Here is a 57,524-nt window from a genome sequence, read left to right as displayed (position 1 = left end):
GTACAGGTCGCGGGAGAGCCGCGGCGGCCACTGGAGGTCGATGCCGGCAGCGGCGAGCCGCGCCTCGGCGCCGCCCAGCAGGTCGACGAGGTCCTCGTCGAGCAGCTCCAGCGCGACCGGCGCGGCGTCGTCGAGCAGCCGTCCCAGCGGCGGCCACACCGCGGCGGCCCGCCGGACGGCGAGCATCGCCTCGAAGGTGGCCCGCTCGCCGAGGCCGTGCTCGTCGCCCTCCCACAGCGCCGCCGCGTCGCTGACCAGGGTGGGGTCGGCGAGGCTGCGCAGCCGCACCACGGCCGTGAGTGCGGGGGTGTCGGCGTGCTCCTGGAGCTCCAGCCGCAACGCCACCCGGAGGCCGGTGTCCACGCCCTCGGAGACCTCTCGCGCCCAGTCCCGCAGGTCGTCGCTGGGCTCGGGGTTCGCGCTGGTGAAACGCGGGTCACCGGTCAGCCAGGGCGCCGCCGGGGTGCGCGGCAGGGTGTCGGCGACGGCGTCGAGGAACGCCCGGACCAGCCCTTCCGGGTCGGGCAACACGAGCCGCTCGGCGGCGGGATCGAGCGGCACCGCACGGGCCTCGGGCGGCATCGCCGCCGCCAGGGCCCGGATCCGCGCCACGTCCGCCACGTCGAACGGGCCGGCCCGCCAGGCGTCGTAGCCGGCCGGGGAGACCCCGGGCAGCAGCCGCCCTCGGGCGGCGAGGTGCAGCCCGGTCACCGCCACCGCCGACCAGAATGCGGTGGCGGGCGTCAGTGCCTCCGCGTCCCGGAGCGCGGCGAGACGCCGGACCGCGGCACCGACCGGGACGGTGCGCACCGGAACCGTCCGGGTGACGACGGGACCCGGTCCGGGCAGGGCGAGGGGCAGTTCGCCGCCCTCCCCCAGCCCGTCGAACTCCGCCGAGAGCCCCGCGCCGGTCGGATCGTAGAAGCTGACCACACCGGTCCGGGGCGGATCCCCCGGCTCGAAGACGACCGCGAGCCGTCCGGATCGCACCGCACCTCCCCACGCGGGTGGGCCGTCAAGGTCCACCCGGCCAATTCGCCGTACAGCGTACGGTACATCATACGACAAGGTCCGGCCGGTACGCCTGTCGCCGAGGGGGCGGCCGGAGCGAAAAAGTTCTGCCGGCCATGTCGAGAACGGGCGGCGGGCTCCGTCCCCGGAGTGAACGTGACCAGAATGGGTCACCCGCATCGAGGAGAACCACCATGGCCAAGTACCTGCTGCTCAAGCACTACCGGGGCGCTCCGGCCGCGGTCAACGACGTGCCGATGGCCCAGTGGACGCCGGAGGAGATCTCGGCGCACGTGCGGTACATGAACGAGTTCGCGGCCCGGCTCGAGGAGACCGGCGAGTTCGTCGACGGCCAGGCGCTCGCCCCCGAGGGGACGTTCGTCCGGTACGACGGTGAGGGGCGGCCGCCGGTCACCGACGGCCCGTTCGCCGAGACCAAGGACCTCATCGCCGGCTGGATGGTGATCGACGTGGACAGCTACGAGCGCGCCGTCGAGCTGGCCGGGGAGTTGTCGGCCGCCCCGGGGGCGGGCGGGAAGCCGATCCACGAGTGGCTCGAGCTGCGCCCGTTCCTGACCGAGCCGCCCACCATCACGGAGTGACCTGATGGACGAGGCCCTGCTCCGGAGCCTCACGCCGGGCGTGCTCGCCGTCCTCGTCCGCCGCGGAGCCGACTTCGCGGCGGCCGAGGACGCCGTGCAGGACGCTCTGGTGGAGGCGATCCGCGTCTGGCCGGCCGACCCGCCGCGCGACCCGAAGGGCTGGCTGGTCACGGTGGCCTGGCGCCGGTTCCTCGACGCGACCCGGGCCGACGCCGCCCGCCGCCGGCGGGAGGACCTCGTCGACGAGGAGCCGCCACCCGGGCCGGTGCCCGCGGTCGACGACACGCTCCAGCTCTACTTCCTGTGCGCCCACCCGTCGCTGACGCCGTCGTCCGCGGTCGCGCTCACGCTGCGCGCCGTCGGCGGGCTGACCACCCGCCAGATCGCCCAGGCCTACCTGGTACCCGAGGCGACCATGGCGCAGCGCATCAGCCGGGCCAAGCGCACCGTCTCCGGCGTGCGCTTCGACCAGCCCGGCGACGTCGCCACCGTGCTGCGCGTGCTCTACCTGGTCTTCAACGAGGGCTACTCGGGCGACGTCGACCTGGCCGCCGAGGCCATCCGGCTCACCCGGCAGCTCGCGGCCGCGATCGACCACCCCGAGGTGGCGGGGCTGCTCGCGCTCATGCTGCTGCACCACGCCCGCCGCGCGGCCCGGACCGCTCCGGACGGCGCCCTGGTACCGCTGGCCGAGCAGGACCGCGGCCGGTGGGACACCACGTTGATCGCCGAGGGCATCGAGATCCTGCAGGCGGCCCTCGCCCGTGACCGGCTGGGCGAGTTCCAGGCCCAGGCCGCCATCGCGGCACTGCACGCCGACGCGCCCACCGCCGGCGAGACCGACTGGGTGCAGATCGTCGAGTGGTACGACGAACTCGCCCGCCTGATCGACAGCCCGGTCGTGCGGCTCAACCGCGCGGTGGCCGTCGGCGAGGCCGACGGACCGCGCGCCGGCCTGGCGGCGCTCGCCGGGCTGGACGACTCCCTGCCCCGCTACGCCGCGGTGGCGGCGTACCTGCACGAACGCGACGGCGACCTGGCGACGGCCGCCCGGCTCTACGCGGAGGCCGCCCGGATGGCCCCCAACCTCGCCGAGCGGGACCACCTGACCCGGCAGGCCGCCCGGCTCAACGCCCGCCGGGGTCGCTGACGCCCGGCGGCCTCAGCCCACCGACACCTTTCCGAGCGGGCGCCGCAGCGGCAGCAGTGCCACCAGCATCAGCAGCCCGGCCAGCGGCAGCGGATCCAGGTTCACCGGCGGCAGCACCGCGACGAGCAGCACCACCGGGCTCCACCACGGCAGCCGGCCCGCTGACCGTCCGGGCGGCCGAGAAGGTAGCGCGCCGGTCCGGTCGTCGGACCTGCCGAGGCCCGGCGACGGGGGACGCGAGGAGGCAGCGCCGCACCGGCGGGCCGCTCAGCGCTGGCGGTTCACCCGATGCCGCGGGTGCCGTCCTGTTCGTACCATCGCTGGTAGCCCGGGGAGGTGGTCATGTCGGACGAGAGTCGGGCGGAGAAACCGAAGCTCCCGCCGCGCTGGTTCATCCGGCTGGCCTGGTCGGTGCACCGGGGTCTGTACCGGGTCTCCGGCAGCCGGGTCGGGCTCTGGCGGCCCCGCGCCGACCGCTGGGGCACCTTGCGGCTGACCACCACCGGGCGCCGCACCGGCCAGCGACGCAGCGTCATCATCGCGTACCTGGAGGACGGGCCGAATCTGTACTCGCTGGCGATGAACGGCTGGGGTGAGGGTGAGCCCGCCTGGTGGCTCAACCTGCAGGCACATCCGGATGCGACAGTCGACCTGGTGGACGGGCAGCGGCTGGTACGTGGCCGCGCCGCAACCGGCGACGAGCGGTCCCGGCTGTGGGCCCGCTGGCGCGACATCGAGACGAACCTCGACGCTCACGCGGCACTGCGGTCGTCGGAGACCGCGGTGGTGGTCCTGGAGCCCCGGCCCGGCGCCGAGCACCCTGCCGGGTAACCGCGCTCCGATGTCCACTGCCCGCCGGCGCCCGGTCCGCTCCGCCAGCCTTCGTCCCGCGGCTTGACGGGGTACGCCCACAGCCCTGCCCGTGACGTCTCACGCGCGTGGTGCCGCACCGATGACTGCGGGTGCCTCGTGAACCACTGCCCGCAACGGTGCATCCAAGCATGTGACAGACCTTCTGGAGGAAGGAGCGTCCCATGCGTGGCGCACCGATCATCGGGGTGGCGCTCACCCTCGCCCTGGCCACCGGCTGTACGTCGAGGGTCGACCGCTCCGGCGCCGAGGCGGCACCCGCCGGCTCCCCCGCTCGCAGCACGAGCCCGACCGCCCCTGCCGCACCGAACGCTCCGGCCAGCGGCAGCCCCGGGCCGGGTGCCACGGCGACCGGCGGGTCCCGACCGGGCCCTTCGTCGAGCGGCAGTTCCCGACCGAGCCGTCCGGTGAGCGAGATCCGGCGGACCGACTGGCCCAACGCGGCCATCCGCAACCTGGCCTTCTGCGGCGAATCCGACCGCACCGTGACCTTCCGCAACGGTTCCAACGGGGCGGACGTGCCGTGCCGGATCCTGCCGGGTGGCGCCCGGCCGGTGTACGCCGAGTTCGTGGTCGAGGAGCCGGCGAACGCGCCGTCGACGGAGGACGCCCTGGTCCTGGTCGAGCTCGGCAACCCTGGCGCGGCACGGCAGCAGGCCCTCGTCCCGGTCCAGCTCTCCGACGGCGGTCGGGGACGCTACGCCTGGCCGGTCATCAAGGGAGACCCACCCAGCGCGGCCGGCGACCGGATGATGACGTTCACCTCGTACCGGGTGCAGCCCGGCGGCATCGTGGAGGCAACCGTCCGCCGGCTCGACGGTGGCACCGAGACCCGCCGGTGGCGCAAGGCCGACGGCAGCGGGAACTGGGAACGGTTCTAGCCGTGCGCCGTCGTCGAACCCTTCACCCGCAGCGTGCCGAGGATCTCGTCGGTGCGATCGGCCCCACCGGTCTGCTTGATCTGGACGTACACCCCGACGGAGCCGCCGGGTGCGGCAAGCGTGACCTCGCTGAAGGACGTCGCGGTGCCGCCGCACCGCGTCCAACGCCGGACGCGGCCGCTCAGGGCACCGACCGTGACCGCGCGGTCTGCCTCGTCGGTGCAGCCGTCGTGAGCGGGGAACGCCGGCTCGGCTCCCCCGCCGGCGAGGGAGCGACTCACCCCGGCGAAGACGCCCGGTGTGGCGCTGTCCACATCGGACCACCGGGCGAGGTCCGGCCCGACGAGAAGCCCGGGACCACGTCCGTCGGGAAGATCGATCGCGGCGGGGTTCCAGCCGCCGTCGCGCAGTTGCCTGGCCCAGCCGTCGGGTACGGCGAGCGAGATGGTCCCGGTCGCGTCGGCCACCCGCGTCCAGCCGGGCGGTGCCGGGGAGACGGTGCTCGATCCGGTCAAGAGCAGCGACGCGGCGACGAGGCCGACGGCGGCGAGCGACCGGCGGGTGCGCCGCAGCGGCGGGCGGGCCGGGACCCGCTGCGCGCCGAGGAGATCCTCCAGGGCGGTGGCGTACGCGGCCGCGGATGGCCAGCGGCGGTCCGGATCCCGGTGCAGAGCCCGGCGCACGGCACGCTCGACGGCGGTGGGTATGCGCGGCGTCGGCACCGCCGCCTGCCCGGGCGGCAGCCCGGTCAGCATGTGGTGGGTCAGCGCGCCGATCGCGTACACGTCGGAGCGCTCGTCCAGCCCGCCACCGGGCACGAGTTGCTCGGGCGCCATGTATCCGGGGGTGCCGGCCACCAGCGTGAAGCCGGAGGCGTGCGCGAGCGTCTTGGCCAGCCCCAGATCGGCGACCAGCACCCGTTCCCCGGTCGAGGTGGTGTCGAACAGGACGTTCGAGGGCTTGAGATCGCGGTGCAGCAACCCGCTGCCGTGCAGGACGGCCACGGCCCGGGCGATGTCCGCGGCGGTGCGCAGGGCCGCGTGCACCGGCATCGGGCCCTCGGCCAGGCGGTCGGCGAGCGTGCCGCCACCGGCGTACGTCATCACCAGGTACGGCCGGCCGTCCGGCAGCTCGCCGATGTCCAGCACCCGGACCAGGTGGTCGGAGTCGACCTGCCGCATGAACCGGGCTTCCTGCCGGAAGCGCGCCCGGATGTCGGCTCGCTGCGACCAGTTGTCGGCGAGCACCTTGACCGCCACCGGTGCGCGCAGGTCGTCGTCGTACGCCAGCCAGACGGTGGCGAACGCGCCGGCACCGACGGGCCGGACGACGCGGTACCGGCCGACCTGGGGCGGGATGGACACCACCGTATTATCCGACGGCCGGGAGACCGGTGAGCACAGGAAACGGGGGCACCGGTGGGGCACGGATCGGACACCGAAGAACTGGCGCGGCGCGCGGCGGCCGGCGACAGCACCGCGCTCGACCACCTGCTCCTGGCGATCGGCCCGAGGGTGCTCGAACAGTGCGGACGGTTTCTGCCGTGCCGGCAGGACGCGGAGGAGGCGGCGCAGGACGCACTGGTGCAGGTGGCGCGGCACATCGCCCGGTTCGAGGGCCGGTCCTTGTTCTCGACCTGGTTACACACCCTGGTCGCCAACTGCGCCCGGCAGACCTACCGCTCGCTGCGGCGCCGGTCGGTCGAGCAGTCGAGGGCGACGCTGCCGGTCGAGATCGCCGATCCCCGGACGACCAGCGTCATCGCCGGCTCCCGCCTGGACTTCCTGGACGCCCTGGAGAAACTGGAGGCCCACCGGCCGGAGTTGGTGCCCCCACTCGTGCTCCGTGACGTGTGTCAGCTCGACTACCAGGAGATCGCCGGGCAGCTGGGCATCCCGGTCGGCACGCTGAAGTCCCGGATCCATCATGCCCGCAGGCACGTGCGGGAGTCGTTGCAGGGCGGGGACGACGGTGCCGGGCTCGGGACCGCTGGCGGCGCCGACGCTGCCGGTCGCCGACCCCCGGGGTGACCCGCCGGTGACGGCGGGAGGCGTCGCTGAGCCGTGATCGGGATCGGCTCCGCTCGAGGGCACAATGTACGCCGTGCTCGCCGCCACCCGTGCCCTGCTGACGTCCCTCGATTCGCTGCCGTACCGCCGCCGGATGAACCGCCTCGCGGAATGGGCGCGGACCGCGCCCACCCGTGCCCAGGTCTGCGCCGACCTCCGCGAGCAGGGCCCCTACCAGCGACAGCTCGCGCTGGTCGCCGCGATGGTGGCCCGGGACGCCGACGGTATCGTCGCCGCGACGCGCGACCCGCAACCGTCGATCAGGGGCGCCGCGCTCACCGCGGCGCTGCGCACCGGCACCGCGGTCGGCGATCTGACCGACCGGCCGGCGGTGGAGCGGCGGCGGGTCTACCGGGCCCTGCGCCGTCGGTATGCGCCGGCTGTCGCCGACGCGTTGGTCACCGAGGTACGCACCCAGTTCGGCGACGAGGAGGCCGCCGCGCTGCTGCCGGCCTGCGGCGCGGACACCGTACGGGCGTTGCTGCCCTACCTGGAGCACGCGCTCGACCTTGAGCGGCTGGTCCGGCGACACGCCGACCCGTTGCTGGACCGGATCCGCGAGCGGCTGGCCGAGGCCCCGCCCGAGCTGCGCGGGCGGATCTGGGCTCGCGCCGCCGGTGCGGTGTTGCGGTGTGACCCGGCGCAGGCGCTCGACCTGCTCGACCGGTACGCCTCCGAGGAGTCGCTGCCCGGCCCGCTGGACGCGTACGGGCGGCTCGCGGCACATGACGCGAGCCGCGTCGTCCGGCTACTCACCACGCCGGGCCGCGCGGCCTGGCTGCACCGGAACACGCTGCCGCCGGCTCTGCTGCGTCGCCTCGCCGCCCTGCCCACCGACGAGCTGGCGCCGCTGGCCAGCCGGTTGCGTGAACAGGGCAGCGCGTTGGCGGCGCTGCTCGACGCCGTCGCGCCGAGCCGACGTGGGGAGCTGTACGACCGGGCCCTGACCGAGGTCGACACGGCAGCGCTGGTTCCGGCCGCCGAGGTCATGGAGGTGCTGCCGGCCGCGGTGCGGATCCGCGAGGCGACCCGGGTGCTGGACCTGCCGAGGATCCGCGAGCGGGAGGCCGAGGTGCGCCGCTGGAGTGCGTACCTGGCCTGGCCGGACGCGTGCGCGGCGCTGGACGCCGCGTTGCGCTCGGGTGACGCCGACGAGCGGGCGCACGGCTACGCGCTGCTGGTGGCGGCCGCCCGCCGCTCCCGCGACCCGCGGGCGGTGGCCGAGGTGATCGTGCGGCTCGGCCGGCTGCGCAACGAGCAGGACCCGGTACGCGCGGCCGCCCTCACCGCGCTGGCGGCGGCGGCACCGCTGCTCGCCGCGGACACGGCGGCCGGGCTCACCCAGCTGACCACCGACGCGGTCGACGCCCGTGACGCCTCCGCCGCGACCACGACAGCGCTGAGCACGCTCGCCGCCGACGTCCTGCGGCACCACGTGGCCGTACCGCGGCTGTGCGAGTGGGCGCTGCTGACGATCGACCTGGTGAGCACCGCAGCCAGCGTGCCGGTCCTGCGCCGCTTCGACACCGTCCTGCGCCGGGGGCAGGAGGCGATGGTCTTCGATCGGCTGCGCGGCTGGGTCGAGGCCGGGATCGCCCGCGGGCGGTACGGTCCGCTCTTCGCGCTCACCCACGCGCTCGGCAGGCGGGCCCGACGGCTGCCGCGGTTGCAGGACCTGTTGCGTCGGGCGATCGGGCCGGGCACGCTGCCGTCGGTGGCTCGGACGGCGATCGGGCTCTGGCTCGACGACCCGCGTACGCGCTCGGAGCGGGTCGCCGAGGTGCTCACGGTCGACCCGTCGGCGGTGACGATCCACGAGGTGTGGGCGACCGTCTGCGCGTCCCGCACCGACCTGCTCGACCAGGTGCTCGACAGCGGCCCGCGCGGCCGGTTCGTCGAGGCGGGGACGCGATGGGTGCCGGTCCGGGCGTCGCACCCCGAGCGCTGGCTGCCCCGCCAGCAGGCCCGCTTCGTGGAGCTACAGGAGCAGGTCGTCGCCGACACCGAGCAGGGGGTGTGGCGGCGAGTGGGGGCGATCCGGGCCGCCGCCGGCGTCCCCGGCGCGGGCCGCGACCTGGTGGTGCGCCACCTGGACGCCCCCGAGGTGCCGGTCGTCGAGGCGGCGCTGGGCGCGCTGGTCTGGACGGACCGACCGGACGCGGCGCTTCCGGTGCTGCTGCGGTACGCCAACGAGGACCGGGCGCGGGTCGCGCTGTACGCGGCCGGCCGGGCTGCCCGGCACGTCCCGCCGTCCCGGCTGGCCGCCCTGCTCGGCGAGGTGGTGACCGGTCCCGCGAAGATCACCAGCCGGAAGGAGGCGGTCCGGTTGCTGGCCCGCTACGGGCCGCCGCGAGTGATGGCGACGCTGCTCGACGCGTACCGCCACCCGGACACGCACCGCGACGTGCGGGCGGCCATCGTCTCGGCCGCCCGGCAGCGGCTCGGGACCGAGGCGAGCTGGACCATCGTGCGGACCGCTGTCGACGGCAGCCGGGAGGAGCGGCGTGCGGTTCTCGGCACGTACCCGTACACGATCCCGGAACGGCACCGCCCACGCTTCGGCGCGCTCATCGTCGCGGCGTGCCATGCCGCCGACCGGGAGATCCGGCGCGCCGCGTTCGCCCAGCTCGGGGAATGGTCGCCATGGCTGACCGGCATCACCGAACTGGTCGTGGACCGGCTCACCGACCTGGACGAGACGATGGTGCACATCGAGGTCGCCAACCTGCTGAAGGCCGGCGGCGACGGGGTGTTCGGTGACGCGCTGGCCCGGCTCGTGGACCGCGACACGGACGACGATCATCCCGGAGACCCGAGGGTCGACCGGCCCGCCCGACGCCGCATCGACCTCCTCGCCCGCGGCGCGGTCGTCCGGTCCCGGAGCCGGCCGGCCGGCACCGACCAGAGCGTGCTGATCGGATCGGCGCGGTGGCTCGCCGGCCACCCCGCGTACGCCGGCACGGCCACGGGGCTGCTGGTCGACCTCGGCCGGCTGGACAACCTGGACGAGGTCGCCGGGCTGTGCGCGGGCCGGCCCGTCCTGGCCCTCCGCACCGCCGAACGTGTCGGCGCCCGCCTGGGCGGCCTCCGCGAGTGGCCCGACCCGGCGCTCCTCGCCGGCACCGTCGCCCGACTGGCCGGACGCGGCGATCTCGCCGGCGGGCTGTTCGCGGTGGCGCTGGTCCGCCACGGGGCCAGCTTCGGTTGGCCGGCTCCGTGGCGGGACCTGCTGATCGGACTCCGCCGGCACCCGGACGCCGATGTCCGCGAGGAGGCGTACGCCGTCGAGATGAGCTGACGGCCCCTCGACGCGTTGCCCACGATCGCCGCCGCCGCCGTTCCGGCCGGCCGGCCGGCCGGCTACCATCCCCCGCGATGGCGGAGTTCGTACACATCACCGGGGCGGGGTCGGCGCGACGCATCCAGCGTTCGGGAGTCGCCGCTCGCAGCCACGGGCCCGCCGGTCGACGCGGCGTGTACTGCATGCCGGTACTGCCGTCGTTCACCCTCACCCACCAGTGGGTGCGTGAGCTGCGACGCTGGCATCCGGGCGTGCTGGTGGCGGTTCAGCTACGGCTGCCCGACGACGAGCCGGTGACCTTCGGCCACTACGGCGCCCCACCGCGCCCGGCCACCGCCGCGCAGGCCGTCGCCGCCGTACGCGCGCTCGACGATTCGCGCGGCTACGAGGTGTTCGTGCCTCGCGCGATTACCACCGCCGAGGTGCGGCGGATCCGGGACGTTCCGCAGGGGGTCGGTTGGCGGTACCTGCCGGCGGCCCACGGCCGTAGGCCCTGCCCGTGCCCGGCCTGTCTCCCCCGCGGCGGGTACGGGGTGGCCAGGTTGCGCCGCCGGTTCCCCGACGACGAGCCGCCCCGGCCGAAGAGCGAGCTGATGGCGCGGCTGCGGGCGGCGACCACCGCCGACGACATCATCGACGTGCTCGGCGAGCTGGGCCGGGGCCGACGCGGCGGCGCCGAGGAGCTGGCGTACCTGGCCGATCATCCCGACCCCGACGTCCGCGACATCCTGGAGAGCGTCCTGCGTGCCTATCGGGGCCGCGGAGCGCGGCGACTACGCGAGCGGCTTCAGCACGCGTCGGATCCGGACAACCGCTGACCCGACGCCGCCGATCACCCAGCCCCGGGCGACCACGCGACGTAGCGCCTCGCTGCGAGATCAGCGGTTGTCGCCGCTGCCGCCCAGCACGCCACGGTCCCGGCGGCTGGCCAGCTTGGCCAGGTTGGCCGTCGCGATGTCGTCCAGCGACAGGTCGAGGTAGTCGGCGAGCACCGCCAGGTACCAGAGCACGTCACCGAGTTCCTTGGCGATGTCGGCCCGGTCGATCAGCGACTCGTCGCTGTCGAGGTCGCGGACCCACTTCTTGAACTTCTCGGCGATCTCGCCCGACTCGCCGACCAGCCCGAGCACCAGGTGGAGCAGCTCGTTCCGCCTGTCCCGTGGAGCGGCGGTACGCAGGGCGCCACGTTGGTACTCGTCCAGGTCCATGGCGGACCAGTATGGTCGAACCCCCACCCACCGGCCGCCACGACCCGAGGCGGGAATCCGGTCCATCCCGTTCGTACGCCGGTGCGCCACCTCCCGGAGGACGACCGGGCCGAGAGCGGTGACCGAGGTGAGAAACGGCCCGCCGGAGACATCTCCTGGTGACGTCGACACCGCTCAGGCGCGGGCCGGGATCCGGGCCAGGGTGCGGATCGGGCGGGCGGCCAGCAGGGCGACGGCGGTGAGGAGGGCGACCACGACGCCCACCAGGAGCACCCCGTCGGTGCCGAACGCCGCCACGGCGGGGCCGGCCAGCGCGCTGCCGATCGGGTACATGCCGACGGAGCCGGCGACCTCGTAGGCGTGGACGCGGTTGAGCACCTCCCCCGGCACCTGGGTCTGCACACTGGTGGCCCACATGACGCCCCAGACGCCGATCCCGGCCCCGACCGCGACCTGGGCGGCGGCGAGCTGCCAGACCGGCCAGCCGAGCACGATGCCGAGCGGATAGAGCGGGTAGGTCAGTATGGCCACAGCTCCCGCGGCCAGCGGCCGTCCGGGCCGGTAGCGGATCGCCAGCAGACCACCGGCCACCGTGCCCGCGCCCAACGCGCAGTTGAGCAGACCGAAGGCGGTCGCGCCGTGCTCGGGCACGATGACCCCGGCGGCCACCGACAGCTGCGGCCCCCAGGAGAGCACCGCGAAGAACATCCAGATCACGATCACGCCCCAGAGCCAGCTCCGGGCGCGGAACTCCCGCCAGCCGACCGCCAGGTTGCGCCACAGGCTCCCGCCGGCCGGCGGGGCGGGCACCGACCCGAGCCGGAGGGCCGACAGGCAGACCGCGCTGGTCGCGTATGCGACGGCGGACATCACCATCACCGAGCCGGTGGCCCCGAGCCCGACCAGGGCGCCGGCCAGCGCCGGGCCACCCAGCCCGGTGAGTGCCTCGGAGGTACGCAGCACCCCGTTGGCACCCTGCACGTCCCGGGCCACCAGCGGGACGGTCGAGGAGGTGCCCGGCTGGAACATCGCGTTGGCGGCGCCGGCCACGGTCAGCAGCGCGTACAGCTGCCAGAGGTGGTCGATGCCGTGGATGAACAGGAGGGCGAGCAGCACATGGGCGGCGAGGTTGACCAGATCGGCGACGATCATCATCCGACGGGCGGTGAACCGGTCGGCGAACACTCCGCCGAACAGCACCAACCCGGCGAACGGGCCCACCAGGAAGGCCATCGCGTAGCCGGCGGTGTCCAGGCCGTACCCGCCGGTGAGTAGACCGGCCGAGACCGCGACCGGCAGCATGGCCCAGCTGAGCAGGCCCGCGCTGCGGGCGGCGAAGTAGTACCGGAAGTTGCGGGACCAGATCGCCGCGTCCCCGGTCGGCGGCGCGTCGGCGGAGCGATCCCGGGTCGGCGGCAGCGGCGCCGCGGCAGCACGGTCGGTCAGGCGCTCCTCAGTGGCCGACCCGACCGGGCCGAGAGACCGGGACGGCGACGACGGGTGGGATCTCTGGGGCGGGCACAGCGCGAAGGCTTCCTCGTGGCTCACGCCTCAGAACACTAGGTGCACGTGCATCTAATGCGCAAGAACAAAATGAGAATGCATTTCATGCGTATAAACTTAATGTCCGGGAATCTAGTGCAATCGCATGTGCTAGCCTCACGGTCATGGAGACCACCGGCGCCCGGGGCCCCCAGTCCCTCGTCGACCAGTGGCGGGAGCTCACGGCTCGCCGAGTCCGCATCTGGAACGCCCTGGAGCAGGCCCTCGAAGAGCAGCACGGCCTGAGCTGCCACGAGTTCGAGGTCCTGGACCAGCTGTCGGAGTGCACCGAGGAGATGAAGCCGCGGGTCCAGGACATCGCGGACGTCGTCCCGATCACCCAGAGCGCCCTCTCCCGCCTCATCGGCCGCCTGGAGAAGCAGGGCCTCATCGAGCGCAAGCTCTGCGAGGTCGACCGTCGGGGCATCAACGTCTACCTGACCGACGCCGGCCGCGCCCGGCACGCCGCGGCCCGCCCGACGTACTGCGAGGTGCTGGCCCAGCAGTTCGCCTCCTGCGCGGCCGCCGAGGCCGCCGGCCTCACGCTCGGTCTCGGCGAGCTCTTCGAGGCGCGGAAGAGCGCCGGCGACTAGTGCGATGACCGGGTGCGGCTGGGCCTGACCCCGGTGTCGTCGGCGGCGGGCCGGTGCGTGGGTGGCGTCCGGGCGATGCCGTGGTGATACTCAGCCTTCATGGAGAAGGCTCGATCTGCACCGCTCGGCCGCGACCTGGCGCACGCCCTGCGTACCGGCCCGTTCTCCGCCGCGCTGCACCTGGCCATCGAGGACCGGGGCATCCGGCCGGAGGAGATCCAGGAGCGGCTCTCGGCCGCGGGGGTGAGCGTCAGCCTCGCGACGCTGAGCTACTGGCGGCGGGGACGCAGCCGCCCCGAGCGGCCCGAGTCGATGAAGGCGGTGCGGCTGATGGAGCAGATCCTGTCGCTGCCCGCCGAATCGCTGATCGCCCAGCTGGGACCGCGGCGTCCACGCGGCCGTTGGCTCAACCAGCCGGCCGGCACCATCGCGATCGACCGGCTCTTCGAGAACGGCGCCAGCGTCTCGAAGATCATGAGCGAACTCGACCGGTGGATGTACCACGAGCTGACCCGGATCAGCCTCCACGACCTCTACCGCGTCGGGCCGAAGCGGCAGGAGCGGGGGCTGACCTGCCGGCAGGTGCTGCGGGCCAACGTCGACCGCGTCTCGCGTACCGTCGGGATCTTCCGCACCGACGACATCGGCGCGCCGGTCGGTGTGCATCCCCTTCGGAACTGCCGGGTGGGGCGGGTGCGCTCCGACCCGCAGACGGGTCTGCTGGCCGCGGAGATCATCTTCGACCGGATGCTGTCGCAGGGCGACACCGCCGTCATCGAGTACGAGTTCGAGAGCGGCTCGACGGTCGCCACTGACAACTACTACCACGGCTTCTCCGTGCCGGTCGGCGAGTACGTGTTGCAGGTGCAGTTCGACCGCGACGCGGTGCCGGCGCGCTGCTACCGCTTCGAGCGGCGCGGCCTCCACGCGCCCGCCCAGGGCGTACGGGAGGTGTGGATCGGCTCGACGCACGGCGCGCACGTGGTGGCGGCGGACGTCCCGCCCGGCATCGTCGGTATGCGCTGGGAATGGGAGTAGCCGGCCGGGCACCTCGCGCGGTGCCCGACCGGCCGCCGTGCGCTCCTGGTCAGGAGGCGTTGATGGTCACGTCGTCGATGACGAAGCTGGTCTGCAACGACCAGTCCTCGACGCCGTTGAACCGCAGGGTCACCGTCTGCCCGCGGAACTGGCTGACGTCGACGACCCTCTCGACGTAGGCGGAGTTGGCGTCGAGGTTGGTCGCGGTGGCGACGGTCGTGCTGCCCATGGTGACCGTCAGCCGGTCCCAGACCTGGCCGTCGTTCTCGGCGGTCGTGATCCGTACCCAGTAGCGCAGCACGGCGCTGGTGCACGCGGCCGGGATCGTGACCGACTGGGACAGGTAGTCGGTGTGCGCCTGGCCCTGGCCGCCGAGCCAGGCGCTGCGGGTGCCGGTGTGGCCCGGGTACCCGTAGCCGGACCAGGCGCCGATCACGCCGGAGTTGGCGGACCACGCCGTGCTGCCGTTCTCCAGGCTGGAGTTGGCCACCACCTGCACCGGGGTGCAGTCGCCGCCACCGGAGGTCACGGTCCAGGTGAAGTCGGCCGTCGCGGTCCTCGACGCGGCGTCGGTCACGGTCACCGTCACGTTGGAGCTGCCGGCCGTGGTCGGGCTGCCGCTGATCACACCGGTGGACGAGCTGATCGACAGGCCCGCGGGCAGGCCGGAGGCGCTCCAGGTGTACGGCGTCGTGCCGCCGGAGGCCCGCATCTGGAGGTTCACCTGCTGCCCGACGGCGGTGCTCTGGTCACCCGGGTCGGTGACCGACGGGTCGTCCGGGTTGCTGCCGCCGTTCATGAACGCGGTGTACAGCAGCCGGTTCGGCGATCCGCTGCCCGGGCTGGTCACGGTGCCGGTGGTGGCGTTGTTCACCAGCGCGTCCCGGACCTGGGCGGGCGTCGCGCCGGGGTTGAGGCCCAGGTAGACGGCGGCGGCGCCGGCCGTGTGCGGAGAGGCCATCGAGGTGCCGGTCATCGTCGCCCGGCCGGTGTTGCTGGAGTGCGACGCCGACACGATGCTCGTACCGGGGGCGAAGATGTCCAGGCAGGAGCCGTAGTTGCTGCTGCTGTTGCGGGCGTCGGAGTTGGTGGTGTTGCCGACGGTGACCGCCGCCGCGACGGCCTGCGGGCTGTAGTAGCAGGCGTTGTCGGAGGAGTTGCCCGCCGCCTGGACGAACTGCACCCCGGACGCGATCAGGCTGGACACCGCGCTGTCCATGGCCTGGCTGGTGCACCGGCTCTGGCAGCCGATGCTGTAGTTGACCACGGCCGGCTTCTGGGCGTTGGCACGCACCCAGTCGATACCGGCGATCAGGTCGTCGTTGGTGCCGCTGCCCTGGCAGTTCAGCACCCGCACCGCCACCACGCTGGCCTTCTTGGCCACGCCGTAGCTGGTGCCCACCGCGGTGCCGGCCACGTGCGTGCCGTGCCCGTGGCAGTCGGTGGGGGTGCTGTCGTTGTCGACCATGTCGGTGCCCTGCCGGACCCGGCCGGTGAAGTCGACGTGGTTGGCGTTGATGCCGGTGTCCAGCACGTAGACCGTCGCGCCCTGACCGGGGTTGGCCGGGTAGGTGTACGCCTGGTTCAGCGGCAGGTTCCGCTGGTCGATGCGGTCGTCACCCCAGTTCGGCGGGTTGTTCTGGGTGTCCGCCACGCCGATGCGCTGCACCGCCTCGACGGCGGCGACGGCCGGGTCGGCGGCCAGCCGCCGGGCCTGCTGGCCGGACATCGTGGCGGCGAAGCCGCGCAGGCCGGCGGTGTACAGGTGCCGGGTCTGCCCGCCGTAGCGGTTGCTGAGGTCCCGCGCCTTGCTGCCGACAGCGGTCGCGGTGAGGGCGTCGTCGTTGAGGACGACGATGTAGCGGCCCGGGACCGCGTTGGGGCTGTCGGCGTACCGGACGGGCGCTTCGGGGCCGGTGGGGGCGGCGCTCGCCTGGCCTCCGGTGCCCAGGACCATGGCGATCGCGACGACGACCGCGGTGCCGAGGACTCTCTGCCGCATAGGTTCTCTCTCCTCCCAGAGATCCCTGCTGCACGGCCAGGTCCCGATGGCGCCGGCCGCTCAGGGGTGCCGCCGAACCTAGGAGCAGTCGGGAACGCCATGGCAGAGCGGTTAACAGCTCGCGACGATTCGTCACGTCAAAACTGTTTATGAACCACGACAGTCCGCACCGGACGAATCGCACGGCCCCCGGGCCGGGCCGGGCGCCGTGGTACCGGGCGGGGCGGCGGGCCCCACGCCGTCCGGTGCGGCGCTACCACCCACCCACCCGGGCCGGGGCGGGGTCGCGCGGCGGTTCCGCTTCCGTGCGCCGGCGCGTCTCCTCCCGGCGGCGCGCGGCCGCCGAGGCGAGTACGACCGGTGCGATCAGCATGGCGACGGCACCGACGAAGCCGACGGCGAACGACAGGTCGGTCGCCTCCGCGACACCCCCGATCATCGGTGGGCCGATGGGGAAGCCGGAGTACGCGATGGTGGTGACGAAGCCGATCTCCCGCTCACCGCCGGTGCCGTCGCTGCGCCGGCCGACCTCGCCGGCGAGGTCGAGCGCGACCGGGAAGGCGAACGCGACACCGCCACCGGCCAGCACGTGACCGGCGTACGTGAGCCAGGCGACCGGCACGATCGCCGAACCCTGGGTCGCGGTGGGCGCTCGGCGGCCGAACACCCCGGCCGCCTGCCGGCGGTGACCGTCTCGATCCGCCCGATGCGGATGACGTCAGCCACCCCGTCGAACATCCGCAGGCTGCGCACGGCACCTCCCCCGCGCGCAGCCTGCGGACCGGTCACGACTTCCGGGCCGGTACGTCGAGGGGTAGCCCGCCGGCCAGGACCGGTGGCACCATCCAGGCATGCCTATCTGTCAATTTGTTTCACGATTCGCCGCCCGATCGGCAGTGGTCTTCGTGACCGTCCTCGCCACCGCCGGCGTCCCCGCCCTGCTCCCCACCCCGGCCAGCGCCGCCGAGCCCGACCCGGTGCTGAACAAACCGGTGTTCAGCCGGCCGCTCGGCTCGGTCGCCGAGCAGAACGCGATCTTCATGCAGCTGGCCCGGATCATCGACCGGGTTCCGGCGGGCGAGGAGATCCAGATGTCGTGGTTCCACTTCTCGTTCTCGGACGTGACCGACTCGGCCAGCACCCCGGACATCCCCGGCCGCCTCATCCGGGCGCACCAACGGGGCGTACGGGTGAAGATCATTGTCGACCAGTCCTCGGCGACCGGGCGCCCGTTCCAGCGGCTGCAACCGGTCCTCGGCTCGACCGACACCGCCGGCTCCTACATCGTGCACTGCGCGGACCGGTTTCCCAGCCAGGACCGTGGCTGCATCGGCACCCGGGCGATCCAGTACACCGACTCGACGGTGACGGCGTACAACCACAACAAGTTCCTGACCGCCTCGAAGGTCGTGCTGGACACCGGGGCCACCGTGCCCAACGTGGTCTTCCAGGGCTCGGCGAACCTGACCTGGTGGGACGCGAACGAGGCGTACAACAACGGGGTGACGTTCAGCGACGCCACCACCTACGCCGCCTACCGGACGTACTTCGCGGACCTGCGCTCCCACCGGTACAGCTCGACCGGCGACAACGACTACTACTGGGTGACGCCGACCGGCAGCACCTACAAGGCGCACTTCTTCCCCCGCCGGGAACGGTCCGGCCAGCCGGTCTCCGACCCCGCCACCGACACCGTGGTCAGCATCCTGAACGCGGTGACCTCGTGCAGCTACGACGACGCGGGCACCCGCCGGCAGACCGACATCCGGGTCAACATGTACTCGTTCACCCGACCCGAGGTGGCCAAGCGGCTCACCGCGCTGCGCAACGCCGGTTGCTGGGTCGACGTCGTCTACACCGAGGCGAACACCGCGGTGCTCAACGCGCTGGGCAGCACCATCCAGCTCACCAGGTGCAACTTCAACGTCGGCCCGGGGCTGGACATCCGGACCCACAACAAGTACATGCTGATCGACGGCGCGTACGACGACGACATCGTGCCGCGGGTCTTCACCGGCAGCCACAACTACGCCGTCTCGGCGCTGCGGCAGGCCGACGAGACCCTGCTGCGGATCATGGGACGCGCCATGCACGACGACTACCTGCGCGACTTCTGGCACGTCCGCGACACCTGCCGGGCGCGCGGCGGAGCCGTCCGCTGAGCGTCACGCCGCGAGGCAGGCAGGAGGGCGGGCGCCCGGGCAGCACCGCCACCGGCACCGTCCACTTGTCGCCGACCCGACGCGGAACGTCGGTGATGGTCCCCACGCGAACGCCGCAGCGGGCTGCCGGCGCACTCCGGCCCGGGACGTCGTCCCGGGCCGGAGCGGTGCCGCGGTGTTCGGTCTCGCTGATCAGACGAAGTTCACGTCGCTGCACCACATGTAGGCCTGGTCGAGGTGCGACGCCTGCCAGATGACGAAGACGATGTGGTGTCCGGTGTATCCGGAGGTCGAGACGTTGAACGAGATGTTCTGCGCGGGAGCGTACCGTCCCGTCTGCGTGATGAAGTCGAGGTTCCCCCAACCGAGGCGCTGGGTGGCCGGGTTGAACCCGTTCTTGCTGACGTAGACGCGGAAATAGTCAGCACCGTGACTGGCCTGGTCGTACAGCTGGATCGTGAAGTTGCGGCTGACGTTGGTCGTCTTCCACGGTCCGGGCTGGTTCAGGCTGTCGTTCCTGGACAGAGCGTTGCTGCACAGCTGTCCGTCGGGGGTACGGCCCTGGAAGTTCCCGCCGAGGCCGTCCCGCAGCGCGCTCATCCAGTTCCACATGGTGTCGGGGTTGGCCTGGAACGCCCGCCAGCACATCGGGTCCTGCTGCTGCATCGCCGGGTTCGTGTGGTTGTTTCCCCAGGTCTGCCAGCACTTGTAGGCACGAGATGCCGGGTTGATGATGGTGCCGTGGGCCTGGGCTGCCCCGGCCCAGGGCAGCATGCCGACCATCATGGCGAGCAGCAGGACAGCTGCTCGAAGGGGCCGGCGCGCGGCCGACCGGGATCGCCCGCCGGATTGATCGGGCCTGCGTGAACGCATGGTGCTCCTCCGTTCTTCGGCTGGATCCGTCATGGGAGCGCTTCCACCAACGAGCTTTACAGCTACCCGTCCGTATATCAACGCTTCTCGATGAATTTGCCGAAACCCGGCGATGACGGTCCCCCACCGGTGCCGGCGGATCGGCGGGCCGGAACCACGTCGAGGGTCGTCGATGTTGCCGGAGGGGGCCCCACCGTGCTGGAATGGCTCGCATCGCCGCAGCGCGGGGGCAACCGCGCTGAGAACGGCCAGCACGGGAGCATCGCAGTGCCGGCAGCGCGCCGCTCTGGCAGACGCTCGCGCGCCGCACCGCCGGGCCATCACCACGACGACGGGCGCACCTCCCGGGCAGGTGTCCCCCGCCGTACGTATCCCCCGGTCCGTGTCCCCGCGACGGCCGACGCGCTCGGCCTCGGACCCGCCGGGGTGTCCGATGCGGTCTGCCAACGCACCAGAACCGGCGACGAGGTGAGAAGCAGTCATGACTTCCCGGGAGAGTTTCGCGCGGTGGTACCGGAACCGCTTCGTGTGGGTGGGGTTGATCCTGGCGGTGACCGCCGGCGCGGTCGTGGTGACCGGATCGGCCGGCTCCGAGGCGGAGCCGCCGGATCTGCAGACGCAGATCATGACCCGGATGCGGACGACGCTCGAACAGGCCGACCCGGGCCAACACAACCACGCTGGACACAACGCCCAGCAGTCGGCCGGCGCGGAGCAGGCGAGGCCGACGGTGATCTGCGGGGTCCGCGTCTACGGCTACGAGCCGGCCGAGGTCACCGCGCTCGCCGACGTACGGACGGTCTACGGCTTCCACCTCTGCGGGGTCGCCGAGCAGAAGCGCCCCTGGGACTGGGCGGTCAAACTGGCCGGCCCGGTGATCATGGACATGTCCAAAGAGCCCCCGGGCATCCAGGTGGTCGAGGCGACCGCCGACGTCATGTTCGTCGACCGGCTGCGGGAGATGTTCCCGGAGCGGTACGCGGAGCTGGCGCTCAAGGAAGCGCTGGCCGAACCGGAGATGGCCGACCTGCGCCGCCGGTACGACGCCGCGGCCGGGCTCTGACCATGCCCGGTGGCCGCCCGGCGGTCGCCATGACGACCGCCGTCGCGGGTCTTCGGCGCGCGGCGACGAGGGTGGAATCCGACCTGTTCGTGGTGGTCGCGAAGGACAGCATCAGCTGCTGGCGGCGGCCCGCTGGCTCCGGGCGACGAGGCGCAGCGTCTGCGCCACCGCGATCGCCTCCAGCGCCGACAGATACGGCCGGATGATCTCGAAGGCGTACGAGTCGGGGCGCAGGGTGAACGTGCCGGTCGTCGGGAGGATCCGCCCGATGGTCGGGCCGTCCGGCCGCGCGAACTCGAACTGGCGGTCGGACCAGATGCTCAGCTGCCGGACCGTCAGCGGGCGGGTACCGCCGACGGTGACCTGGGCGCCGTTGAACGGCCGCCACATGCCCGGCGACAGGTCGAGCACCGGACGCAGGTCCGGCGTGGTGACCCGGAAGCGCCGCCGGAGGATGCCCTCGGCACGGCACTCCGCGACGACCGTCCCGGCCGGATCGGTGATCTCGAAGCGCTGGGTCCAGGTGTGCCACCGGATGCCGGCGACCGACCGCCCGTCCGGCAGCAGCACGGGGGTGCCGTCGCGGAGGAACTCCTTGTCGGGCAGGAAGAGCGTGCCGGTGAACGGGGCGAACAGCTCCATGCGCCCGACGGTACGCGGCACCGGCAACCGGCATCGCCGAGCGCCCCCGCGCGTTCTCGCAGCGCGCCTGGCGAATCTGGACGCGGGCGGAATCGAGCCCCACCTGCGGGTCCAGCCGCTCGGGTGGTTTTCGCTCAGGATCCCGGCTCGGGGCCCTACAACCGGTCGAGATCCAGCCGGGCCAGTTCGGTCCGGGACGAGATGCCCAGCTTCGGGAAAGCCTTGTACAGGTGCTGGCCGATGGTGCGCGGACTGAGCAGGAGATGTGCGGCGATGTCGCGGTTGGTGGCTCCCGTCGCGGCCAGCCGTACGACCTGCAGCTCCTGGGCGGTCAGCGCGGTGCCGGGGTCGACGCGGCGCCGGGTGAGCGTCGCCTCGCCGGCGGCGCGCAGTTCGGCGGCCGCCCGCTCGGCCCAGGGTCGGGCGCCCAGGCGGTCGAAGGCCTCGTGGGCTTCGCGCAGGTGCGGGCGGGCCTCCGCCTTACGGCGGCGACGGCGCAGCCACTCGCCGTAGGCCAGCCGCGTCCTGGCCTGCTCGTAGGGTTGCGGCATCAGTCGATGCAGTTCCAGTGCCCGGGTGAAGTGCTCCTCGGAGTCGTTCAGCAGGCCGTGGCAGCGCGCGAGCAGGGCGCGCGCCCATACCTCGCCCGACAGCGCCGTCCAGCGTTCGGCCAGCGCCATCGACTCCCGCACGCGTTCCGGCGTGCCGAGCCGTACCGCGGCCTCGACCTCGTCGACAACGATCCGGGTGCCGAAGTGCGATGAGCCGCCGGGGCGCGCCTGGAGGCGGTCGAGCGCGGCCTGATCGCGTCCCTGCGTGAGGTCGAGCATGGCCAGCGCCCATACCGGAAGCAGGCCCACGGCCGGGGCCCGGTGGCTGACCGCGAACTCGACTCCGGCCTCGGCCAGGGGGCGGCAGCGCTCCTCGTCTCCTTCCACGGCGGCGAGCCAGGCGAGCTGGCCGCGCAGGCCAGCGGCGGGGTGAGCCTGGCCGGTGTCCAACGCGATCTGCAACCCCTCCGCGGCGTTGTCCCGCGCGTCCCGGTGGTGCCCGGTCACGACCTGGGTGTACGCGAGATGGTTCAGGGCGAACGGGAGCAACCGGATGCGACCCTCGGCGCGACAACCGGCGGCCAGGGAGGTGCACAGCTCAACGGCCTGGTCGAGGCGGCCGGCGACGAAGGCCACGTTGGCGGCCACCAACTGCCCCGCGACGTGGGACGACGACGCCTGCTCGAGGAATTCGCTCAGCAGCGGGTACCCGGCCTCGAGATCGCCGCCGTAGGTGAGCCCGAGTCCGCGGGTGAGCCTGACGAGGCTGTCCTCCCGGGCCAGCGCGAGCCCGTCGAGCAGCCGCGACGCCTCCGCGGCCAGCGCGGGATCGGCGGCGGACCAGACGTTGTGGGAGGCGGCCATGAGCAGACGAGCGGCAGTCCGGGGATCGGCGTCGGAGATGTGAGCCGCCCCGTCGAGGAGGAAGCGAGCCGCTCGCCGCGGCGACCCCTCGTCGAACGCCACCGCCGCTCGAACCTCGCAGAGCCGGGCGAGGGTGACCGGGTCGTCGGTCAGGTGCGTGGCACGCTCGCTCAGGTCCGCCGCACGACCGGGCTGGCCCGCTTCCTTGGCCGCCACCGCCGCCGCGGCCAACCGCCGGGCCATGTGACTCCGCTCGGCGCTGAGCTGTGCGGAGCGCTCGTAGGCCGTCGCCATGGCCGCGTAGCCGAGGCGGGCACCCGACCGCTCGGCCGACTGTTCGAGGCTCTCGGCGACCTGTTCGTCCGGCCCGGTCGCCGCCAGGGCCAGGTGCCAGGCCCGCCGGTCGCCGCTCACGGCTTCGGCCAGTGCCTGGTGGATCGCGCGCCGCTGTGCGGAGGGCAGATTCTGGTAGGCGGCCGAACGCAGCAGCGGGTGGCGGAAGCGCACGACACCGCCGGTGACCCGGACGAGCCCGGCCAGCTCCGCCGGCTCCAGCGCTTCGGCGGGGATACCCAGCGCGCCGGACGCGGCCAGCACGATCCCCAGCGCGCCGGTGTCCTCGGCGGCCGCCACCGCGAGCATCCTCCTGGTGGGTTCGGCCAACCGCTGGATCTGGCCGGCGAAAGCACTCAGGAGCCGGCGGGTGAGCGGGAGGGGCCCGGCCATCTCGAGCTCTCCCCCGCGGGCGGCCTCGGACAGCTCGATGAGTGCCAGCGGGTTGCCGTCGGCCTCCTTGAGGACCTGTTCTCGCAGCTGGGCGGGAAGCCCGTCGCCGAGCAGGCGCTCGGCGTCGTCGCGCGCCAACCCGCCCAGGTGCAGCTCCGGCAGGCCGGCGGTGGGGAAGGCGTCCTGATCGTCACGCGCGGCGACCAGCAGGGCGACACCCTCGGACCGCAACCGCCGCGACGCGAACACCAGGGCGGAAGCCGATGCCTGGTCGAGCCATTGGGCGTCGTCGACGACAACCAGCAGCGGTCGTTCCTCGGCCAGCTCCGACAACAGGCTGAGCGTGGCCAGCCCGACGAGGAACCGGTCCGCCGTCGCCATCGGCGCCAGGCCGAACGCGCCGCGCAAGGCCGCGGCCTGTGGTGCGGGCAGGGCGTCGAGCCGATCGAGAGCGGGGCGCAACAGTAGGTGCAGGGCCGCGAAGGGCAGCTCGACCTCGGTCTCCACGCCGGCTCCGCGCAGCACGCTGGCCCCGTCGGCGGCGTGCACCGCGTGCTCCAGGAGCGCGGACTTCCCCACGCCGGGCTCGCCCTTGATCACCAGGACACCGCTGACGCCGGATCGCGCGCCGGCGAGGAGAGCCTCGACGGCTTCGATCTCCTCCGCCCGCCCCTGCAACATCATGTCCCTCATACCTACGACGAAATCGTGAGTCACCTTACTCATTCCTTCCGCCGCGGCCGGACCTAGCGTTCCGTGCAGTCGATCTGATCCAAGGAGTGAGACATGACCGCTCTGAACGGCAAGACCGCCCTGGTGACCGGTGCCTCGCGCGGCATCGGCAGGGCGGTCGCACTGCGGCTGGCCGTTGAGGGCGCCCTGGTCGCGGTGCACTACGGCAGCAACGACGAGGCGGCCAGGCGGACAGTGGGCGAGATCGAGCAAGCCGGCGGGCGGGCGTTCGCCATCCGCGCCGAGCTGGGCACGCCGGGTGACGTGGACACCCTCTTCGCGGGCCTGAAGTACGGCCTGGCGGGACGGCCGTTGGACGTCCTGGTCAACAATGCCGCCCTGGCCTCGGCCGGATCACTGGCGGAGACCACCACCGAGACGTTCGACCGGCTGTTCGCGGTCAACGTCAAGGCGCCGTTCTTCATCATCCAACGGGCTCTGCCGATGATGGCCGCCGGCGGGCGCATCATCAACCTCTCCTCGGCGGCGACCCGGGTCGCCCTGCCCGAGTTGGTTTACGCCATGACCAAGGGCGCGATCAATGCGCTGTGCCGCAGCCTGGCGCAGGAGGTCGGCACTCGCGGCATCACCGTCAACGCCGTGGCCCCCGCGGCGACCGTGACCGAGTCGTCAGGCTGGATGGTGGCCACGCCGGAGGTGGAGGCTCGGCTGGGCGCGGCCAACGCCCTCAACCGGGTCGGCCTGCCGGCGGACATCGCGGCGGTGGTCGCCTTCCTGGCTTCCGACGATGCCCGCTGGGTCACCGGCGACGTGTTGGACGCTACCGGCGGCTACTTCCTCGGCCCTCGGATCTGAGCCGCGGGCACACCGTGGCGACCCGGCTCACCGAGTCGATTGCCCCACAGACGGACTGACTCAGTACTCGCCGACCCGGTCGAGTCGTCCACCGCAATAGATCGATCGTGGTGGATGCTATTCGTCCTCGCGACATACCTAGAGGGACTACAGCACATGACAGAACCGATGGTCCGCCGCGGATTCGCGGCGGCTCACCGACGACTTCTGAACCCGGTTCGGCCGCGCTATCGAGGACGCCGTTGTCCTGCGGCGCCGTACGCCCGCCCACCGCCCACAACGTCCCGATCGGCCCCGGCGGTCGAGCCGATGTCGCCCCTCCCGCGGGGTCGGGTCCTGGCCGGTCCGGCCAGGACCACATCCCGCGCTTACCGAATTTCGGACCATATTCAAAGGAGCACGAAACGTGTCCGTCACGTTTTCCGATCAGGACAAGCTGACCATGCGGACCGCCGCGTACGGCGCCGTCACCCTGCTGGCCGCCGCCGGTGCGTCCGGCTCACCTCACAAGATCGCCACCGCCGGCTCCATCGCCCTGGCCTCCGCGACCGGCCCGATCGGGCACGTCCTCGCCGAGAAGCGCACCGGCGTCAACCTGAACGGAAAGACCGTCGCCGACCTCGCCGACCACGTGCTGCCGGCCCTGACGGCGGCCATGAGCCTGCTCAGAAAGCAGGCTCCGGCCGAGGCCGACAACTTCCACAACACCGTCCTCGTCGCCCTCGAAGCGGCCACCCGGACGCAGCCGGGCGGGCCCAGCCCCACCGTGGCCGAGATGACTCGCAAGATCATCGGAGCGCTCGGCGCCGCTTCGGCCACGCCCCGCGCGACCGTCGTCGACAACGGGGGGTCGGTGGCATGACAAGTTCAGTGATTGAGGTTTCCGGTTTGCGGAAGGCGTTCGGGGACAGGGTGGTGCTCGATGGCGTCGATTTGCGGGTCGAGGCGGGCACGATCTTCTCTCTGCTGGGTCCGAATGGGGCGGGTAAGACGACGACGGTGAATGTGTTGACGACGTTGGTGCGGGCTGACGGTGGGTCGGTGCGGGTGGCGGGTCACGATGTGGCGACCGAGGCGAGGGCGGTGCGGTCGGTGATCGGGGTGACTGGTCAGTTCGCGGCGGTGGACGAGTTGTTGACCGGGCGGGAGAACCTGCAGTTGATGGTGGACCTGGGTCGGGTGCCGGCCCGGGACGGTAAGCGGGTCGTGGCGGAGTTGTTGGAGCGGTTCGAGTTGACCGAGTCGGCGGGTAAGCCCGCGTCGACGTACTCCGGTGGTATGCGCCGCAAGCTCGACCTGGCGATGACGTTGGTCGGTGCTCCGCGGATCATTTTCCTGGACGAGCCGACGACCGGGCTGGACCCGCGTAGCCGCCGGACCATGTGGTCGATCATCCGGGATCTGGTGGCCGACGGGGTGAGCGTCTTCCTCACCACCCAGTACCTGGAGGAAGCCGACCAGTTGGCCCACCGGGTCGCGGTGCTCGACCAGGGGCGGCTGGTGGCCCAGGGCACGCCCGACGAGCTCAAGCGCCAGATCCCGGGAACGCACGTGCGGCTGCGGTTGGCCACCGCCGCGGACCTCGACGCGGCCGGCCGGATCTTCCCCGACGCCGCGCGGGACGAGGAGGCGTTGACCGTGCGGGTGCCCAGCGACGGCGGGACGGCGTCGCTGCGGGCGCTGCTGGACCGGCTCGACGAGTACCACCTGCGCGCGGAGGAGTTCTCCGTGCACACCCCCGACCTCGACGATGTTTTCCTCGCCCTCACGGGCCGCACCACGGAGGTGACCGCGAAATGAGCACGTCCCACGCGATGGTCATGCTGCGTCGCAACTTCACGCACATCACCCGGAATCCGACCTCGGTGTTCAACGCGGTCCTGATGCCGATCGTGATCATGCTGATGTTCGTGTACATGTTCGGCGACGCCTTCAGCGTCGGGGTCGACTACATCGACTACGCCACACCCGGGCTGATGCTGCTGGCCGTCTGCTACGGCCTCGGCGCCACCGCCACCGCGGTGAACTCCGACATGACCAAAGGCATCATCAACCGGTTCAAAGTCATGCACGTCTCCCGCGGCGCGGTGCTCACCGGCCACGTCGTCGCGACCGTGCTGACCAACCTGGTCGCCATCACCGCCCTGATCGCGGTGGCCTTCCTCCTCGGATTCAACCCGTCGGCGAGTCTGCTCGACTGGCTCGGCGTGCTCGGCATCATCGTGCTGCTCGGCTTCGCCGCCGCCTGGCTCACCGTCGCCCTCGGACTCGCCGCCAAATCCGTGGAAACCGCCGGCCTGGCCGCCGTGCCCCTGGTCATGCTGCCCTTCTTCAGCAGCGCCATCGTCCCCGCCGACAAGATGGGCCCCGGCCTGCGCGAATTCGCCGAGTACCAGCCCTTCACACCGATCATCGAAACCCTGCGCGGACTGCTCAACGGCGCACCCTCGGCCACCGACACCATCATCGCCGTCGCCTGGTGCATCGGCATCGCCCTCGTCGGATACCTGTGGGCCCGTGCCACGTTCAACAAGCGAGCGTGACCCCCACCAGCTGACCCCAACTCGCCTCCGTACCCACCCGAGCCGCCTCGGCGAACCCCACCTCGCCGAGGCGGCTCCACGCCACCCGCTCAACCCGGGCCGAGCCGGTCAGCCGGCCTCACGCCTGCTGGGCGACCGGCTCCGGCGGCTGCTCCGCGGTGGCCGGTGCCGCCCTGCGGAGCAGGGTGGCGGACAGGACGGCCGCCAGCAGGAGCAGCACGCTGCCGGCCACGGCGGCGGTGTGCAGACCACTGGTGAACGCGTCCTTCGCCGTGGTGAGGATCGCCTCGGCCAGGCCGTCGGGCAGGTGGGCCGCCGAGTCCACCGCCGCGCCGAGGGTGTCCCGAGCCGACGCGGCGACCTCCGGTGGCGTCTCCGGTGGAACGCTGAGGTGGTGCCGGTACACCACGTTCGCGATGCTGCCGAACACGGCCAGACCGAGGGCTCCGCCGAGTTCCTGAGCGGTCTCCGACACCGCCGAGGCGGCGCCGGCCTGCTCCGGCGGCGCGGCCCCGACGACGAGGTCGGTGCCGAGGACCAGCAGCGGTGAGGCGCCGAGGAAGAACACCGCGAGTCCCGCAGCCAGGGCGCCCGGCCCGGAGTCGGTGCCAGCGAGCGTGATCACCCACAAACCACCAGCCGAGATCACCAGGCCGGCCGCCGCGACGGTACCGGGGCCGAGGCGGCGGGCCAACGCCGGTGCCATCAGGAACCCGACGACGACCGCCACCGTCTGCGGCAGCATCCACAGCCCGGCGCGCAGCGGTGTCAGCCCGAGCACCAGTTGGAGGTACTGGGCGCTCAGCAGCCCCAGGCCCGGCCCGACCAGGATGACGAGCGCGAGGGTGCCCAACGACACACTGAACCGCCGGTCGGCGAAGAGGCGGAGGTCGAGCAGCGGTTCGGCCAGGGTTCGCTGCCGCCGTACGAACACCGCGATCAGGGCGAGACCGGCCAGCAGGGCCAGTGCCGGCCACCCGCTGACACCTTCGGCGGCCAGCTGCTTGAACCCGTAGACCAGGGCGAGGATGCCGGCGAGCGAGATGAGCACGCTGGTCGGGTCGATCCGTCCGGTGGCCTGGTCCCGGTGTTCCGGCAGCAGCCAGGGCCCGACGAGGAGCAGTACGGCCATCACCGGCACGGCCAGCAGGAACACCGACCCCCACCAGTAGTGCTCCAGCAACAGGCCGCCGATCAGCGGACCGGCCAGCATGCCGCCGGTGAAACCGGTCATCCAGACGCTGATCGCCACCGTGCGCTGGGCCGGGTCGTGGAACATGGTGCGGATCAGCGAGAGCGTCGACGGCATCAGCGTCGCGCCGGCGATGCCGAGCAGCGCTCGTGCCAGGATCAGCAGTTCCGCGGTGGGCGCGTAGGCGGCGAGGGTCGACGCGGCGCCGAAGGCCGCCGCCCCGACGAGCAGCAGCCGCTTGCGGCCGTAGCGGTCGCCGAGGGCTCCCATGGTGAGCAGGAAACCGGCGATCAGGAAGCCGTAGCTGTCGTTGATCCACAACAGCTCGGTACTGCTCGGTCGCAGGTCCGCGCTCAGCATCGGAACCGCCAGATGAAGTACTGACACGTCGACGGACAGGAGCAGCGTCGGCAGCACCAGGACAGCCAGGCCGATCCACTCCCTCAGCCCGGCTCGGTTGGCGGAGTTCTCGGTCATCATGCTTCGCAAGCTAGAACCTGAAGCGAGGTTGAGCTCAAGGGTCAGTCGCGCGCGTCACCACTGCGCCGACCAGGGTCCGGCCGCAGTGGACGGAAGAAGGTCCGGATGTCGGTGACGAGAACGTCCGGGACCTCTAGCGCGGCGAAGTGGCCCCCGCGGTCGTACTCCGCCCAGTGCACGAGGTGGTGTTCCCGCTCGGCGAGCCGGCGGAGCACCGGGTCGGTCGGGAAGACAGCGATCCCGGTCGGCACCCCGGAGGAGACCGCCGGCCGGGGCGGCTGGGCGCGTACCTCGTAGTAGAGCTGGGCCGAGCTCGCCGCGGTGCCGGTCAGCCAGTAGAGCGGCACGTCGGTGAGCAGGACGTCCCGGTCGATCGCCTCGTCCGGCACCGCGTGTGCCGGGTCGGTCCAGTCCCGCACCTTGTCCAGGATCCAGGCGAGCTGGCCGACCGGTGAGTCGGTCAGCGCGTACCCCAGCGTCTGTGGCCGGGTGGCCTGGATGTCGGCGTAGCCGCCGGCGTGCTGCCGAAGCTGTTCGGCGGCGGCCAGCCGGGCCTGTTCCGCCGCGGTCAGCGTCACCGTGGCGAGCTGGTCGGGGCGGGGTATCTCCAGCCCGCCGTGGATGTGCACCCCGACGACCCGGTCCGGAGCGTGCTGGCCGAGCCGGGGCGAGACGAGGAATCCGGTGTCGCTGCCCTGTGCGCCGTAGCGCTCGTAGCCGAGCCGGTCCATCAGGGTGATCCAGGCCCGGGCGATACGGTCGTGGTTCCAGCCCGGCCCGGACAGCGGGGTGGAGAAACCGAAGCCGGGCAGCGAGGGCGCCACCACGTGGAACGCGTCCGCCGGGTCCCCGCCGTGCCGGGCCGGATCGGTCAGCGGACCGATGACGCGGAGGAACTCGACGACCGAACCGGGCCAGCCGTGGGTGAGGATCAGCGGTAGCGCGTCGGGCTCGGGCGACCGGACGTGCGCGAAGTGCAGCAGCTGACCCTCGATCTCGGTGGTGTACTGCGGGAACTCGTTGAGCTTCGCCTCCCAGACCCGCCAGTCGTACGCGCGCAGCCAGTGCGCCACCAGGTCCCGCAGATAGCCGAGCGGCACACCGCGGCTCCAACCGACGCCGGGCAGCTCGGCCGGCCATCGGGTACGGCGCAGCCGGTCGACCAGGTCGTCGAGCGCGGCCTGCGGGATGTCGATCCGGAACTCCCGGACGGCGGTCATGTCACTCCCCCCGGTTTCGTTGCCACCTCGTGCCGATCGATGCACGGTCACCGACGGATCACGAGGCGGCGAGCCCTCCGACGGGCATCCGTCGCGTGACGGCCCGGCCACATCGCCAACGGAGCCGGTTCCGTCACGCCGCCCCGATTTCGGAAGCTCAAATCTAGCTCAAGAAGATCCCAAGGCCGTTGTACGTATTTAAATACGCCTCCTATTCTTCAGCGACTTGACCGCTGGGGAGCGGTTCAGCCGGAGCGGTGGATGACATTGTCGAAAGCTGGCCCATTCGTGCCGCAGCCGCGCTGGCCGTTCCTGCCGTCGTGCAGGGGACAAGCACTCCAGCATTCGCCGGTGACACATGGTGTCCCTGGTGAACAGCTCGGCCGGCACTGACATGTCCCGCTGCGCGCCCTCCGGATGGCCCGGGAAGACCTTCACCGAATAAGCGCCGGCCGTCGTCCCACAGTGCCCGGCGTCCGCCCGGCGGCACGCCCGCCGGTCGGCCATCGGCACCGAAGCCCCGGATCCGCCAGCGCCCTGGCGGCCCGGGGCCTCGTCGCTGGTCGCGCCGAGCGGAAAGCGACCGGATCCAAGCTGCCGGCCGAGACGGTGCGCCAGTGGGCCGCCAGGCCGGCATCGATGCCGGCCGGCGCGCCGGCCCAGCTGAGCGCCGAGTCGGCGGCGAGCGGCGGCGGAGTCGCGCGCACGTGCCCGCCCAGCACAACCGCGTTCCTCCTGCGGAACCCGCCGATCCTGCGGGTGCGGCTGACTCGACCGTTGCTCAAGATTTCTTCAAGGTTGGTCGACGTCGATGATCGGCGGCATCCGTCGATGGAAGGATCTGCGCCGTCGTTGCGCCACGTGCGGCAGGAGGACATGTCGATGCTTCGTTCCATGCTGGTCCTGATGAGACTCTTCCGGCCCCGGCTCGCCGTCGACCGAGGGATCCGGGGCGGGCTTGCCGCCCTGGCGATGACGGCCGTCGCCGTGTTCGCCGCCCCCACCCCGAGCATGGCCAGTGGTGACCTCTACTTCGTCGGCTGCGAAGGCTCGTACGCGTCGTGTCAGACCGGCGTCAGGGTCTCGCTTGCGGAGGGCGTGTGCACCGGCGCATCGGCGTCCTACGGCGCCACGATCGTCTGCGTCGACTACAACGGCGATTACGTGTACGTGAAGGACAACGACGCCGACGGCCGGTCGGCGGTGGCGCGCATCGACAGCGAACGGGGGGTGGCGTACCGGTACTGCCGCAACACGCATGGGGCCGGCTCCTGGGCCAGGTGCAACTTCGACTGGAGCGAGGCCGGTGAGAAGAAGGTGAATGCCGGCATTCTGCAGAACTACGCCACCATGCCGCTCGACTACCTGTGGCGGTTCTCCAACAACTAGCGGAGTCCGAGATCGCACCTCAGCCGGGGGTGGTGTTGGGGACCAGCACCCGGCGGCGAACGGCAGCCGCCGCCGAGCGCGAGCTGGTCGCGCAGCGGGACGGCCCCGCCGGCGCACCGCTGGCGAGGCGTCCCTTGTGCGGGCTCGGTCAGCTCCGGATCGACGGGCTGTAGTTGTGGTACTTGTACACGCCGTCGCGCGACGCCCACACGTGCACCCGGATCGGGATGTTCTCGGCGGTGTTGTAGTTGCACACGGTCATGCCCCCGCTGGTGTTGCTCGTGCTGGTGTCGTCGAAGCAGGGGCTGCTGTGGTTGACCCAGTGCAGGACGCCGCTGCTGTCGGGCATGAGCTTCTGGATCTGAGCCCGCGTGCCCCAGCCGTCGGCCTGGAAGTCCTCCAGCCGGAGGATCTCGCCGTCCGCGTAGAGCTTGGCGACCCCACCGTTGATGCTGGCGCCGGGAACGGCCCAGGCCGCCCACGCGTACCCGTTGTTCGCCGCGGAGGCAGCGCCCGGGGTGGCGACGACCGCCATGCCGACCGCGACGCCCGCCGCCACCACGGCCTTGGTGACCTTTCCGATCATTGTGCCTCCTCCTGTGTGGCCGAGGATGGACCTGCGCCCACGCCACGGCCGGCGATTCGAGCCCGGGCCGGCCGGCGACCGGACCATCGCTCGATGTTTGACACGATCTTTCGGCCGCGACGCTTCGACCGCCACAAATTTCCGGAGAGCTTGAGACAATCTTGAGGATGGACGGCTCTCCGGTCCATTCGTCGACGCGGCCGCGAAGCCGGGCAATCTCCGTGGCTCGAAATCTTCCGCCGCCGAACCACTTCGGAAAAACGCTGGTCGCCGGTTCGCGATTCACCGAGGGTCTGGTTCCGGACGGTTTCCGGTAAGGCGCAACAGCACGGGATCCGACGACACCTCTCTTGTCGGTCCGAACCGCCGCTTGCCGTACCGGCTGGCTCGGGTCGGACCCGGTTCTCCGCCCCGCTGGTGGCCGCGCTCCCCTGGGCCGTCCTATCCGCAGGCGGGCTCGGCCCGCGCCCCTCGACCGGCCCGCGGCCGGACCCGCCCGTCTTCGACACGCGGAGTGCGGCGTACGTAACGCCACGCCATGGATGAACGCCTATCGATGAGGAAGCCGGATGTGCGGCCTCCACGACCCGGCATGGCCTTCACCCCCACCCCCCAGGCCGTTCAGGTCGAGCAGCAAACGGCCGGTACCAGTGGCACGGCATCCCCTCCCGCCCGCCACCCGCCGGCGGTCGACTCACCAGGGCCATCACCCGCCTGGCCCATCACTCCCAGGAGGAGACAGTGAGGATCACAAGGATTCCCGCCCGCAGCCCCATCGCCCGATCCGCCCAACTGCTGGCCGTGACCGTCGGCATGGTCGCTGCCGCCGCCTTCACCCAGCCGACCGCCGCGTCGGCGTCCCCCCAGGACTACAGCGCCCGCCAGCTCGCCGAGGTGAGTGCCGCGGTGGACCGGTCGGGCGTCGAGGGCATCGCCTGGCACGTGGACGCAGCGTCCGGCCGCGTGGTCGTGACCGCCGACAGCACCGTCAGCCGCGCCGAGATCGCGAAGATCAGGCAGAGCGCCGGCGACAAGGTCGGTGCGGTCCGGGTCGAGCGCGCCTCCGGAGTCTTCCGGCCGCTGCTGGCCGCCGGCGACGCCATCTACGGTGGGGGTTACCGCTGCTCGCTCGGCTTCAACGTCGTCAGCGGCAACACCTACTACTTCCTGACCGCCGGGCACTGCGGGGACGTGGCCAACACCTGGTACACGAACTCGAGCCAGACCACGCTCATCGGGGCGACCGTCGGCTCCAGTTACCCCGGCAACGACTACGCGCTGGTCCGCTATGACAACGCGTCACTGAGCCACCCCGGCGGGTTCGCCGTCGCGGACGCGTACGTCGGGGAGTCGGTCAAGCGGACCGGGTCGACCACCGGCACCCACAGCGGGACGGTCACCGCACTCAACGTCTCGGTCCGCTACGTGGGCCAGGGCGGCGGCAAGGTGAGCGGCATGATCCAGACCAACGTGTGCGCCGAGCCCGGCGACTCCGGCGGCGCCTTGTACGACGGCTCGAAGGCGCTCGGCATCACCTCCGGCGGCAGCGGCGACTGCCGATCCGGCGGCACCACCTTCTACCAGCCGGTACGCGAGGCGGTCAACGCGTACGGCGTGACCGTCTACTGATCCCACCAGCGGAGCACCGGGCTCCCGGCCGTGGCCGGGAGCCCGCTGCGCACCGGCATCCCGGCGGACCAGCACACCGCCGGTGGGGTGGCTACCATCGCGGGAATGTCGATCACGGCTCGTACGGTGCGGCTGCTCATGCCGGTAGCCGCGCTGCTGTTCCTGGGCCTGGCACTGCTGGTCCGCGTCGTCGACGACGGGGCGTTGCGGCAGCACTCGGGCACCGCGCTGTACGCGTCGATGGTCTGGGCCGGGGTGCTGTTCCTGTGGCCGCGGATGGCGCCGGTGCCGGCCGGGACGATCGCCGTCGTGTTCTGCTGGGTGGTCGAGTGCGCGCAGCTGACCGGGGTGCCGGCCGAGCTGGCCGCGCGGAGCCTGGTGGCGCGACTGGCGCTGGGCGTGCGGTTCGACCCCGTCGATCTGGCCTGGTACCCGGCCGGCGTGGTTCCCCTGGTGGTGCTGCACCACCTGATGCGCGCCCGGTCCCGCGTCGTACCAGCGGCGGGGTCACGAGCCTGACCGATCGGGAGGATCGTGGCGCCGCGGGTGAGAGGTGACGTGCCAACGGGCGGGGGTGCGGTCCTCGACGAGCGTCATCGCGCAGGCGGCGACGATCGCCTTCGTCATCGACTGACACCGGCGCCAACGTGGCGGGCGATTCAGCCGGCGCCGGATCGGCGCGTCACCGCACTCGTGCGGTCTCGCGCAGAGCGGTGTCGAGCACGTCGGCAATGCCCTGCTCGTCGACCACCGTCGCGGGATCGTGCTGGTACCGCCGGACCGCCTGCCGGACGGCCGTGAGCGAGGGGTCCCGGTCGAGCACCCATGCCGCGGCCTGCGCCTTGGAGCAGTGCACGTTCTCCACCGCGAAGCGCCAGATCCGGCAGGCGGTCAGCACCATGAATGCGGCGCTCTCCGCGTCGTCGGTGAGCGACCGCCAGGTCAGCAACCAGTGCCGGCCACGGTCAACGATCCAGTCGGCCGGGACGGGTGCGAGCACCTCATGGGCGGCGGCACCCCGGAGCGCACGCCCGTGCGCACGCGCCGTCGACAGTTCAGCCGGCAGGTCCGCCGACGCCGCCTGGCGACGTTCGACCTCGAACTCCTCGGGCGGTGGGCCGTATCGGCCGAGGTGCAGCTCCAGGGCGGGCGCCCGGGTCGGCGCGGCGGCCACCTCCGAGGTCACGACGTGCAGATCGATGCCCGCCGCGCTGCCCACGTCCGCCTGCCGAACCAGACGCTCGAGGGCTGCCGCCTGGGCATCGGCGAGACGACCGTCGATGACGGCGAGCAGATCGATGTCGCTGCGGCCGGGGTGGAACCCGCCGGCCGACAGGGAGCCGTGCAGGATCACCGACCGCGCGGAGTCCCCGGCGATGTCCACGATGGAGTCGGCGAGCGACGTCGCGACGATCAGAGCGGGCAGTTCGTCGACTCCGACCACCCGACAGTTCTACCAGAACTCCCCAGGTCCGCCCCCATGATCCGGCGCACACTGATCGACGCCCCGATCCCGCCGGCACGGCAGTCCAGACAGAGTGGCTCGGCGTAGCGGAGCTGGCCGGCGTGTGCCGGGCGGCGAGGGGTTGAGGACTGCGCGGGAGAGTTGCGGGGGCAGTCCCCGGGCGTCGCCGTCGACTGGCGTAGCCCGGGGACTGCCCCGGTGCGTCGGTCGGGTCACCGGCGCGGCACGGGCGTCGCTCTCACTTCCTCGTCAGCCCGTACGCGTCGCGGACGACCTGCTGGACGCGGTTGCCGTCGGTGCTTGAGGCTGACGGTTCCGTTGGTGGTGTCGGCCACCTTCGACGAGGGCGGCGGCCCGACCGGTCCAGGCTCGCCGAGGCGGTCGTCGGCCACAGACCCTTGCCCTGCCACAGCTCGATGCCCTACAGTTAGGTTTCTTAAATAATTGATGCATGTCTATATATCGGCCGCGTCCTCAGTTCCCGGCGGTGTCTGCTTCCCACGGCGACCCCCGGGTCACCCCCCGCGACGGGTGAGCTGTCCGGGGAGTCGGACGCCGGTCACGGCCACATCAGGCAGGGCGGTGCTGGCCGCCCTGGCCACCGGCGGCCCGCCGCGCCGCGTCGACCGCCACAGCCAGCTAACCGCCAAGGAGGTCCGAGATGTCCGCAACCCGCTGGCGAGTCGCCGCGCTGATGGCGTACCGCATGGTGGTGGCGCTGCTGTTCGCGGCGCACGGCGCAGCCTCGCTGTTCGGCGTCTTCGGCGGCGCTCGCGGCACCGGCGAAGCCCTGCCGTTCGCGGCGTGGCCCGGCTGGTGGGCAGCCCTGATCCAACTGGTCGGCGGCCTGCTCGTCCTCGGCGGACTGTTCACCCGCGTCGCCGCGCTGATCTGCTCCGGCTCCATGGCATACGCGTACTTCTCGGTGCATCAACCCGAGGCGCTGATGCCGTTGAACAACGGCGGCGAGCTGGCCGCGATGTTCTGCTGGTCCTTCTTCCTGATCGCGGTGCTGGGTGCCGACCGGTGGTCGCTGGACGCGGTCATGGCGGGTCGCACGCACCACCGCCGGCCGCGGCCCACGGCCGCCCCCGACGCGCACGCCACCCCCGGGCGCTGACCAGGCGGCACCCGCCGCCGCCCGATACCGAGCCGTCGATCACGCCGGCGTGAACCCCGAGTCCGACAGCACCCGCTTGGCCAGAGCCGAGCTGGTGAAGGCGACGAAGGCGTCCGCGGCCACCGGGTTCCGGCCGGCGCCGACCGGCACGATCGCATACAGGTCGGCGTGCTCGACCCCCTGGGGAAAGTCGATGGTCCGTAGCTCCGTGCCGGCCCCGGCGATATCGGTGCGGAACACCAGCGCCGCGTCGGCAGTCCCCGCCCGCACCGCAGCCACCGCGGCCGTCCCGTCGGGCCGCACCATGGTGGGGCGTACGTCGGCGATCTTCCGGGCGGTGTCGCCGCAGCGGGTGTGACGGGCGCAGAGCACCACTCGGGCCCCCGGGCGGCGAAGGTCCGTGAGGTCGTCCACCCCTTCGGCCGTCGCGGCGGTGACGATGACGAGCGGATTGCGGGCGATCACCGTAGGCGCTCCACGGGCAGCACCGCGATCCACGACCGATGCCATGCCGGCCGTCCCACCGGACGCGAAGACGTCCACTTCGGCGCCGGCCACGACCCGCCGGGCGTGGTTGTCGCTCGCGCCGAACTCGAACAGGACGTCCGTGCCCGGATATGCGGCCTCGAACTTCTCGGCCAACACGGTGAACGTCTCCCGCAACTGCTCGTCCGCGTAGACGACCAGCCGGCCGCCCGGCTGACCGGGATCGCCGGGGCCCTCGCCGTGGTGGTGGCCACCGTGCTGGTGCCCTGTCGGTGCTCCCTGCGGAGCAGGCGGCACGGTGGCCCTTCCGGCATCCGTGCCGGGTGCCGAGGAGCAACCCCCGAGGCCGAACGCGATCGCGGCCGATACCGCCGCCAGCCAAGGTGCCGACCTCATGACACATCCCCTTCCCAAGGTCGTCGCGCACGGGGACGGCCGGGCCGGCACCCGACCGGCCCGGCCGTCATCTGACAGCACTCGCTCAGCAGGCGCCCTTGTCCTGCCAGACGCCCCACTGGCCGGTCGTGCCGGGCTCTTCGCCCTGGGTCCACCAGCGAGCGGTCCAGTTGCGGCGCTGGTGCGACACGCTGGCTCCGCCGGTGTAGACGGCCGACGCGCTCCAGGCCGCCGCGCAGTCACCACCGGGAGGCGGCGTCGTCGGGTCGGTGGGCGGCGGCGTGGTGGGATCGCCCCCCGTGCCACCGACGTTCACGTCGACGCAGGCGTAGAACGCGTTGGCGGTGTCGTAGATGTTCCAGACGCTGAGGATCTTGTGCCGCCCGGAGGGGAGGTTGGTCAGCGTGTGCGTCACCGTCGACGGCGGCTGTGACGCGTTGCCGCTGATCGTCTGGTGCAGTTGACCGTCTACGTAGTACTGCCAGTTGAGCGTGCGGTGCGGTGCGGTGTTTCGCCAGGTGAACGACGCGGTGCTGCCGATGTTGGTCACGCGCCAGCCGGCGTTGTCGTTGTCGAGGATGGTGAAGCCGCTGCCACCGCTGCAGGTGCGGGCGCCCTTGGGGGCCTCGACGCTCTGCGGCTCGTACTGGATTCCACCGCAGTTGCGCACGACCCCGGTGGCGCACTGATCCTGTCTGCTGGGCGGATTCGTGATCCAGCCGTGGGCGCTGGCCGGAGCCGCCGGCATGATCGCCGCCACCAGCGGTGCGATCACCACGGCGGACATCAGGACCGCCATCTTTCTCTTCAGACCCATCTCCGCTCCTTCTGGGAACCGGCGGCCGAACGCGACGTTCCGCCGCAGACAATCTGACGATCGTCGATGTCTCCAGGGAAGCAATTAATAGTAAAGTTTGTCAACAGTTAATCGGGGGCTCCTCGACGGCCGTGGCAACGTCGCGGTGCCGGATCCGGTCACTGTTCGGCCGAGCGTCGGTGCTCGATCCAGCCGCTGGCGCCGGACGCCGGTTCATCGATCGGGTTGCAGGTTGGCGGTCAGCGCGGCGAGCTGGGCCCGCCGCTCGGCGGCGGTCCGTGGCCATCCCTTGGCGTCCGGGCGGGTCTGCCAGGGCCGCGGCCCCGACGGCGGGCGGTACTCGACACCCAGCGCTTCCAGCCGCGCGAGATGCGCACCGAGCCGGTCACGGAAGTCGGCGGGATCCCGGTCACGGAAGCCCCAGGCCACCTCCGCGAACGCGCACAACCTCGGGAAGGCCATGTAGTCCACCACCCGGGCCGAGTCCATGTGCTCGGTCCACACATTGCATTGCGCGCCGATCACCCGAGCCGCCTCGGTCGCGGTCAGCCCGTCCGGTATCGGCTCGAACCCGTAGACGTCCATCGTCGACAGGACGGTGCCGACCGGTATCGGCTCGTCCTCCTGCTCGGACTGTCGATAGTCCAGGTAGGTCCACATGTCCGGGCAGGAGACGACGTCCAGCCCGGCACGCGCGGCAAGTCTGGTCATCCGCGGTCCTCGCCAGGCGGCGATCGTCGCGCCGGCCGGGGCGCCACCCTCCATGATCTCGTCCCAGCCGTAGACCCGACGGCCCCGACCGGCCAGGTGTGCCGCGAGCTGCCCGACAAACCAGCTCTGCAACGCGTCTTCGTCGGGCAGTCCCAACTGCCGCATCCGCGCCTGCGCCTGGGCGCTGGCCCGCCACTCGTCCTTCGGACACTCGTCGCCCCCGATGCTGACGATCGGGCTGGGGAACAGCTCGCACACCTCGTCGAGGATGTCGCGGCAGAACCGCAGGGCCGCGTCGGACACGTTGAGGACGTGGGTCGAGCGGCCCCATCCGGTCCAGACGGGTAGTTCCCCGGCACCGTTGCCCAGCCACGGGTACGCCGCGATCGCGGCCTGCGTGTGCCCCGGCAGGTCGACCTCGGGTACCACACTGACGTGGCGGTCGGCCGCGTACGCGACGATCTCCCGGAGGTCGTCCCGCGTGTAGAAGCCTCCGTGCGGGCGAGCGTCGTACGCGCCGTGCTGGCGGGAGCCACGCATGCTCTCCGCGCGCCAGGCCCCGACCTCGGTCAGGCGCGGATACCTGTCGGAGGCCAGCCGCCAGCCCTGGTCGTCGGTCAGGTGCAGGTGCAGCACGTTGAACTTGTGCAGCGCGAGCAGATCCACGAAGCGCAGCACGTCGGCCTTGGGCAGGAAGTGCCGAGCGACGTCGAGCAGGCAGCCCCGCCAGGGGAACCGGGGCGCGTCCGTCATCTCGACGCAGGGCAGCTCCCACGGCCCGTCGCCAACCCGAGCGCGCCGCAGCGCCGCCGGTGGGAGGAGCTGCCGGATCGTCTGCGTGCCGTAGAAGACGCCAGCGGGCGAACCTCCGGCGAGATCCAGCCGGTCCGGTGCCACGCTGAGCCGGTACCCCTCCCCCGGAAGCGCCGGGTCGAGCCGCAGCCGAACGGCGGCGTCCGTCTGCGGCGGCAGCCAGCAACCGGTCGGCGGGCCGAGCGCGGCACGCAGTCCGGCCACGACCTGGTCGAGTTCGGGTGGTGCGGCCAGGCCGGTGCCCGGGTCGATCCGGAACGTGCCGGGCCGTCGTGCGACACCGGAGGGCCGGGGAACGATCACTCTTTCACCGCCCCGCCCAGGCCGGACACCAGCCGCTTCTGTACCAGCGTGAAGAAGACGAGGACCGGGACCGTCATGAGCACCGACGCGGCCATGATGCCGCCCCAGTCGTTCTCGTCCGGCTTGAAGAACACCAGCAACGCCATCGGCAGGGTCTGGTTGTCGGTCGCGCTGATGATGAACGTCCGCGCGAAGAGGAAGTCGTTCCAGGCAACGATGAAGGAGAAGACGCTGGTGGCGGCGAGCCCGGGCGCGACGAGCGGAAAGAGGATCCGCCAGAGCACCGTGCTGCGGCTGGCACCGTCGAGCATGGCGGCCTCCTCCAACTCCTCGGGAATGGCGGCGACGAAGCCACGCAGCATCCAGACCGCGAACGGCAGCGTGAACGCCAGGTGCACCAGCACGAGCGAGCCGAGCGTGTTGAGTCCCACCTGCGGTACGACGGTGCCAACATCCCGGACCAGGAAGAACAGCGGGATCGTCAACGCCTCGATCGGCACCATCTGCGCCACCAGGACCATGACCAGGATCGTGCTGCGGAAGCGGAAGTGGAACCGGCTGAGCGCCACCGCGGCGAGGAACGCCACCAGCCCGGACAGCACCACCACGACCAGCGCGACCAGGAGACTGTTCGCGAGGTACCGCGCGAAGCCCTCCGCACCCAGCACCCGCCGAAAGTTGTCCAGCGTCGGAGCAAGCGTCCACGGCTTCTGCGACAGCGACTGGATCTCCCCTGCCGGCTTCAGCGCGGAGAGCAGCATCCAGTAGATCGGGAAGACGGTGACCAGGGCGACGACGGTCGCGGTCAGGTCGGCGGCTCGCCGCCACCATGACGTGGTCGTCACAGCGGCTCTCCCCCGCGCCGCAGCGCCCGCAGGTAGAGCAGCGTGACCAGGAGCAGGATGAGCATCATGACCACGCCGATCGCCGAGCCCAGACCGTACTCTGAGGCGGCGAACGCCTGCTGGTACGCGTACACGTTGAGGGTGAGGTTCTGCCCCGCGATGCCGCCGCCGCTGGTCATCACGTAGATCTGGGTGAAGACCTTGAAGTCCCAGATGATCGACTGGATGGTCACGATGACCAGCAGCGGGCGGATCATCGGCACCACGATCTGCCAGAAGGATCGCCAGTGGCTCGCGCCGTCCAGCGCCGCCGCCTCGAGGACCTGACCCGGGATGGCGCGGATTCCGGCGTACAGCGTGACCATGACGAACGGGAACGAGTGCCACACCACTGCCGCGCCGACCAGGGCGAAGGTGCTGTACCGGTGGTAGGTCCAGTTGTATCCGTCCAGCCCGAGCACCTGGTTGACCAGGCCCAGGTTGGCGTCGAACAGGAACATCCAGACGGTGGAGCCGGTGATCGCCGGCGCGGCCCAGGCCGCCATCGCGGCGAATGACAGGACGCGCCCGGGCCAGCGGCTGACCCGGGTCAGCAGGATGGCCAGGGCGGCGCCGACAGCCAATGTCGCTGCCACGCAGGCGGCGGCGAACCCGACAGTGGCCAGCAGGACGGACCAGAACTTCCCATCCCGCAGCAACGTGAGGTAGTTGTCGGCGCCGACGAACCGGGTCGGCTCACCGCCACTGACCTGCGCCTGCCGGAAGTCCAGGACGGACAGCAGGCCGAGCTGGTAGATCGGGTAGGCGAACAGCGGCAGCATCACCGCGGCTGCCGGGAGGAGCAGCCACAGCGGGGTGCGCCGGCCCCATCTGAGGCGGGTGCGGCGGTCCGCGGTGGCGGGGCGGGCCCGCGACCGCGGCTCCGCCAGCGCCGTCGGTGCCGTACTCATCGCGCCAGGGCGGCGTTGATCGCGGTCGCCGCTTCGTCGGTCGCCTGCTCGATGGTCGCCTGGCCGGTGACGATCTTCTCCAGCATCGTGGGGATCACCGCCTGCGCGTCGATCCTGCCCCAGGCCGGGTGCAGCGGTACGAAGCGGGTGCCGGCCGCGATGGTGTCGAGGAAAGGCTTGAGGAACGGCTCCGTGGCGGCCAGCTCGGTACGCGCCGAGGTGAGCGTCGGCAGGTTGCCCATCGCGTCGTACATCTCGTGCTGGTACTTCTTGCTCGCGAGCAGTTCCAGGAAGTCGGCGGCGAGCGTGCGGCGCTGGGTGTTCTTCATGATGCCGAGGTTGTTGCCGCCGGCGAAGGCGGGGGCGATCGAACCCGGCTTCGTCCCGGGCAGCGGCAGCACCGCGTACCTGCCGTTGGCCGCGCCGGCCTCCACGGCGGCGCGGTTGAAGTTGCCGAGGATGGCCATGCCTGCCTTGCCGCTGGCGAAGAGTTCGACCGTCTTACCGCCGGTGAGGTCCGCGCACTGCTGCGGCGGGCAGTTGTCCGGCTTGATCAGGTCGGTGTACGCCCTGATCCCCGCTCGCGACTGGGGGGAGTTGATGGCGGCGGTGTAGTGGTCGCCGGACCTGGTCGCCACGTCACCCCCGGCGTCCCAGATGAACGGCAGGGCGCCGAAGGTGTACTTGCCACCGACCGCGAGGCCGAACAGGTCCGGCTTCGCAGCCCGGATCTTGCGAGCTGCGGCGACCAGTTGTTCCTGGGAGGCCGGCGGGGCCAGGTCGAGTTCGGCGAAGAGGTCGGTCCGGTAGTAGAGGGCGCGCACCCCCACGTACCAGGGCACGCCGTAGAGCTTCCCGTCGATCGTCGCACTGGCCCGCAGATCCGGGTCCAGATCCTTGCCCTTGGCCCAGCTGTCGACATCGGCGCCGAGTTCGGCCAGCCCGCCGGCCGCCACGTACTCGGGCAGGTCGGTGTTGCCGAACTCCACCACGTCCGGCGCGCTGGCCGGGTCGTTGAACGCGCCCCTGAACCGCTCGCTGCGAGTCTGCACCGCAAGGTACTGAACATCGACGGTCACGTCCCGGCGCGCGGCGGTGAACTCGGTGATCGCCTCCTTGACCACTCTCTCCTTCGGTGTGCGATTGGGTTCGTCGAACAGCCACACCCGCAGGGTTCCGGTGGTCTTGTCGCCACCGCCGGTCGACGAGGGAGCGGTGGAGGGCGCGCACCCGACGGCCAGAAGACCGGCCACCACCACCGCAACTGCCTTTGCCCATCGAACGTTCATCTGTGGCTCCTTAAACGGGCCAGGTTCGTAAATGGTTCGTAGCAGCAGGGTCATAGCGTGAGCCCGCCGTCAGCCGGTCGTCAAGACCTCGTGGATTCAGAAGTAGGTCTGCAGCACATCGACGACGGTCCGGTCCTCGTCGACGACCGGGATCGTCCGCCACCTGTCGAAGGCGGTGCACGGATGGGAGATGCCGAAGCCGACGAGGTCGCCGGGACGCAGCGGCGTCACATCGTCGGTCGCCACGAATCCGTGATGGTCGTTGAGTCTGCTCACCTGAAGGCCGCGCGCGGGCACCAGCGTGCCGTCCGGCCGCCGAACCCAGGCCGGTTCCGGTGGTCCTTCGTCGCACGGGACGTCCCGCTTGCCCATGCCGACGATGGCCAGGCCAGCCTCCGGCGTGGACAGCACCTGGGCCCACACCTCGACCGCCGCCTCGAGGAAGCCCTCGTCCGGCGCGCGGCGGAATGGTGTGCGCAGCCGGTAGAAGCCGTCGTCATGCGAGACGTACGCGCCGCTGCGCAGGACCGTCGTCAGGTGATGCCCGGGCAACCATTGGCCGGCGAGCCGCTCGGCGACGATGTCGAAGTACGCACTGCCGCCCGCGGCGACGACCACTTCCGCCGGCAACAGGCCGCGGCGCCCGAGATCCCGGGTGGCCACCCGGACCCGGTCGAGGAACGCGGCGACCTCGGCGGGTTCGGGCAGTCCGCCCTCGTAGGCGGCGATCCCGGCCAGGTCCAGCCGGGGCGCGGCGTCGACCGCCGCGGCTACGTCGGCCAGGTCGCCGAGGGTGCGGCATCCGGTACGTCCACCCGGGTATCCCAGCTCGACCAGCACCCGTAGCGGCCGGTCACCGGGAGCTGTGCGCAACGCATCGGCGGCGAGCGCCACGCCGGTGGTCGAGTCGACCTGGAAGTGGAGTTCGAAGCCGCGTTGCGCCTCTCCTGCCGCCCACCGCAGCGGGGCCGGGTCGAGTACCTGGCTGGCCAGGACGACACGCCGCTGACCCATCGCGTGGGCGGCGAGGGCCTGATTGGCGGTGGCCACCGTGACACCCCAGGCCCCGGCCGCCACCTGGGCCGCGATGAGCGAGGGCGCCATGGTGGTCTTCACGTGCGGCGCGAACGCGAGGCCGTGCCGCACGCAGAAGTCGGCGAGGGTCCGGATGTTGTGCTCGATCGCGGTGCGCCGCACGACGAGAGTGGGCCAGGTGAACGCCCCACCGAACAGGTGGTGCCCGGCCGCGACGAAGTCCGCGGCGTCCACCGCCGGTCCCGGCCACCAGAAGCCCTTGGTACGCCAGTCGATCTGTGGCTCAACGTCCATCTGGTGCCTTTCCGGGTCCGGGCAGCGAGCGAGCATCGGCGGGCCGAGAGGTGATCATCTGCGACGCGGTGGCGCTTGACCATCGCGGCGCCAGGCCGCACTCTTGGAACGACCTTCAGCGAGCTACTTCCGAACCTGATCGTATTGAGGAGCGAGGCCCGTGGCGATGGCGATCGGACTCGTGATCCACGCGAGCCATCGCAGCCGGTTCGAGGCTGCGGCCCGCACCCTGGCCGGGGTGACGTTGGAGTGGGTGACCTACGGGCACGAGGGCGAGATCCGCGACCGGGTACGTGCCCTGCTGGACCGCCGCAACGTCGACGGGTTGCTGCTCGGGCCGGTGCCATACGCCCGGTGCCGCGACGTTCTTCCCGCCGACCTGCCGGTCTCCGTCCTCCGGTCCGCCGGCCTCGACCTGGCCCTCGCCTGGTGCCGTGCGCTCGCCGAGGGCTGGCCCGCCACCCCGGTGAGTATCGACACCTTCGACCTGGAAACCGTCGACGAGGTGACCCACGCGCTCGAGCTGGACCGCAGCCAGATCTCCTGCCTGCCGTTCGACCCCGAGCAGCGCATCGAGGAGATCGTCGAGTTCCACCGCGACGCGCTGCGCACCTCCGGCGGCACGTACGTCATCAGCGTGCGCACCGGCGTCATGGGCGCGTTCGCGGGCAGGGTACCGGTGATGAGCGGCCTGCCGGGGCCCGCCACCATCCGCGCCGAGCTGCACGAACTGGCCCTACGGATCCGGTCGAAGCAGGCAGACAAGCTCCGCTTCGCCGCCGGGGTCTTCCTCGTCAACCGCCTCTCCCCCAACCTGGACCGGGCTCGCGTCGGCCTGATGAACATGCTGCTCAACACCCCGGGGTTCGCGGACTGCTGGATCGAGGACCGGGATCGCCGCGGCGTGGTGGTCTTCGCCCATCGCGCCCTGTTCGAGACGGTGACGCACAGCTGGTCCAGCCTGCCCGTGCTGGCGCAGGCACAGGAGACCCTCGGCGTCCGCGTCGTCGCCGGCTTCGGCATCGGCGCCTCCGCGCGGACCTGCGTCACCCTCGCCGAACGGGCCGCCGCTCGCGCCGAGCAGGATGTGGCGCCCGGTGCCTACCTCATCGAGGACAGCGGCGTGGTCATCGGCCCGATGGGGCCGAGCGGCACGCCCCTGTCCTTCACCTATCGCGAGCACGGCGCCGACGTCGAGGAGTTGGCCCGCAGCGTGGGGCTCAGCCCCGCCACCCTGTCGCGGCTGACCGCCATCGAGCGCAGCCTCAACGGCAGGTCCGTCTCCCCCAGCGACCTGGCCACCGCACTGGGGATCACCGACCCGAGCGGACGCCGGCTGATCCGCAAGCTCGGGGAGCACGGCCTGGTCATCCCGGAGGGCAGCGCGCAGGTCAACCGCAAGGGTCGCCCGACCCGCCTGTACCGGCTGGCAATCAGCAGTGGGCGCCAGTGAGCCGTCCGGTACTGGCCGACCTGCTGCTCACCGGCGGGCACGTCATCGACGCCGGCGGCGGGCACGTCGGCCGGTACGACGTGGCGGTCCGCGCCGGCCGAATCGCGGCCGTCGAGCCGGCGCTGCCGGCCGATGGGGCCCGGCAGGTCGTCGACGTACGGGGCAAGGTGGTCACCCCGGGCCTGATCGACCTGCACACGCACGTGGCCACCCAGGCCACCTACTGGGGCATCGACCCGGATCCGGTCGCGTGGTGCTCCGGCGTCACGACCTGGGTCGACGCCGGCTCGGCGGGGGCCTACTCGCTCGACGCGTTCCGGGTCGCGCTGCGCCGTCTGCAGGTCCGGGTGCCCGTACTGCTGAACATCTCCGCGCTCGGGCTCACCGGCCGTACGGGCGAGTGCCGGGACCTGCACAACTGCGACGTGGACCTGGCCGTCGCCGCGGTGCGGGACAACCGGGACCTGGTGGCCGGTATCAAGGTTCGCATCGACCGGGAGACCGTGGGCGGGAACGGGGTCGAGCCGCTGCGCCGGGGCATCATGGCCGCCGAGGCGTGCGACGTCCCGGTGATGGTCCACGTTGGTACGTCCCCGCCGGCTGTCGCGGACGTCGTCGCGCTTCTCCGCCCCGGTGACATCGTCACGCACTGCGCCAGCGCCATCGCCGCGGGGCCGGAGTTGGTCAGCCCGGCGATGCGCGACGCGTACGCCAGGGGGGTGTTGTTCGATCTCGGTCACGGCTCCGGCGGCTTCGCCTTCGACGTGCTCGAAGCGCAACTGGAGTCGGGGCTGACACCGCACACCGTATCGTCAGACCTGCACGCCCGGTGTCTGTACGGGCCGGTGTTCGACCTGCCGACGACGATGGCGAAGCTCCTGGCGGTCGGCCTACCCCTCGAGGAGGTGGTGGCAGCGGCGACCATCCGCCCGGCGCGAGCGCTCAACCTACCCGGCGGCGCCGGCACGCTCAGCCCGGGTGCCCCCGCTGACCTGGCCGTCTTCTCGGTGGCGGAGGGACCGTTCGAGCTGGTCGACGCCCACGGGCAACGCCGCGTCGGCAAGCAGCGGCTGGTCAACGAGGCCACGTACCTGGGCGGACGCCTGCTGCCGCCGCGGCTGCCCGAGCCGCCGCGCCCGTGGATTCCGCTCACCACCGCGCAGCGACATGCCCTGGACGACCGGGCCGACGTGCTGCGTGCGCTGTTCAGCACGCCTCTGGTCGGACCAGACGGGCTGTCCGAACAGTTTCCCCGGCGACCGGAGGAGTCTCCGGGTACGGACGAGAGAGGTTGACCATGCCCAAGCGCGTCATCACCACCGACCAGGCCGCTCCGCCCGGGGGCCCGTACTCTCAGGCGGTCGTCGCGGGCGACCATGTGTATCTGGCTGGCGCGACCCCGGTACTGCCCGACGGGACGTGGGTGCGCGGCGCGTTCGCGGAGCAGGCGCGGGCGGCCTTCACCAACCTCGCTCGCGTCGCCGAGGCTGCCGGCGCCGACCTGACCCAGGCCGTCCGCGTCGGGGTCTACCTACGCGACTTCGCCCACTTCGCCGAGATGAACAAGATTTACGTAGAGTTCTTCGGCGAGCGGAACCTGCCGGTCCGCACGACGCTGCCGGTCGCGCTGGACGGCTTCGACATCGAGGTCGACGCCATTCTGTACACCGGGTAGACACTCACCCGATGCCTGACCCTCGGACGCACGGGTCTGAGGGTTCCAGGTGAACGGATAGCTAGGCCCGGATCCGCGATGCCGCCGAGGCACCCGCGGCCCACACCCTGGTCCCGGCGAACGACACTTCCTTGCCGTGCGCGTCGGCGGCCGCGAACGCGAGCAGTCGCTCGCCCTCGGCGGTCAACTCGGCCCGGTCCCGCTTGCCGAGCCGGTCGAGCGGCTGGACCACCAGCCGTGCCACCTGGCGTTCTCGGATGATCTTCCAGGTGGCCTTGACGTACCCGTCGACCAGCACGCCCCGCGGCGGTTCGCGCCAAGCGCCGATGGCGCGCAGCGACTCGGCGCCCACGAGCCGGGTCCGGTCGGCATGCGACAGCAACAGGTTGTCGTACTCGGCCAGGAACCGCACCGGCGCGGGCGTGTCAGGGTCCGGCCGCGGCGCGTCCTCCAGGTCGAAGAGCTCGCGCCCGCCCTCGTCCCGGAACCGCCGCAGCGGCAGGCGCTCGAAGACCTCCCGCAGGCGGGTGAGGCCGGACCAGGTCTGCGCGTCCTGGACGCTGGCGGGCCCGAACGCGGCGAGGTAGCGGCGCACCAGGATCGCCGGGTCCGGCTCGGTGAGCGGCCGGCCGAGCCAGGCGTCGGCGGTGGTCAGGGTCGGCTGCCCGCTCCTGCCCCACAGCCCGCGTGGGGGCACCTGGACCAGGGGTAGCAGGTTGCGGGCGCCGTGTGCCAGGGAGTTGGCTGGACGGTCCGGCCACCGTTGCTGGAGGAGCGTCCCCAGCTCCTTGGCGGTACGCGGCTGGGCTTCGACCAGCTCGCGGGCGGCGTCCGCGAGTGCGGTGAGGTCGAGGTCGCGCAGGCCGGGCGCGAAGGTGGTGTTGGTGCGAAGATCACGGTCGAAGATGGGCTGCGTCCAGGGGCGCATCGCCAGGCAGTCGTCGCCGGTGACAAGGTGGATCGTGTTGCGCATCACCGGGATGCGCACCACCCGCCGGTCAAGCAGGAGCTGGCTCAGTTCGTGCGCCTCGAAGCCGTCGATGCGGCTCCACAGCCCCACGTAGGGAGCCTGTGGCGCCTGGCCCTGCATGCCGACCAGGTGAACGATCACCTCTTCGGCGGGCATCGCCACGCGCTGGAGCATGAACTGTCGGGCGAGCGTAGCGCGCCCGAGGGCGCGCGACGACAGCGTCTGGCTCACGTCAGCCCGGCCAAGAAGTGGCGGATGTCCCGCAGGTCACCGCCCCCTGCTGCTCCCAATCTGCTTCCCCCCCGATCCGGGATGCCTAAGAGAGTAAACCCGCACCACGATCAGCTGCGGCGTAGCACCAGCGTCACGAAGCCCAGAACGTCGCGGTACCCGCGCAACCACTGGTCGCGGTGCTCCCGGGCAACGGTGAGTGCCTCGGCGGCGTCCGGATGACCGCGATTGTCCAGCGCCCACTCGGTGAGCGAGCCGACCCACGACCATTCGTAGTCGTCCCACTCGGCGGCGTCGCTGACATGGGCGTACACCGGCGCCCAGCCGGCCTGCTCGGCAGGGTCGACCAGGCCGGCGAGGTCGGTGAATTCCGCCGGCTTCACACTGAGCGCCGCGAGTGCCTCCGGAGTCGGCGGGACCTGCCAGAACCCCTCACCGACCAGCAGGATGCCGTCGGCGTTCACATGCCGACCGGCCAGCTCCAGCGTCCCGGCGAATCCACCGAACGCGTGTGTGGAACCGACGCACAGCACCAGGTCGTAATCGCCGTCGGGCACGTACGTGCGGGCGTCGCGCTCGTGCAGCGTTAGCCGGTCGGCGAGGCCGCGTTCGGCGGCGGCGCCGGCGGCACGTTCGAGGGCGTACCGGCTGACGTCCACGCCGTCCGCGTGCCCGTCGGGGTAGTGAGCGAGGGCCTGCAGCGCCCAGGCTCCCTCTCCGCAGCCGAGGTCGAGGACACGAGCCGCCGGTTGGCGGCCCGCTCGGCGCAGGAGTCGGTTCAGGTTGACACCGGAGATCGGGGCCGCGATCGGGTGGTGCGAGTGCGCGATGCTGCTGAGCCGTTGACGATCCATCGTCGAAGTCAACACGAGTCCGGTCGCGCCCGCACTCGGGTTGTCGTGCCGTGCACGTCCGGGGCAGGAGTGCGCAGCCGATCCCGGGCGATCCGGGCGGCAGCTCATCGCGGCAGTCTGATCAGTAGTGGGCGAGCACCTGCACCACCGGGTGACCGAGCAGCTGAGCCACCCGGGCGAGCTCGGTCCCGTCGAGTTCGAATCTCGCCCGAGTCGGGTTCATGGCACTCACCTCGAATCGCGCGAACCGGATCGGCTCCTCGTAGTGCAAACTGTCCAACTCGGCGGCGGCACCGCAGCACGGAACCAGCACGTCCAGGCTGTCGAAGCTCGCTCCGCCGTTCTCCCTGACCACATCGCCCAGCCAGTCCAAGCTGATGTCCGCCTCGCATCGGGAGCAGGCGATCCGGGTGGTGTACTCGCCAGCGTCGATCAGGGTCACCCGGTCGTAGAACGTGACCTCCACCCGCTCGACCGCATCACCCTGGCCGGAGAACAGTTCCGCCACAAAAGCAGCGGCGGAGGCGGCGGCCTCGACCGTGGGCTGCCACCGCTGGTCGTCAGGGATCAGACGGATGTAGCTATCACTCACGATGCCTACGATGCCTCCTCTCCTGACGGACGGGCATGGCTGACGCGCGCCTGGTCGCCCGCTCATCGGTTGACTGGACGCGTACCGCTAGGGGATGTCCACCCAGGTGCCCGGTGGGTGCGGCGGAAGGCGGAGGTCCACGAGCACCCCGACATGGTCACTCGCCCACACCCCGTCAACCGGCTCAGCGAACACTCGCCGGCAGTCCAGCACGTCGAGGGTTGCCCCATGCGGGCCGCACCGGACCAGGACGTAGTCGATCCGGCGCCCCCGGTCCAGCGGCATCTGCCCGGCCCGCACCAGCGGATTGTCCGGCGAGAAGGTGTGCCCCGGCTCCGCGCGGTGAACCGCCTGCCAGCAGTCCTGGTAGCAGACGCTGACGCCAGCCAGCGACTGCCGGCCGGTCCAGAAGCGGACGCTGGCGGCGTCGGGTGTCGCGTCGAAGTCGCCCAGCAGCACCACGTGCGGTTCGGTGTCCGGGCCGTCCGGGTCGAGCGGTTCGGACCGCTCGGCAACGAGTTCCTCGATGTACCGGGCCGTCCGCACCGCCTGCAGTTCCCGCTCGTACTCGGCGTCGTACTGCCAGGCGGGCTTGTGATGGGCGATGAGCACCGGTCCCAGCGGCGGCGGCGCCGCGACCTCCACCACCACCGCGGCACTCCATGGCAGCACCGCGGTGCGCGGGGTGACATGCAGGTCGACAACACCGACTGTACGCAGCGGCCACCGGCTGCCCAGCACGGCGCCGACCCCGTCGGCCGACCGCCCCGGGTGCGGTACGAGGTGATAGTCCGGCCCGAGCAGGCCGGCGGCCTCGTCCACGTCCCCGCCGCCGGCGACCTCCTGCAGGGCCACCACGTCCGGCCGCAGCTCGCGCAGCCCGTCAACGAGCACCGCCCGACGGCGCGGCCAGTCGGCGAAGAACGGCGCAAGGACGTTCAGGGTCAGTACCCGCAGGCTGGCAGGCTTGTCGGCCATCACACCATCCTGTGCCCGATGCCGAGCCCCGGCAACCGGGATGGCGCATGGAGCTTCGAGCCCTAGCCCGACCGTGCGCCGTGCGCGTTGATGGCCGCCACCAGTTCACCGAACATCGCCTCGTAAGCCTCGCTGAGGCTTTCCACCAACTCGTGCGGCAGAAGGTCGGTTGTCCAGACCACAGTGGCTACGCCGTCGCCGTCCGTCAGCACCCGCATCTCGGCCTGGTGGTGCTCCGCCCCGGGGAACCCGGGGATCGTGTAGACGGCCCGCATGGTCGCGGGATCGACGGTCACGTTGCGCTCCCAGATCTCGCTGCCGTCGGCCAACGTGACCACGCGGAAGTCGCCCTCTTGGCGCTCGCTCTGACAAGCTGAGAAGACGTGCACCTCCGAGCGTGTGTAGCGATCCAGGAAATCCCACGCCACGTCCGCCGGCACCGTCAGCTTCGCCGCACGATAAATGGATCCCATCCGCCCCACTCGGTCACTCGGTTCGGCTGTCGGCCTCGCCGCCAACCCTTGCACATCCGACGATGGAGGGGAATGCGGCGGGCCATTCCGCGGGAAGCGGCTGAGCGCACCTCCCATCGTGGACGCCGACGAGCGTCCGCTGCCGGCGACCGCGCTCCCGGCTGTCCAGCTTCACCTGCACCGTTCGCCGACAGCCGCCGGCGTCCTCGACGAGCGGCATCCTGGCCGACAGCTCCTATCGGCTGCCACCGGCCGGACGGCCCGGACTCACCTCAGGTGCCGGGCGAAGAACCGGTTCCCGTCGTCCCCCTCGAAGGGCGGGACGCCGGTGTGCCCGCCCATGTTGGCGTGCAGCGTCTTCTCCGTGGAGCCGAAGGCGTCGAACAGGTCCAGGGCCAGCTGCCGGTCGTTTCCCTCGTCGTCCCACTGCAACAGGACCAGCAGCGGAATGGTGACCTGCCGGGCCTCCTCGACCATGGCGCGGGGCACGAAACTGCCGGCGAACAGCAGGGCGGCCGCGATGCGCGGCTCGACCACCGCCAGCCGGAGACCGATGGCGATCACGCCTCCCGAGTACCCGACGGGGCCGCGGATCCCGGGCAGCGCGAGGAGGGCGTCCAGGGCGGCCCGCCATTCCGGGACCGCCTTGTCGACCAGCGGGCGGACCAGCCGGTCGACGACCTCGTCGGGGACCGGTTCGCCGGCCTCCAGTGCCCGGCGCAGGTCGGCGCGGGCCTCCTCGGCGACGGCGAAACGGGGCCGGTCGCCGCCGCCGGGGAGTTCGATGGTGGCCGCGGCGAAGCCCGCCGCCACGGCGTGCCGGGCCCGGGCCACCAGCCGGGGGTACATCCTGCGCAGTCCGCCGGGGTGGCCGACCAGGATCAGTGGCGCCGGTGCGGATGCGGATTCGGGCGTCCACAGGACGCCGGGGATCTCGCCGAGGGTGAATTCGCGCTCGAGGACGCCGCCGTCGAGGCGCTGTTCGGAAGTGAATCGCACGGTCGTGCCTTTCGGGAGTGCTCGTGAACGGCGCTCCCGGACGACCTATCGCCCGACCGTGACGCCGGAGGGGAGCACCCATGTCGATACGTTCACGGGTACCACCTCCTCGGTCTCTGGCACGGCCTCCGGCAAGGTAGCAGTGGCCGCCGTGGTCCGCCCACCGGTTTTGCGGGGCCGCGAAAGGCGGTCCCGCTCAGCCGGCACGATGCAACGGACTCACAGCCGCTCACCGCCTCCCGAGAGGGACCGCGGACCGAGCCGGTGACCGACACCGGGCACCGCGGCGGCCCCGGGTCGCAGGACTCAGGAATAACGGCAGTCGAGCGGTCAGCCGGCGTAGCGTGGTTCGCTGAGCCGGCGGCGGAATTCCGCGTGAGCGGTCTGGAGGACGTCGTTGAGCCGCTCGAGCTCGGACTCGGCCGGTTCTCGCCGCAGCCCGACCTCGATCTTCAACTCGCCGTCGACGATCGCCACGTCGAGGCGCTCGAGCAGATCCGTGGGGATCCTGGTGATGACGAACTCGCGGAACGCGTCGGCGATCGTGCCCGCCATGTCGCCACACCCGCAGGTGCGGCCATCCAGGACCGCGCCGAGGTGGCTGCGGCCGATCATCGCGTCCCGGTGTACGGGATCGATGACTGCCAGGCCCTCCTCCAGGACCGTGCGGGCCTCCGACAGCCGTGCCTCGTGCTGGAGGAAGAGGCCGAGGGCGATGCAGGCCCGCCCCACGGTGTCAGGATCGCTGCCGCGGCGGGACTGGGTCACCGCCTCGCTCAGCCGTTGCTCCGCCGGGCCCACCTGGCCGGCCTCCTTCAGCGCGAGACCCCAGTTGCGCAGCACCTGACTCAGCAGCTCCGGGCGACCGATGCGCGCCGCCCTCGCGTGCGCCGACGCGTACGTGCGCAGCGCCGCCTCGGTGTCGCCGGCTTCGTCCTGAGCCATCGCCAAGCCGAGCGCTGCCATCAGCGCCTCGTCCGGCCGGCCCTGCCGGTCGTACGACGCGAGCACGCGCTCGATCGCGTCGACCCGCCCCGCCTGGTCACCGAGATCACGCCCGAGGTTCGCCAGCACGGACAGGGCGTTGAGGGTCGCCTGGTGGTCGACGCCGAGGCGCTCCTCCAAGGCGGCGACCAGGGCGGTGAGCAGGGACTTGGACGCCGGGTCGTCGTGGTCCAGCATCCGGACAACGGCCTGCCCGACCTGCTCGACAACCTCGTCCGGCAGTTGGTGCAGGCCCACGAAGAGCGGCTCGCGGGTGCCACCGGCGTGCACGATCGCCGCTCGCAGCGCCAACGCGGAGGCCACCCGCTCGTGCCCGTTGCGCCACAGGTTGGCCACCGCCTCCTCGACGACCTGCCGGGCGCCTGCCACGTCGCCACGCTGCCGCAGCAGGTCCGCCAGCGGTTCGAGGCCGAACGCGTACCCGGCATGCTCCCGTCCGTAGAAGGCGAGCCGCTCCTGCACGCCGTGGCGTAGCTCCGCCTCGGCCTCGTCGAGTCGTCCGGCCATGCGCAACGCCAACCCGAGGTTGAGTCGGTAGGTCAACTGGTCCTTGCGGGACTCGTGATCGCGCGGCGGCGCGGAGGCGGCGCGGCGGAAACACTCGATCGCGCGGTCGAGTTGGTCGGCGTTGAGCAGCACACTGCCGAGGTCACACTGGGCCGAGGCCCATTCCGGGCTGCCGGGACCGTGTACGTCCGTCGCGGCCTGCAACTCGCGCGTCATGAGGTCCTCGGCGTCGCCGATACGGCCCTCCCGCAGCAACCCGAAGGCCACCTCGACCGGAGCGAAGGGTGTCGTCACGAGCGGCAAGTCTAGGGCCCGCCCACCGACGCTCGCGCACCCCTGGGAACACCTCGAGCCAGGCCAACCCGGCGCGACCAACCAACCCAGCGGGTCTTCGCCGACCCGTCGGCGCCGAGGAGAACCGGCCACGCGGGCTCGTCCGCGGCGCCGAGCAGGGTCACCGCGCACACGTCCCGCCACAGCGCGTCCGCACCGCCGTCGGTCAGGAGCAAGGCGGTGACCGGCACCCCGCGTCGGGCCAACCGTTGCCGGTACAGGCGCAGGTGCGTCGTCAGGTGGACGCCCGGTCCTGACCGGGCAGAACCCTGCTCGCGTGCTCGCCCTGGCGGTCAAACAGTCGCGCTACGCCCGGTGAGACCTGCCCGGCCGCCCGGACCCGTGAGGGTTCGCCGATATCCTCCGAACCGTAGCGATGACCCACTGCTAAACGAGACCCGGCCAGAGGGTCAGCACGAGGACACCGAGTCCGAGGGTGAAGTCGAGTGCGCCACACCATTCGGACAGCGACCTCGAGACGACTTGGTGGCGCCGCCAATGAGCGAGGTCCCACAGGGCATGCCCGACGAGTCCGGCCGCGATCAGCACCCGTCCGGCTTCCGGAGAGAGCCAGAGTGCGCCGAGGCTGATCGCGACGAATGCCACAGCGGCATAGGGCTGCCATCGGTAGAGGTCGGACCTCGTCCAGGTACGGCGGATGAGGCCCGTGACGATCGCCGCGACAATGATCACGACCATCACCGCCAGCTCGACGACTGGCCCGGTCGAGGTGAGTCGAGTGGCCAGCACCAGGACCACCAGCGCTCCGACAATCGACCAGGACCAGCCAGGTCGGACGGATGCGGCTATCACGACGTAGCCCGTCGTCGCCAACATCAGTACCAGTAGCACGCCCGAGAGGCTCTGCGGGTCGTCGGTGGCGAGTCGCGAGACCGCGAACGCGACCCCGAGCGCCGCGGGCCAGCGATTCAGCAGCGCTCGCATCCTGCTGGATGGCTGTCGACGTCCGTGGGGAATCGAGCCGTCGACGACGGCCGATTCAGCTGCCGGTTGCGAGTACGAGGATCGTGAAGAGCCGGGCGAGGGGCGTCGGTCGGCGTGACCGCCACGCGCTCGTGGTCGATCCGGCGAGCCCGCCGGGGTGGCCGGAAGATCTGTTCTCATGGCTGCAGTCTCGGCCCGTTCCGGAACGGTCTGAAGATGTGGAGCGCACCGGTTTCCCATGCGGTTCGTCCGGTCGACCCATGCGCCCCGCCCGGGTCGGCGGCGACGCCGGCCCGCCGGTCCACGGAGAACTACCGGCCACGATCGGCCGCCGCTACACCCTCGGCCAGGGCGCTCAGGCATGAGTCGACTTCGTCCGCCGGCCTACGACCGGCAAGCTCGTGGTCACGATGTGAAACCCACTGCCATCGGCACTTCTCGGCAGTCCGACCGTCCGATGACCGCGACAGGATCACCACGTGACAGCTGACATCCGCGAACTCCAGCAGCCTGAACGCCTCATCCTCGACCCCGAGCCCACGTAGCGCGGGTACGGGTGAGTGAAAGGGCCCGTTGCTACTGTGCACGGGTGATCCTCGGGCGGACGGAGGAACTGGCCCGGCTGGACCGGCTGCTGACCGCCGCCCGGGCTGGTGACGGCGGCGCCCTGGTCATCCGCGGCGAGGCCGGGATCGGCAAGTCGGCTCTGCTTGACCGCATCGCCGCGTCGGCGAGGGACATGTCGGTGCTGCGCGGTGTGGGCATCGAGTCGGAGATCGAGGTGCCGTTCGCGGGTCTGCACCTGTTGTTCCACCCGTACCTGGACCGCGTCGAGGCGCTTCCCGGGCCGCAGGCGGCGGCGCTGCGGACCGCTCTCGGCCTGACCGCGGCCGGTGCCGGCGAGCGGTTCCTGGTCGGTGCGGCCACGCTGTCACTGCTGTCCGAGCTGGCCGGGGATCGGCCGCTGGTGTGCATCGTCGACGACGCGCAATGGTTCGATCGGGCGTCCGCGGACGCGTTGCTGTTCGCGGCCCGGCGGCTGCGGCGCGAGCCGGTCGCCATGTTCTTCGCGGTACGCGACGAGGCCGGGCGCTTCACGGCCCCGAGCCTCGAGGTGCTGGCATTGTCGGCGCTGGACCGGGCCAGCGCCGGTTCGCTTCTCGACCAGCGGGCGAACGTTCTGGCCCCGGCGACGCGGGCCCGCATCGTGGCCGAGGCGGGCGGCAACCCGCTGGCGATCCTCGAGTTCGCGGCCGCCCTCACCGACCGGAAGGCCGGCGGGCGTCCGTGGTCGACGCCCGTCGAGCCGTTGCCGGTGACCGAACAGGTGCAGGAGGCGTTCCGGTCCCGCATCGGCGACCTCCCCGAGGCGACGCAGCGGCTGCTGGTGCTGGCGGCCGCGGACGACACGGCCGAGCTCGCCGTGGTGGTGCGGGCGGGCGAACGGCTCGGGCTGTCCCCCGCCGACCTGGAACCGGCCGAGCGGGCCCGGCTGGTCCAGTTGACCGCTGAGTCGATCAGCTTCCGGCATCCGCTCATCCGGTCCGCGGCCTACCGGGGCGCGGCCCGCGGCTGGCTCGTCGCCGCGCACCGGGCGCTGGCCGAGACGCTCGACGGTGACGCGTCCGCCGACCGCCGCGCCTGGCACCGGGCCGCCGCGACCACCGGATCTGACGAGGCGGTGGCCGCCGAACTCGAAGGCGTCGCGCGGCGGGCCGCCCAGCGGGGCGGTTCGGCGGCCGTGGCGGCCGCGCTGGACCGCGCGGCCACCCTCAGCAGCGACCCGGGCCGCAAGGCAAGGCGGCTGGTCGGCGCGGCCCGCGCGGCGTACGACGCCGGCTGGCTCGACCGGGCGGCCGTGTTCTCGGCGGCCGGCGTCGACCTCGCCACCGACCGGCCGACCCGCGCGGAGGCGGCCTGGATCCAGGCTCAGGTCGCCTACGAGCGCGACTCCCCCGCTGCGGCGGCGGCGCTGATGGTGCGGGGCGCCGCGCCCATCGTCGCGTCCCATCCCGAGCAGGCCGTGTCGATCCTCACGGACGCCGTCGGGTGCGCCAAGGACGCCGGCGCGCCCGACGTGATCCGCGAGTCGGCGGACCTGCTGAGCACCGTACCGCTGGAGCCCGACTCCCCGCTGCGGCCGGTGGTCGCCGGGATCGTCGGATTCCGGAATCTCCTCGACGGCAGCACGAGAGAAGCCGTCACCGGAATGCGCGCCCTGGTGACCGCCGCGCGGTGCGGTCGGGTCAC

52 protein-coding genes (2 of these 52 only partly in view) are annotated in these 57,524 nt (G+C 71.9%); 23 read left to right on the top strand and 29 right to left on the bottom strand.

The features are described from left to right. Positions 1–990, bottom strand: partial view of a DEAD/DEAH box helicase gene (locus tag SM577_RS17755; RefSeq protein ID WP_474587425.1) — the beginning only. 1,800 nt of this gene lie to the left of the window's left edge; only the first 990 of its 2,790 coding nucleotides appear in the window; its start codon is at positions 988–990; its stop codon lies beyond the left edge, outside the window. Between the two features lie 215 nt (positions 991–1,205). Between SM577_RS17755 and SM577_RS17750 the strand changes: the two genes are divergently transcribed. Then, positions 1,206–1,613, top strand: a complete 408-nt coding sequence (locus SM577_RS17750; protein WP_302920161.1) for a YciI family protein — start codon at positions 1,206–1,208, stop codon at positions 1,611–1,613. A gap of 4 nt (positions 1,614–1,617) precedes the next feature. Next, the gene (locus tag SM577_RS17745; protein WP_474587424.1) at positions 1,618–2,763 is read left to right on the top strand and encodes an RNA polymerase sigma factor; all 1,146 of its coding nucleotides are present in this window, start codon (positions 1,618–1,620) and stop codon (positions 2,761–2,763) included. 12 nt (positions 2,764–2,775) lie between these two features. Here SM577_RS17745 and SM577_RS17740 read toward each other — a convergent pair whose 3' ends face one another. Next, positions 2,776–2,898: a hypothetical protein gene (locus SM577_RS17740; protein WP_302920163.1), complete on the bottom strand. Its 123-nt coding sequence runs from the start codon at positions 2,896–2,898 to the stop codon at positions 2,776–2,778. Positions 2,899–3,105: 207 nt separating this feature from the next. On the opposite strand from SM577_RS17740, the gene SM577_RS17735 reads away from it, so the two are divergent. Both SM577_RS17735 and SM577_RS17730 read left to right on the top strand, forming a co-directional pair. Then, complete coding sequence (locus tag SM577_RS17735) at positions 3,106–3,594, top strand: nitroreductase/quinone reductase family protein (RefSeq protein WP_474581292.1); 489 nt, start codon at positions 3,106–3,108, stop codon at positions 3,592–3,594. Between the two features lie 446 nt (positions 3,595–4,040). Then, on the top strand, positions 4,041–4,514 hold the full coding sequence (locus SM577_RS17730) for a hypothetical protein (protein WP_474587423.1): 474 nt from the start codon (positions 4,041–4,043) through the stop codon (positions 4,512–4,514). Here SM577_RS17730 and SM577_RS17725 read toward each other — a convergent pair. Beyond that, positions 4,511–5,878 (bottom strand): serine/threonine-protein kinase, encoded by a 1,368-nt coding sequence (locus SM577_RS17725; protein ID WP_474587422.1) that lies wholly within the window; start codon positions 5,876–5,878, stop codon positions 4,511–4,513. The genes SM577_RS17730 and SM577_RS17725 overlap by 4 nt on opposite strands. A gap of 54 nt (positions 5,879–5,932) precedes the next feature. Here SM577_RS17725 and SM577_RS17720 point away from each other — a divergent pair, with 54 nt between their 5' ends. The 3 genes from SM577_RS17720 (at position 5,933) to SM577_RS17710 (ending at position 10,702) form a co-directional block, all read left to right on the top strand. After that, positions 5,933–6,544 (top strand): RNA polymerase sigma factor, encoded by a 612-nt coding sequence (locus tag SM577_RS17720; protein WP_302920167.1) that lies wholly within the window; start codon positions 5,933–5,935, stop codon positions 6,542–6,544. A 64-nt stretch (positions 6,545–6,608) separates the two neighbouring features. After that, positions 6,609–9,881 carry a hypothetical protein gene (locus SM577_RS17715; RefSeq protein ID WP_474587421.1) on the top strand — a complete coding sequence of 1,091 codons (3,273 nt, stop codon included), beginning with the start codon at positions 6,609–6,611 and terminating at the stop codon, positions 9,879–9,881. A 185-nt stretch (positions 9,882–10,066) separates the two neighbouring features. Then, on the top strand, positions 10,067–10,702 hold the full coding sequence (locus SM577_RS17710; protein WP_474587420.1) for a HEAT repeat domain-containing protein: 636 nt from the start codon (positions 10,067–10,069) through the stop codon (positions 10,700–10,702). 60 nt (positions 10,703–10,762) lie between these two features. Here SM577_RS17710 and SM577_RS17705 read toward each other — a convergent pair whose 3' ends face one another. Both SM577_RS17705 and SM577_RS17700 read right to left on the bottom strand, forming a co-directional pair. Then, a complete protein-coding gene (locus SM577_RS17705; RefSeq protein ID WP_474581289.1) occupies positions 10,763–11,092 on the bottom strand; it encodes a nucleoside triphosphate pyrophosphohydrolase family protein in 330 nt (109 codons plus the stop codon). Positions 11,093–11,266: 174 nt separating this feature from the next. Then, positions 11,267–12,640 (bottom strand): MFS transporter, encoded by a 1,374-nt coding sequence (locus SM577_RS17700; RefSeq protein WP_474587419.1) that lies wholly within the window; start codon positions 12,638–12,640, stop codon positions 11,267–11,269. 119 nt (positions 12,641–12,759) lie between these two features. Between SM577_RS17700 and SM577_RS17695 the strand changes: the two genes are divergently transcribed. Next, on the top strand, positions 12,760–13,227 hold the full coding sequence (locus SM577_RS17695) for a MarR family winged helix-turn-helix transcriptional regulator (protein ID WP_474581287.1): 468 nt from the start codon (positions 12,760–12,762) through the stop codon (positions 13,225–13,227). A gap of 99 nt (positions 13,228–13,326) precedes the next feature. Beyond that, complete coding sequence (locus SM577_RS17690; protein WP_302920172.1) at positions 13,327–14,265, top strand: hypothetical protein; 939 nt, start codon at positions 13,327–13,329, stop codon at positions 14,263–14,265. A 49-nt stretch (positions 14,266–14,314) separates the two neighbouring features. On the opposite strand, the gene SM577_RS17685 is transcribed toward SM577_RS17690, so the two are convergent. Both SM577_RS17685 and SM577_RS17680 read right to left on the bottom strand, forming a co-directional pair. Further along, positions 14,315–16,267 (bottom strand): S8 family serine peptidase, encoded by a 1,953-nt coding sequence (locus SM577_RS17685; protein ID WP_474587418.1) that lies wholly within the window; start codon positions 16,265–16,267, stop codon positions 14,315–14,317. 253 nt (positions 16,268–16,520) lie between these two features. Further along, positions 16,521–16,934 (bottom strand): hypothetical protein, encoded by a 414-nt coding sequence (locus SM577_RS17680; RefSeq protein ID WP_474587417.1) that lies wholly within the window; start codon positions 16,932–16,934, stop codon positions 16,521–16,523. 238 nt (positions 16,935–17,172) lie between these two features. Here SM577_RS17680 and SM577_RS17675 point away from each other — a divergent pair, with 238 nt between their 5' ends. Further along, the gene (locus SM577_RS17675) at positions 17,173–18,429 is read left to right on the top strand and encodes a phospholipase D-like domain-containing protein (protein ID WP_474587416.1); all 1,257 of its coding nucleotides are present in this window, start codon (positions 17,173–17,175) and stop codon (positions 18,427–18,429) included. A gap of 192 nt (positions 18,430–18,621) precedes the next feature. On the opposite strand, the gene SM577_RS17670 is transcribed toward SM577_RS17675, so the two are convergent. After that, on the bottom strand, positions 18,622–19,302 hold the full coding sequence (locus tag SM577_RS17670; protein WP_474587415.1) for a lytic polysaccharide monooxygenase auxiliary activity family 9 protein: 681 nt from the start codon (positions 19,300–19,302) through the stop codon (positions 18,622–18,624). Between the two features lie 481 nt (positions 19,303–19,783). Between SM577_RS17670 and SM577_RS17665 the strand changes: the two genes are divergently transcribed. Next, a complete protein-coding gene (locus SM577_RS17665; protein WP_302920177.1) occupies positions 19,784–20,365 on the top strand; it encodes a hypothetical protein in 582 nt (193 codons plus the stop codon). A gap of 111 nt (positions 20,366–20,476) precedes the next feature. Here SM577_RS17665 and SM577_RS17660 read toward each other — a convergent pair whose 3' ends face one another. After that, positions 20,477–21,007: a hypothetical protein gene (locus tag SM577_RS17660; RefSeq protein ID WP_474587414.1), complete on the bottom strand. Its 531-nt coding sequence runs from the start codon at positions 21,005–21,007 to the stop codon at positions 20,477–20,479. Positions 21,008–21,162: 155 nt separating this feature from the next. Continuing rightward, entirely contained in the window at positions 21,163–23,865 is a 2,703-nt protein-coding gene (locus tag SM577_RS17655) for an AAA family ATPase (RefSeq protein WP_474587413.1), read from the bottom strand. A 69-nt stretch (positions 23,866–23,934) separates the two neighbouring features. On the opposite strand from SM577_RS17655, the gene SM577_RS17650 reads away from it, so the two are divergent. From SM577_RS17650 to SM577_RS17635, 4 genes are all read left to right on the top strand, one after another. Then, entirely contained in the window at positions 23,935–24,696 is a 762-nt protein-coding gene (locus tag SM577_RS17650) for an SDR family oxidoreductase (protein ID WP_302920180.1), read from the top strand. A 406-nt stretch (positions 24,697–25,102) separates the two neighbouring features. Continuing rightward, on the top strand, positions 25,103–25,558 hold the full coding sequence (locus SM577_RS17645; protein ID WP_302920181.1) for a hypothetical protein: 456 nt from the start codon (positions 25,103–25,105) through the stop codon (positions 25,556–25,558). Next, positions 25,555–26,496: an ATP-binding cassette domain-containing protein gene (locus SM577_RS17640; protein WP_474587412.1), complete on the top strand. Its 942-nt coding sequence runs from the start codon at positions 25,555–25,557 to the stop codon at positions 26,494–26,496. Before SM577_RS17645 ends, SM577_RS17640 begins: the two co-directional genes overlap by 4 nt. Beyond that, a complete protein-coding gene (locus SM577_RS17635) occupies positions 26,493–27,239 on the top strand; it encodes an ABC transporter permease (RefSeq protein ID WP_474587411.1) in 747 nt (248 codons plus the stop codon). Before SM577_RS17640 ends, SM577_RS17635 begins: the two co-directional genes overlap by 4 nt. A 118-nt stretch (positions 27,240–27,357) precedes the next feature. Here the strand turns inward: SM577_RS17635 and SM577_RS17630 are convergent, their stop codons facing one another. Beyond that, complete coding sequence (locus tag SM577_RS17630) at positions 27,358–28,911, bottom strand: MFS transporter (protein ID WP_474587410.1); 1,554 nt, start codon at positions 28,909–28,911, stop codon at positions 27,358–27,360. Between the two features lie 41 nt (positions 28,912–28,952). Then, positions 28,953–30,131: an epoxide hydrolase family protein gene (locus tag SM577_RS17625; RefSeq protein WP_474587409.1), complete on the bottom strand. Its 1,179-nt coding sequence runs from the start codon at positions 30,129–30,131 to the stop codon at positions 28,953–28,955. A 465-nt stretch (positions 30,132–30,596) separates the two neighbouring features. On the opposite strand from SM577_RS17625, the gene SM577_RS17620 reads away from it, so the two are divergent. Further along, a complete protein-coding gene (locus tag SM577_RS17620) occupies positions 30,597–31,520 on the top strand; it encodes a hypothetical protein (protein ID WP_474587408.1) in 924 nt (307 codons plus the stop codon). 148 nt (positions 31,521–31,668) lie between these two features. On the opposite strand, the gene SM577_RS17615 is transcribed toward SM577_RS17620, so the two are convergent. Further along, complete coding sequence (locus SM577_RS17615; RefSeq protein WP_302920187.1) at positions 31,669–32,106, bottom strand: hypothetical protein; 438 nt, start codon at positions 32,104–32,106, stop codon at positions 31,669–31,671. A gap of 741 nt (positions 32,107–32,847) precedes the next feature. Here SM577_RS17615 and SM577_RS17610 point away from each other — a divergent pair. Beyond that, on the top strand, positions 32,848–33,735 hold the full coding sequence (locus SM577_RS17610; protein ID WP_302920188.1) for a S1 family peptidase: 888 nt from the start codon (positions 32,848–32,850) through the stop codon (positions 33,733–33,735). Between the two features lie 105 nt (positions 33,736–33,840). Continuing rightward, positions 33,841–34,254 carry a ribosomal maturation YjgA family protein gene (locus SM577_RS17605; RefSeq protein WP_302920189.1) on the top strand — a complete coding sequence of 138 codons (414 nt, stop codon included), beginning with the start codon at positions 33,841–33,843 and terminating at the stop codon, positions 34,252–34,254. Positions 34,255–34,417: 163 nt separating this feature from the next. On the opposite strand, the gene SM577_RS17600 is transcribed toward SM577_RS17605, so the two are convergent. Continuing rightward, complete coding sequence (locus SM577_RS17600) at positions 34,418–35,179, bottom strand: aminoglycoside adenylyltransferase domain-containing protein (protein WP_474587407.1); 762 nt, start codon at positions 35,177–35,179, stop codon at positions 34,418–34,420. Positions 35,180–35,861: 682 nt separating this feature from the next. On the opposite strand from SM577_RS17600, the gene SM577_RS17595 reads away from it, so the two are divergent. Beyond that, a complete protein-coding gene (locus SM577_RS17595; protein WP_302920191.1) occupies positions 35,862–36,320 on the top strand; it encodes a DoxX family protein in 459 nt (152 codons plus the stop codon). 39 nt (positions 36,321–36,359) lie between these two features. On the opposite strand, the gene modA is transcribed toward SM577_RS17595, so the two are convergent. The 7 genes from modA to SM577_RS17560 form a co-directional block, all read right to left on the bottom strand. Then, positions 36,360–37,202, bottom strand: a complete 843-nt coding sequence (modA, locus tag SM577_RS17590; RefSeq protein WP_302920192.1) for a molybdate ABC transporter substrate-binding protein — start codon at positions 37,200–37,202, stop codon at positions 36,360–36,362. An 85-nt stretch (positions 37,203–37,287) separates the two neighbouring features. Next, positions 37,288–38,019: a lytic polysaccharide monooxygenase gene (locus SM577_RS17585; protein WP_302920193.1), complete on the bottom strand. Its 732-nt coding sequence runs from the start codon at positions 38,017–38,019 to the stop codon at positions 37,288–37,290. Positions 38,020–38,232: 213 nt separating this feature from the next. Beyond that, positions 38,233–39,846, bottom strand: coding sequence for a beta-N-acetylhexosaminidase (locus tag SM577_RS17580; protein ID WP_474587406.1), 1,614 nt, complete (start codon positions 39,844–39,846; stop codon positions 38,233–38,235). Beyond that, complete coding sequence (locus tag SM577_RS17575) at positions 39,843–40,691, bottom strand: carbohydrate ABC transporter permease (protein ID WP_302920195.1); 849 nt, start codon at positions 40,689–40,691, stop codon at positions 39,843–39,845. Before SM577_RS17575 ends, SM577_RS17580 begins: the two co-directional genes overlap by 4 nt. Further along, positions 40,688–41,641, bottom strand: a complete 954-nt coding sequence (locus tag SM577_RS17570) for a carbohydrate ABC transporter permease (protein ID WP_474587405.1) — start codon at positions 41,639–41,641, stop codon at positions 40,688–40,690. Before SM577_RS17570 ends, SM577_RS17575 begins: the two co-directional genes overlap by 4 nt. Then, positions 41,638–42,930, bottom strand: a complete 1,293-nt coding sequence (locus tag SM577_RS17565) for an extracellular solute-binding protein (protein ID WP_474587404.1) — start codon at positions 42,928–42,930, stop codon at positions 41,638–41,640. Before SM577_RS17565 ends, SM577_RS17570 begins: the two co-directional genes overlap by 4 nt. 96 nt (positions 42,931–43,026) lie before the next feature. Continuing rightward, entirely contained in the window at positions 43,027–44,259 is a 1,233-nt protein-coding gene (locus SM577_RS17560) for a type III PLP-dependent enzyme domain-containing protein (RefSeq protein WP_474587403.1), read from the bottom strand. A gap of 166 nt (positions 44,260–44,425) precedes the next feature. On the opposite strand from SM577_RS17560, the gene SM577_RS17555 reads away from it, so the two are divergent. From SM577_RS17555 to SM577_RS17545, 3 genes are read left to right on the top strand one after another with little or no spacing between them, the layout of a single operon-like run. After that, entirely contained in the window at positions 44,426–45,712 is a 1,287-nt protein-coding gene (locus SM577_RS17555; protein ID WP_302920199.1) for a helix-turn-helix domain-containing protein, read from the top strand. After that, a complete protein-coding gene (locus tag SM577_RS17550; protein WP_302920200.1) occupies positions 45,709–47,007 on the top strand; it encodes an amidohydrolase/deacetylase family metallohydrolase in 1,299 nt (432 codons plus the stop codon). Before SM577_RS17555 ends, SM577_RS17550 begins: the two co-directional genes overlap by 4 nt. Before the next feature lie 2 nt (positions 47,008–47,009). Further along, the gene (locus tag SM577_RS17545; protein WP_302920201.1) at positions 47,010–47,387 is read left to right on the top strand and encodes a RidA family protein; all 378 of its coding nucleotides are present in this window, start codon (positions 47,010–47,012) and stop codon (positions 47,385–47,387) included. A gap of 61 nt (positions 47,388–47,448) precedes the next feature. Here the strand turns inward: SM577_RS17545 and SM577_RS17540 are convergent, their stop codons facing one another. The 8 genes from SM577_RS17540 to SM577_RS17505 all read right to left on the bottom strand — a co-directional run bounded on the left by SM577_RS17540 (position 47,449) and on the right by SM577_RS17505 (position 55,274). Further along, the gene (locus SM577_RS17540; protein ID WP_302920202.1) at positions 47,449–48,531 is read right to left on the bottom strand and encodes a winged helix DNA-binding domain-containing protein; all 1,083 of its coding nucleotides are present in this window, start codon (positions 48,529–48,531) and stop codon (positions 47,449–47,451) included. Between the two features lie 167 nt (positions 48,532–48,698). Then, entirely contained in the window at positions 48,699–49,550 is an 852-nt protein-coding gene (locus tag SM577_RS17535) for an SAM-dependent methyltransferase (RefSeq protein WP_474587402.1), read from the bottom strand. A 13-nt stretch (positions 49,551–49,563) separates the two neighbouring features. Next, positions 49,564–50,034: a hypothetical protein gene (locus SM577_RS17530; RefSeq protein WP_474587401.1), complete on the bottom strand. Its 471-nt coding sequence runs from the start codon at positions 50,032–50,034 to the stop codon at positions 49,564–49,566. An 87-nt stretch (positions 50,035–50,121) separates the two neighbouring features. Beyond that, a complete protein-coding gene (locus tag SM577_RS17525; protein WP_474587400.1) occupies positions 50,122–51,012 on the bottom strand; it encodes an endonuclease/exonuclease/phosphatase family protein in 891 nt (296 codons plus the stop codon). 62 nt (positions 51,013–51,074) lie between these two features. Beyond that, entirely contained in the window at positions 51,075–51,485 is a 411-nt protein-coding gene (locus tag SM577_RS17520; RefSeq protein WP_474587399.1) for an SRPBCC family protein, read from the bottom strand. 267 nt (positions 51,486–51,752) lie between these two features. Next, positions 51,753–52,484, bottom strand: coding sequence for an alpha/beta hydrolase (locus SM577_RS17515; RefSeq protein ID WP_474587398.1), 732 nt, complete (start codon positions 52,482–52,484; stop codon positions 51,753–51,755). A 330-nt stretch (positions 52,485–52,814) separates the two neighbouring features. After that, a complete protein-coding gene (locus SM577_RS17510; protein ID WP_474587397.1) occupies positions 52,815–54,290 on the bottom strand; it encodes a tetratricopeptide repeat protein in 1,476 nt (491 codons plus the stop codon). Positions 54,291–54,716: 426 nt separating this feature from the next. After that, on the bottom strand, positions 54,717–55,274 hold the full coding sequence (locus SM577_RS17505; protein ID WP_302920209.1) for a hypothetical protein: 558 nt from the start codon (positions 55,272–55,274) through the stop codon (positions 54,717–54,719). A 589-nt stretch (positions 55,275–55,863) separates the two neighbouring features. Here SM577_RS17505 and SM577_RS17500 point away from each other — a divergent pair. After that, positions 55,864–57,524 carry the 5' portion of an ATP-binding protein gene (locus SM577_RS17500; protein WP_474587396.1) on the top strand. Its footprint extends 1,078 nt past the window's final position, so only the first 1,661 of its 2,739 coding nucleotides appear in the window; it begins with the start codon at positions 55,864–55,866; the stop codon falls past the right edge of the window.

This window comes from Micromonospora desertarenae, assembly GCF_056150265.1.
Note: the sequence above shows the minus strand (reverse complement) of the source record. Positions and strands in the feature narration are given on the sequence as shown.

Coding starts and splice junctions, on each gene's coding strand:
- SM577_RS17615 (WP_302920187.1), bottom strand. CDS start 32,106: ATGATCGGAAAGGTCACCAAGGCCGTGGTGGCGGCGGGCGTCGCGGTC.
- SM577_RS17565 (WP_474587404.1), bottom strand. CDS start 42,930: ATGAACGTTCGATGGGCAAAGGCAGTTGCGGTGGTGGTGGCCGGTCTT.
- SM577_RS17635 (WP_474587411.1), top strand. CDS start 26,493: ATGAGCACGTCCCACGCGATGGTCATGCTGCGTCGCAACTTCACGCAC.
- SM577_RS17640 (WP_474587412.1), top strand. CDS start 25,555: ATGACAAGTTCAGTGATTGAGGTTTCCGGTTTGCGGAAGGCGTTCGGG.
- SM577_RS17555 (WP_302920199.1), top strand. CDS start 44,426: ATGGCGATCGGACTCGTGATCCACGCGAGCCATCGCAGCCGGTTCGAG.
- SM577_RS17625 (WP_474587409.1), bottom strand. CDS start 30,131: ATGACCGCCGTCCGGGAGTTCCGGATCGACATCCCGCAGGCCGCGCTC.
- SM577_RS17710 (WP_474587420.1), top strand. CDS start 10,067: ATGCCGGTACTGCCGTCGTTCACCCTCACCCACCAGTGGGTGCGTGAG.
- SM577_RS17735 (WP_474581292.1), top strand. CDS start 3,106: ATGTCGGACGAGAGTCGGGCGGAGAAACCGAAGCTCCCGCCGCGCTGG.
- SM577_RS17715 (WP_474587421.1), top strand. CDS start 6,609: ATGTACGCCGTGCTCGCCGCCACCCGTGCCCTGCTGACGTCCCTCGAT.
- SM577_RS17560 (WP_474587403.1), bottom strand. CDS start 44,259: ATGGACGTTGAGCCACAGATCGACTGGCGTACCAAGGGCTTCTGGTGG.
- SM577_RS17665 (WP_302920177.1), top strand. CDS start 19,784: ATGACTTCCCGGGAGAGTTTCGCGCGGTGGTACCGGAACCGCTTCGTG.
- SM577_RS17695 (WP_474581287.1), top strand. CDS start 12,760: ATGGAGACCACCGGCGCCCGGGGCCCCCAGTCCCTCGTCGACCAGTGG.
- SM577_RS17705 (WP_474581289.1), bottom strand. CDS start 11,092: ATGGACCTGGACGAGTACCAACGTGGCGCCCTGCGTACCGCCGCTCCA.
- SM577_RS17630 (WP_474587410.1), bottom strand. CDS start 28,911: ATGATGACCGAGAACTCCGCCAACCGAGCCGGGCTGAGGGAGTGGATC.
- SM577_RS17585 (WP_302920193.1), bottom strand. CDS start 38,019: ATGGGTCTGAAGAGAAAGATGGCGGTCCTGATGTCCGCCGTGGTGATC.
- SM577_RS17595 (WP_302920191.1), top strand. CDS start 35,862: ATGTCCGCAACCCGCTGGCGAGTCGCCGCGCTGATGGCGTACCGCATG.
- SM577_RS17670 (WP_474587415.1), bottom strand. CDS start 19,302: ATGCGTTCACGCAGGCCCGATCAATCCGGCGGGCGATCCCGGTCGGCC.
- SM577_RS17525 (WP_474587400.1), bottom strand. CDS start 51,012: ATGGCCGACAAGCCTGCCAGCCTGCGGGTACTGACCCTGAACGTCCTT.
- SM577_RS17605 (WP_302920189.1), top strand. CDS start 33,841: ATGTCGATCACGGCTCGTACGGTGCGGCTGCTCATGCCGGTAGCCGCG.
- SM577_RS17540 (WP_302920202.1), bottom strand. CDS start 48,531: ATGCTCCAGCGCGTGGCGATGCCCGCCGAAGAGGTGATCGTTCACCTG.
- SM577_RS17660 (WP_474587414.1), bottom strand. CDS start 21,007: ATGGAGCTGTTCGCCCCGTTCACCGGCACGCTCTTCCTGCCCGACAAG.
- SM577_RS17505 (WP_302920209.1), bottom strand. CDS start 55,274: ATGCGAGCGCTGCTGAATCGCTGGCCCGCGGCGCTCGGGGTCGCGTTC.
- SM577_RS17535 (WP_474587402.1), bottom strand. CDS start 49,550: ATGAGCTGCCGCCCGGATCGCCCGGGATCGGCTGCGCACTCCTGCCCC.
- SM577_RS17570 (WP_474587405.1), bottom strand. CDS start 41,641: ATGAGTACGGCACCGACGGCGCTGGCGGAGCCGCGGTCGCGGGCCCGC.
- SM577_RS17685 (WP_474587418.1), bottom strand. CDS start 16,267: ATGCGGCAGAGAGTCCTCGGCACCGCGGTCGTCGTCGCGATCGCCATG.
- SM577_RS17745 (WP_474587424.1), top strand. CDS start 1,618: ATGGACGAGGCCCTGCTCCGGAGCCTCACGCCGGGCGTGCTCGCCGTC.
- SM577_RS17650 (WP_302920180.1), top strand. CDS start 23,935: ATGACCGCTCTGAACGGCAAGACCGCCCTGGTGACCGGTGCCTCGCGC.
- SM577_RS17545 (WP_302920201.1), top strand. CDS start 47,010: ATGCCCAAGCGCGTCATCACCACCGACCAGGCCGCTCCGCCCGGGGGC.
- SM577_RS17690 (WP_302920172.1), top strand. CDS start 13,327: ATGGAGAAGGCTCGATCTGCACCGCTCGGCCGCGACCTGGCGCACGCC.
- SM577_RS17520 (WP_474587399.1), bottom strand. CDS start 51,485: ATGGGATCCATTTATCGTGCGGCGAAGCTGACGGTGCCGGCGGACGTG.
- SM577_RS17750 (WP_302920161.1), top strand. CDS start 1,206: ATGGCCAAGTACCTGCTGCTCAAGCACTACCGGGGCGCTCCGGCCGCG.
- modA (WP_302920192.1), bottom strand. CDS start 37,202: ATGAGGTCGGCACCTTGGCTGGCGGCGGTATCGGCCGCGATCGCGTTC.